Genomic DNA, 53974 nt, shown 5'->3' with positions numbered 1-53974 from the left:
GGCCGGGTCATGTTCGAGCTGTCCTACCCGAACGAGAAGATCGCACGTGAGGCTCTGACTCGCGCGGCTCACAAGCTGCCGATGAAGTGCCGGATCGTCAAGCGCGAGGCAGGTGAAGCGTGATGTCGGCCGGTACCAAGGCGTCCGAGCTGCGCGAGCTGGGCAGCGAGGAGCTTGTCGCCAAGCTCCGCGAGGCCAAGGAAGAGCTGTTCAACCTCCGCTTCCAGGCGGCGACCGGTCAGCTCGAGAACCACGGCCGGCTGAAGGCCGTCCGCAAGGACATCGCGCGGATCTACACCCTGATGCGTGAGCGCGAGCTGGGCATCGAGACGGTGGAGAGCGCCTGATGAGCGAGAGCAACGTGACTGAGAACAAGACCGACCGCGGCTTCCGCAAGACCCGCGAGGGTCTGGTCGTCAGCGACAAGATGGACAAGACCGTCGTCGTCGCCGTCGAGGACCGCGTCAAGCACGCGCTGTACGGCAAGGTCATCCGCCGTACGAACAAGCTCAAGGCGCACGACGAGCAGAACGCCGCGGGTGTCGGCGACCGTGTCCTCCTCATGGAGACCCGGCCGCTGTCCGCGACGAAGCGCTGGCGCGTCGTCGAGATCCTCGAGAAGGCCAAGTAATCACTTGAAGGGGTAACCCTTCAGGTTCGTTCCGCCAGGCTCGGCAGGGGCCGCACCTCGACAGAGGGAAGCCCCTGCCGGGAACCGGCAGACAAACAGGAGATAGACGTGATCCAGCAGGAGTCGCGACTTCGCGTCGCCGACAACACTGGTGCCAAGGAGATCCTTTGCATCCGTGTTCTCGGTGGCTCGGGTCGCCGCTACGCGGGCATCGGTGACGTCATCGTCGCCACCGTCAAGGATGCGATCCCCGGTGGCAACGTGAAGAAGGGTGACGTCGTCAAGGCGGTCATCGTTCGCACCGTCAAGGAGCGCCGCCGCCAGGACGGCTCGTACATCCGCTTCGACGAGAACGCCGCCGTCATTCTGAAGAACGACGGCGACCCTCGCGGCACCCGTATCTTCGGCCCGGTGGGCCGTGAGCTGCGCGAGAAGAAGTTCATGAAGATCATCTCGCTCGCGCCGGAGGTGCTGTAAGCATGAAGATCAAGAAGGGCGACCTGGTACAGGTCATCACCGGTAAGGACAAGGGCAAGCAGGGCAAGGTCATCGCGGCCTTCCCCCGCGAGGACCGCGTCCTGGTCGAGGGTGTCAACCGGGTCAAGAAGCACACGAAGGCCAACCAGCCGGGTCGTGCCTCGCAGGCCGGCGGCATCGTCACCACCGAGGCCCCCATTCACGTGAGCAACGTTCAGCTCGTCGTGGAGAAGGACGGCACGAAGGTCGTGACCCGCGTCGGTTACCGCTTCGACGACGAGGGCAACAAGATCCGCGTTGCCAAGCGGACGGGTGAGGACATCTGATGGCTACCACCACCACTCCGCGTCTCAAGACGAAGTACCGCGAGGAGATCGCGGGCAAGCTGCGTGAGGAGTTCTCCTACGAGAACGTCATGCAGATTCCCGGCCTCGTGAAGATCGTGGTCAACATGGGTGTGGGCGACGCCGCCCGCGACTCCAAGCTGATCGAGGGTGCCATCAAGGACCTCACCACGATCACCGGCCAGAAGCCGGCCGTCACCAAGGCCCGTAAGTCCATCGCGCAGTTCAAGCTGCGTGAGGGCCAGCCGATCGGTGCCCACGTCACGCTTCGTGGCGACCGCATGTGGGAGTTCCTGGACCGCACCCTGTCGCTCGCGCTGCCGCGCATCCGCGACTTCCGCGGCCTGTCCCCCAAGCAGTTCGACGGCCGTGGCAACTACACCTTCGGTCTCACGGAGCAGGTCATGTTCCACGAGATCGACCAGGACAAGATCGACCGCGTCCGGGGTATGGACATCACCGTGGTCACCACGGCGACCAACGACGACGAGGGCCGTGCCCTTCTGCGTCACCTCGGCTTCCCGTTCAAGGAGGCGTAAGCGAGATGGCGAAGAAGGCTCTCATTGCCAAGGCTGCTCGTAAGCCCAAGTTCGGTGTGCGTGCGTACACCCGCTGCCAGCGCTGCGGCCGTCCGCACTCCGTGTACCGCAAGTTCGGCCTGTGCCGCGTGTGCCTTCGTGAGATGGCTCACCGTGGCGAGCTGCCGGGCGTGACCAAGAGCTCCTGGTAATCCCGGGTTTTCCCGGAATTACCGGAGGCTCTCGGTAAGCAACGGGTCGGCGGGGCCCTCCCTCACATGCCGTAGGCTTGTGGGGTTGGGCGCCCGCCGCCCTGATCGACTTACTACGCCGTAGGTCCCCGCGCCGCACCCGTCCCGCCCATGTGTGGGGAGAGGGATGGCGCATACAGGAAACCCCGGCGAGAGAGGCCGAAGGCCAATTCATGACCATGACTGATCCGATCGCGGACATGCTGACTCGTCTGCGTAACGCGAACTCGGCGTACCACGACTCCGTGACGATGCCGCACAGCAAGATCAAGTCTCACATCGCGGAGATCCTCCAGCAGGAGGGCTTCATCACGGGCTGGAAGGTCGAGGACGCCGAGGTCGGCAAGAACCTCGTCCTCGAGCTGAAGTTCGGCCCGAACCGTGAGCGCTCCATCGCGGGCATCAAGCGGATCTCCAAGCCCGGTCTCCGGGTTTACGCGAAGTCCACCAACCTGCCGAAGGTGCTGGGCGGCCTGGGCGTGGCGATCATCTCCACGTCGCACGGTCTCCTCACGGACAAGCAGGCCAGCAAGAAGGGTGTGGGCGGGGAAGTCCTCGCCTACGTCTGGTAGTCGGGAACGGAGGAGAAGAAACATGTCGCGTATCGGCAAGCTCCCCATCTCGGTTCCCGCCGGCGTGGATGTCACCATCGATGGCCGTACGGTCCAGGTGAAGGGTCCCAAGGGATCCCTGAGCCACACCGTTGCCGCGCCGATCGAGATCGTGAAGGGTGAGGACGGCGTTCTGAACGTCACCCGCCCGAACGACGAGCGTCAGAACAAGGCCCTGCACGGCCTGTCCCGCACGCTGGTGGCCAACATGATCACCGGTGTGACCCAGGGGTACGTCAAGGCGCTCGAGATCAGCGGTGTCGGTTACCGCGTTGCCGCGAAGGGCTCCAACCTGGAGTTCCAGCTCGGCTACAGCCACTCGATCCTGGTGGAGGCCCCCGAGGGCATCTCCTTCAAGGTCGAGTCGCCGACCAAGTTCTCGGTCGAGGGCATCGACAAGCAGAAGGTCGGCGAGGTCGCCGCGAACATCCGCAAGCTGCGCAAGCCCGACCCGTACAAGGCCAAGGGCGTGAAGTACGCGGGCGAGGTCATCCGCCGCAAGGTCGGAAAGGCTGGTAAGTAAGCCATGGCATACGGCGTGAAGATTGCCAAGGGCAAGGCCTACAAGGGCGCTTCCCTGAAGCGTCGCCACATCCGCATCCGCAAGAAGATCTCGGGTACCCCGGCGCGTCCGCGTCTCGTGGTCACCCGGTCGAACCGCGGGATCACGGCTCAGGTCATCGACGACCTCGCGGGGCACACCCTCGCGTCGGCGTCCACCCTGGACTCGTCCATCCGCGGCGGCGAAGGCGACAAGTCGTCGCAGGCGAAGCAGGTCGGCCAGCTTGTGGCCGAGCGTGCCAAGGCTGCCGGCATCGAGGCTGTCGTGTTCGACCGTGGCGGCAACCAGTACGCCGGGCGCATCGCCGCCCTGGCGGACGCCGCCCGCGAAGCCGGCCTGAAGTTCTGAGCCGGTTCCGTAGCTCAGCGGAAAACGAAGAGAGGTAATTCCAATGGCTGGACCCCAGCGCCGCGGAAGCGGTGCCGGTGGCGGCGAGCGGCGGGACCGGAAGGGCCGTGACGGCGGCGCAGCTGCCGCCGAGAAGACCGCTTACGTTGAGCGCGTTGTCGCGATCAACCGTGTCGCCAAGGTTGTGAAGGGTGGTCGTCGCTTCAGCTTCACCGCGCTGGTCGTGGTGGGCGACGGTGACGGCACCGTGGGTGTCGGTTACGGCAAGGCCAAGGAGGTGCCGGCCGCCATCGCCAAGGGTGTTGAGGAGGCCAAGAAGCACTTCTTCAAGGTCCCCCGTATCCAGGGCACCATCCCGCACCCGATCACGGGCGAGAAGGCTGCGGGCGTCGTCCTGCTCAAGCCGGCTTCCCCCGGTACCGGCGTTATCGCCGGTGGCCCGGTGCGTGCCGTGCTCGAGTGCGCCGGCGTTCACGACATCCTGTCGAAGTCGCTCGGCTCGTCCAACGCGATCAACATCGTCCACGCGACCGTGGAGGCCCTGAAGGGTCTGCAGCGTCCCGAGGAGATCGCGGCTCGCCGCGGTCTGCCGCTCGAGGACGTCGCTCCCGCGGCTCTGCTGCGTGCGCGTGCCGGTGCGGGAGCGGGTGCGTAATGGCCCGCCTCAAGATCACGCAGAAGAAGTCGTACATCGGCAGCAAGCAGAACCACCGTGACACGCTGCGTTCGCTCGGCCTCAAGAGGGTCAACGACGTGGTCGTCAAGGAGGACCGCCCTGAGTTCCGCGGAATGGTGCACACCGTCCGCCACCTCGTGACGGTTGAGGAGGTCGACTGATGGCGGAGCAGAACCCGCTGAAGATCCACAACCTCCGTCCCGCCCCGGGCGCCAAGACCGCCAAGACCCGTGTGGGTCGTGGTGAGGCGTCGAAGGGTAAGACGGCCGGTCGTGGTACCAAGGGTACGAAGGCCCGCTACCAGGTTCCGGAGCGCTTCGAGGGTGGGCAGATGCCCCTCCACATGCGTCTTCCGAAGCTGAAGGGCTTCAAGAACCCGTTCCGCACCGAGTACCAGGTCGTGAACCTGGACAAGCTGGCCGCGCTCTACCCGCAGGGTGGCGAGGTCACGGTGGCCGATCTGGTCGCCAAGGGTGCGGTGCGCAAGAACAGCCTCGTCAAGGTCCTGGGCCAGGGCGAGATCTCCGTGGCGCTGCAGGTTTCGGTTGACGCCGTTTCCGCCTCCGCCAAGGAGAAGATCACCGCCGTCGGCGGTACCGTCACTGAGCTCGTCTGACACGAGCCGATGGCCTGAACACCCACCGGGGATGCCTCACAAACGGGGCATCCCCGGTTGGTCGTTCCAAGCGGGGCACACTCGCCGGTAAGGTGGCGTGCGTCGTTGCTGTATTTACCGGGGGGTGACCCCCGGGCTCACCCCCCCTCACCGGGGGGACCCCAGGCCGTGAAGGGCTGCCCCCACCGGGCTCCGAGCGGCTCTTGACTTATTCGTATTCGTCGAACCTCAAGACCGTCACCTCTGACGCTTTGCGCGGGGGTCGCAGGAGGCACCGTGCTCACCGCGTTCGCCCGGGCGTTCAAGACGCCCGACCTGCGCAAGAAGCTGCTCTTCACGCTCGGCATCATCGTGCTGTACCGGATCGGCGCACACATCCCGGTACCCGGCGTCAGCTATGAGAACGTCCAGATCTGTGTGGACCAGGCATCGAAGGGCAACAACAGCCTCTTCGGTCTCGTCAACATGTTCAGTGGCGGTGCGCTGCTGCAGATCACGATCTTCGCGCTCGGCATCATGCCGTACATCACGGCGAGCATCATCCTGCAGCTGCTGACAGTGGTCATCCCGCGCCTGGAAGCCCTCAAGAAGGAGGGCCAGGCCGGTACGTCCAAGATCACGCAGTACACGCGTTACCTCACGGTCGCCCTGGCCGTGCTGCAGGGCACCGGTCTGGTGGCCACCGCCCGCAGCGGCGCGCTCTTCCAGAACTGCAGCGTCGGCAGTCAGATCGTCCCCGACCAGTCGATCTTCGTGACCGCCACCATGGTGGTCACCATGACCGCCGGTACGGCCGTCGTCATGTGGCTCGGTGAGCTGATCACCGACCGCGGCATCGGCAACGGCATGTCCATCCTGATGTTCATCTCCATCGCGGCCGGCTTCCCCGGCGCGCTGTGGGCCATCAAGGAGAGCGGCAAGCTCGCCAAGGGCTGGATCGAGTTCGGCACGGTCATCCTGATCGGCTTCGTGATGGTCGCGCTCGTCGTCTTCGTCGAGCAGGCCCAGCGGCGGATCCCCGTGCAGTACGCGAAGCGCATGATCGGCCGCAGGTCCTACGGCGGTACGTCCACATACATCCCGCTGAAGGTGAACCAGGCGGGTGTGATTCCCGTCATCTTCGCGTCGTCGCTGCTCTACATCCCGGCGCTGATCGCCCAGTTCTCCAACTCGAACGCGGGCTGGAAAACCTGGATCGAGACGCACTTCGTCAAGGGTGACCACCCGATTTACATCGCCACCTACTTCCTTCTGATCGTTTTCTTCGCGTTCTTCTACGTGGCCATCTCGTTCAACCCCGAGGAAGTCGCGGACAACATGAAGAAGTATGGTGGCTTCATCCCGGGTATCCGGGCTGGTCGACCTACCGCCGAGTATCTGAGCTACGTGCTCAACCGGATCACCTGGCCGGGCTCGCTGTATCTGGGTCTGATCGCTCTCGTGCCGACAGTGGCGTTGGCAGGCTTCGGCGGGGCCAACGCGAACTTCCCGTTCGGTGGCACCAGCATCCTCATCATCGTGGGTGTCGGTCTCGAGACCGTGAAGCAGATCGAGAGCCAGCTCCAGCAGCGCAACTATGAAGGGTTCCTCCGCTGATGCGAATCGTCCTCGTTGGACCGCCCGGTGCCGGCAAGGGAACGCAGGCCGCGTTTCTCGCCAAGAACCTGTCGATCCCGCACATCTCCACGGGCGACCTCTTCCGCGCCAACATCAGCCAGGGCACGGAGCTGGGCAAGCGGGCCAAGGCGTTCATGGACGCGGGCAACCTGGTGCCGGACGAGGTCACCATCGGGATGGCCCGGGACCGCATGGCTCAGCCGGACGCCCAGAACGGCTTCCTGCTGGACGGCTTCCCTCGCAACGTCTCGCAGGCGGAGTCGCTCGACGCCGCGCTGGAGGCCGACGGCGTGAAGCTGGACGCGGTGCTGGATCTCGAGGTCCCCGAGGACGAGGTCGTACGCCGGATCGCGGGCCGCCGCATCTGCCGCAACGACAGCTCGCACGTCTTCCACGTCACGTACAGCCCGGCGCAGCAGGAAGGTGTCTGCGACATCTGCGGCGGCGAGCTGTACCAGCGTGACGACGACACCGAGGAGACGGTGCGCACGCGGCTCGAGGTCTACCACACGCAGACCGAGCCCATCATCGACCACTACAAGGCCCAGGGCCTCGTGGTCACCATCTCCGCGCTCGGCAAGGTCGCGGACGTGACCGAGCGGGCGATGGAGGCTCTCCGTAGCGGCGACCGCGCCGCGAAGGCCTGAGCCGGTCATTCACTGAGCTGTACGCGATACGGCCGCGGTGTCCACGGGACACCGCGGCCGTATCGTTGATTTGATTACCCACGACCACTCTCCGACCCGGAAGGCGCCGTCCCTCATGGTGCAGATCAAGACTCCCGAGCAGATCGCGAAGATGCGCGAGGCGGGACTGGTCGTCGCCGCCATCCATGCGGCGACCCGTGAGGCAGCGGTTCCCGGCGCGACCACCAGGGATCTGGACGAGGTCGCCCGCAAGGTGATCGCGGACCACGGTGCCAAGTCGAACTTCCTGGGGTACGGCGGATTCCCCGCCACCATCTGCACCTCGGTGAACGAGGTCGTCGTCCACGGCATCCCGGACGAGAAGACCGTCCTCAAGAACGGCGACGTCATCTCCATCGACGCCGGCGCGATCGTCGACGGCTGGCACGGCGACGCGGCGTACACGGCGTTCGTGGGCGACGGTCACGCGCCGGAGCTGATCGAGCTCTCCCGGGTGACCGAGGAGTCCATGTGGGCCGGGATCGCGGCGATGAAGAACGGCAACCGGCTGGTCGACATCTCCCGCGCCGTCGAGACGTACATCCGCCGCCAGCCGAAGCCGGGCGGCGGCCGGTACGGAATCATCGAGGAGTACGGCGGCCACGGCATCGGCACCGAGATGCACATGGACCCCCACCTGCTGAACTACGTCTCGCGCAAGCGTGGCAAGGGCCCGAAGCTGGTCCCCGGCTTCTGTCTGGCCATCGAGCCGATGGTCTCGCTGGGCACCCCGCACACCGAGGTCCTGTCGGACGACTGGACCGTGATCACCACGGACGGCACGTGGTCGTCCCACTGGGAGCACTCGGTGGCGCTGACGGAGGAGGGTCCGCTCGTCCTCACCGCCGTCGACGGCGGCCGGGCGAAGCTCGCGGAGCTGGGTGTCACGGCGGCCCCGGACCCCCTGGCCTGAGGCCCGGACCGATCCGGACCTTTCGCTTAACGATCTCCTGCGATGGGCAAACTCCCTGGATTCGTCTTTTCCAGGGGCCTGACGTAGACTGATGCGTCGGCTCTCGTGTACCCGTATGTCCGCATGCGGCGACGAGAGTCGATCAAGGTAGCCGATTCGAAGGGCGAAGCGTGGCCAAGAAGCAAGGTGCCATCGAAATCGAGGGCACCGTGATCGAGTCCCTCCCGAACGCCATGTTCAAGGTGGAACTCCAGAACGGTCACAAGGTCCTCGCGCACATCTCCGGCAAGATGCGGATGCACTACATCCGTATCCTTCCGGACGACCGGGTCGTCGTGGAGCTTTCCCCGTACGACCTGACGCGTGGCCGGATCGTCTACCGGTACAAGTAGATCTTGCCCTCACCCCCTCCCGTGGGGTGCTGGCACTGACCCGGAGAACCTCACATCCCATGAAGGTCAAGCCGAGCGTCAAGAAGATCTGCGACAAGTGCAAGGTGATCCGCCGTCACGGCCGGGTCATGGTCATCTGCGACAACCTGCGCCACAAGCAGCGCCAGGGCTGACGTACGACCTCCTGCACCTCGCAGTTACTTCGCGCGACGCAAGCAGTACATGTAGATACGCAGAGCCCGTCCAGCCCGACCAGGGTCGGCGGCACCTCCGGCGGGGGCCGGGGACCCGGACGTACCACCTCTCCTTCAGGAGGGTCGGCGGCCGGGAGTGGTTCTGCGGAAGACCCCCGAACACCACAGGAGCCATTGAATGGCACGCGTTTCCGGTGTTGACATCCCGCGCGACAAGCGTGTGGAGGTCGCACTCACCTACGTCTTCGGTATCGGCCGCACCCAGTCGAAGGCGACTCTCGCCGCGACCGGTGTGAACCCGAACACCCGCGTTCGTGACCTGGCCGAAGAGGACCTGGTCAAGATCCGCGAGTACGTGGACGCCAACCTCAAGACCGAGGGTGACCTCCGTCGCGAGATCCAGGCCGACATCCGCCGCAAGGTCGAGATCGGTTGCTACCAGGGTCTGCGTCACCGCCGCGGTCTGCCGGTCCACGGCCAGCGCACCAGCACGAACGCTCGTACCCGCAAGGGCCCGCGTCGCGCCATCGCCGGTAAGAAGAAGCCGGGCAAGAAGTAGTCCTCAGCAGGACGCTCATCAGCGGTCTTCGCTGTAGGACCGACCACCTCCACGGGAGAAATACATGCCCCCCAAGGGACGCCAGGGCGCTGCCAAGAAGGTGCGCCGCAAGGAAAAGAAGAACGTTGCGCACGGCCACGCGCACATCAAGAGCACGTTCAACAACACGATCGTGTCCATCACGGACCCGACCGGCAACGTGATCTCCTGGGCCTCCGCCGGCCACGTCGGCTTCAAGGGCTCGCGCAAGTCCACCCCCTTCGCCGCGCAGATGGCCGCCGAGTCGGCCGCCCGCCGCGCGCAGGAGCACGGCATGCGCAAGGTCGACGTCTTCGTCAAGGGTCCGGGCTCCGGCCGTGAGACCGCGATCCGCTCCCTCCAGGCCACCGGCCTCGAGGTCGGCTCGATCCAGGACGTCACCCCCACGCCGCACAACGGCTGCCGTCCCCCCAAGCGTCGTCGCGTCTGACGTCCGCTTGACCTGAGTGTCCGGGCGGTACGGCTCCTCTGGGTCGTGCCGCCCGTACCCTTGCAGTACGCAGTACTTTGGAATATCGGGCTACTACTGCCCGGTGAGTCGGGCGTCAAATAGCGGGCGCCCACGACTGAAGGATCACAGACATGCTGATCGCTCAGCGCCCTTCGCTGACCGAAGAGGTTGTCGACGAGTACCGCTCCCGGTTCGTCATCGAGCCGCTGGAGCCGGGCTTCGGCTACACCCTCGGCAACTCGCTCCGTCGTACGCTCCTGTCCTCGATTCCGGGTGCGGCGGTCACGTCCATCCGTATCGACGGTGTCCTGCACGAGTTCACCACCGTGCCGGGCGTCAAGGAGGACGTCACCGACCTCATCCTGAACATCAAGCAGCTGGTCGTCTCCTCGGAGCACGACGAGCCGGTCGTGATGTACCTGCGCAAGCAGGGTCCGGGTCTGGTCACCGCCGCCGACATCGCCCCGCCGGCCGGTGTCGAGGTGCACAACCCCGACCTCGTCCTCGCCACGCTGAACGGCAAGGGCAAGCTGGAGATGGAGCTGACCGTCGAGCGCGGTCGCGGCTACGTCTCCGCCGTGCAGAACAAGCAGGTGGGCCAGGAGATCGGCCGTATCCCGGTCGACTCCATCTACTCGCCGGTGCTCAAGGTCACGTACAAGGTCGAGGCGACCCGTGTCGAGCAGCGCACCGACTTCGACAAGCTGATCGTCGACGTCGAGACCAAGCAGGCCATGCGTCCGCGCGACGCCATGGCGTCGGCCGGTAAGACCCTGGTCGAGCTGTTCGGCCTGGCGCGCGAGCTCAACATCGACGCCGAGGGCATCGACATGGGCCCGTCCCCGACGGACGCCGCCCTGGCCGCCGATCTCGCGCTGCCGATCGAGGAGCTCGAGCTCACGGTCCGCTCGTACAACTGCCTCAAGCGTGAGGGCATCCACTCCGTGGGTGAGCTCGTCGCCCGCTCCGAGGCCGACCTGCTCGACATCCGCAACTTCGGTGCGAAGTCGATCGACGAGGTCAAGGCGAAGCTGGCCGGTATGGGCCTGGCTCTCAAGGACAGCCCGCCCGGATTCGACCCGACCGCCGCCGCGGACGCCTTCGGCGCCGACGACGACGCGGACGCCGGTTTCGTCGAGACCGAGCAGTACTAGTCGCCTCCGGCGGGGTCACGGGGATGGTGGTGCCCTGCACCACCGGCCCCGGCTCCGCCGGACCGACAACCCCTCCGGCCTTCGGGCCGGGGGACCCCTCGGGGCTTCCCCCTGGCCCGGTTCCGGCCGGATGCACATGGGGCCTCGCCCCGGCCTCCGGGCCGTAGGGCTTCCGGGGGCGGTTGTTCCGGGAAGCACAGGGGCTCCGCCCCGGCGGTACCGGCTGGTGCGGGTGACCTGGGGACGCGTTCCCCTGACCCGGCTCGCACCGGGCAGCAGGACATGGGGCTCTGCCCCGAGGACCTCGCGACCGGCCCGGGCCTCGGCCCACGGCCGTGATGCGGGACCACCGGGGTTTCGCCCCGGTTCTCGGCTTCGGCCGGGGATGCAGGACCAGCGGGGCTTCGGCCTCCGACCCGGTTCCGGTCGGGACGTACGGGTCCGGAGCCGGTGCTTCGGTTCCCCGGGCTCCTGCCCGGATCCCCGGCCCACGGCCGGGACGCATGGCCCCGGCTCCGCCCGGGTACCGGGCCCAGCCCGGAAGACAGGACTTCCCCCGGGCCCCCGGGGGGTGCGCGAGGGGCGTATGCCGCTCGCACAGGCTGACACCGGTACCTGATACGGCCGGTGCAGATCATGAGGAGAAACACCATGCCGAAGCCCGCCAAGGGTGCCCGTCTGGGCGGCAGCGCCGCGCACGAGAAGCTGCTTCTCGCGAACCTCGCGAAGTCGCTGTTCGAGCACGGCCGCATCACCACGACCGAGGCCAAGGCCCGCCGCCTGCGTCCGGTCGCCGAGCGTCTGATCACGAAGGCGAAGAAGGGCGACATCCACAACCGTCGCCTGGTGCTGCAGACGATCACGGACAAGGGCATCGTCCACACGCTCTTCACCGAGATCGCTCCGCGCTACGCCGAGCGTCCGGGTGGCTACACCCGGATCACCAAGATCGGCAACCGTCGTGGTGACAACGCCCCGATGGCCGTGATCGAGCTCGTCGAGGGCGAGATCGCGAAGAAGGCGACCGTCGCCGAGGCCGAGGCCGCCGCCAAGCGTGCGGTCAAGGAGTCCGATGAGGCCAAGGCCGCTGAGGCCGAGGTCGTCGAGGACGCCAAGCCGGCTGACGAGGCCAAGGACGCCTGAGCGTTCTGACGGCTGACGGACGGGCCCGTTCCCCTCGTGGGGGCGGGCCCGTTCCGATGAAAGCCTGAAAGGGATGTGAGACGTGAGCGATGACGTGAAGCCCGGCTTCGTACGGGTGCGGCTCGACCTGTCCTACGACGGCAAGGACTTCTCCGGCTGGGCCAGGCAGACCCGTGGGCAGCGCACCGTACAGGGCGAGATCGAGGACGCGATCCGTACGGTGACCCGGTCGGCGGAGACGTACGAACTGACGGTCGCCGGGCGGACGGACGCCGGGGTGCACGCGCGCGGACAGGTCGCCCATGTCGATCTGCCGCAGGACGTCTGGGACGAGCACCGCGAGAAGCTGCTCCGGCGCCTTGCGGGGCGGCTGGCCCATGACGTCCGTGTGTGGAAGGCCGAGGAGGCGCCTGCGGGGTTCAACGCCCGCTTCTCCGCGATCTGGCGGCGGTACGCCTATCGCGTCACCGACCACCCCGCCGGTGTCGACCCGCTGCTGCGCGGCCATGTGCTGTGGCACGACTGGCCGTTGGACGTCGGCCTCATGAACGCCGCTGCCGAGCGGCTGCTCGGGGAGCACGACTTCGCCGCGTACTGCAAGAAGCGCGAGGGCGCCACGACCATCCGGACGCTGCAGGAGCTGCGTTGGGAGCGCGGTGCGGACGGGATCCTCACCGCGACCGTGAAGGCCGACGCCTTCTGCCACAACATGGTGCGCTCGCTGGTCGGCGCGATGCTGTTCGTCGGGGACGGGCACCGGCCGGCGGACTGGCCGGGCAAGGTGCTGGCAGCGGGCGTACGCGACTCGGCCGTGCACGTCGTACGGCCGCACGGGCTCACGCTGGAGGAAGTCGGCTATCCGGCCGACGCGTTGCTGGCCGCCAGAAACCTGGAGGCCCGCAACAGGAGGTCGTTGCCGGGTGCGGTGTCCGGGACCGCGGCCGGCTCACTGTCCGTCGGGAGCGGCGGCTGCTGCTGACGCCTGGCGCTCACCGCGCGTCACGATCTGGCGGAAGGTGAACTCCGCCAGGTCGTCGCCGGGCCGGAAGGCCTTGGTGTCGCCCTTGGTGACGGACTTTCCGTTGAGATAGCCGGTCGCGGTGAAGTAGGCGTACCGGCCGTAGGAGTTGCCCACGAAGCGGCAGACCGGGCCGCCCTTGCAGAAGCCCTTCACGCCCGAACCCGCGAGCGGGGCGATGTTCCTGGCCGAGCGCTTGACCGCCTCCTTGGCCTGGGCCTCCGTCGGGAAGACCGCGACACCTATGGTGACGGCCACGCCGTCCTTGGTGTACGTGGCGCGGATGACCTGGTCGCAGCCGTTCGCCGTGAGGGCCGCGCCGAGCGAACCCTGGGTGGCGGTGGCGCAATTGGTGGTGCGTGCCGTCGGGCCCTTGGCGTAGACGCGGTCGCCCATCGTGAGCTTCTTGCCAGGGAAGAGGGTGTCCGCGCCGAGGGGCGCCTTGTCCTTCTCCGCGCTGGAGATGAACTCCTTGGGGTTCGGCGGAGGCGCCGGCGCGACCGATGAGAACGAGGGCTGCGGCCGGCCCGTCTCGTTCGGCAGGTCGGGGGCCGTGGGCAGCTCACTGGCGTCGCCTGTGGCCACGGAGTCACCCTTGTCCGTCGAGACGACGGCCGTGGCCACGATCGCGGCTATCGCCGCCGTCGCGAGCGCACCGCCACCGAGCAGCAGCCACTTCCGGCGCCGGGTGCGGGTGGCCGAGGCATCGGCGAGCGCGGCCCAGTCGGGCGTCTGCGACTGCCGACTCTCCTGTCGGTACGGCGACTCGTACTCGTACTCGTCGTACTGCCGTTGCGGCTCCTGCGGCCACCGGGGTCCCCCAAAGCTCATGCCGCGCATCCTAAACCTGTTGGGCATGAGCGTGTCGGGCGGTGAGAATGCTCGCCATGGGACATCTCGAGGCCGCGCATCTGGAGTACTACCTGCCGGACGGGCGGCCGCTGCTGGGCGACGTCTCCTTCCGGGTGGGGGAGGGGGCGGTGGTCGCCCTCGTGGGAGCCAACGGTGCGGGCAAGACCACGCTGCTCCGGCTGCTCTCCGGAGAGCTCAAGCCGCACGGCGGGACCGTGTCGGCGAGCGGCGGGCTCGGGGTGATGCAGCAGTTCGTGGGCTCGGTACGGGACGAACGCACGGTCCGGGATCTGCTGGTCTCGGTCGCCCAGCCGCGGATCCGCGAGGCGGCACGGGCGGTCGACGAGGCCGAGCACCTGATCATGACGGTGGACGACGAGGCCGCCCAGATGCGGTACGCGCAGGCGCTGAGCGACTGGGCAGAGGTGCAGGGCTACGAGGCCGAGACCACCTGGGACATGTGCACCATGGCCGCGCTGGGGGTGTCGTACGACAAGGCGCAGTGGCGGCTCGTACGCACGCTGTCGGGCGGCGAGCAGAAGCGGCTGGTCCTGGAGGCACTGCTGCGCGGGCCCGACGAGGTGCTGCTGCTGGACGAGCCGGACAACTATTTGGACGTGCCAGGGAAGCGCTGGCTGGAGGAACGGCTGGGGGAGACCCGCAAGACGGTGCTCTTCGTGTCCCACGACCGGGAGCTGCTGGCCCGGGCCGCGCAGAAGATCGTGGCCGTCGAGCAGGGTCCGGCGGGCAGCGACGTCTGGGTGCACGGCGAGGGCTTCGGCACGTTCCACGAGGCGCGGCGTGAGCGGTTCGCGCGGTTCGAGGAGCTGAAGCGGCGCTGGGAGGAGAAGCACGCGCAGCTGAAGAAGCTGGTGATCAATCTGAGGCAGGCGGCTTCTGTCAGCCATGAGATGGCGTCGCGGTACGCGGCGGCGCAGACGCGCCTCAGGAAGTTCGAGGAGGCGGGCCCGCCGCCGGAACCGCCGCGCGAGCAGGACATCCGGATGCGGTTGCGGGGCGGGCGCACCGGGGTACGGGCCGTGACCTGCGCGGGGCTGGAGCTGTCCGGGCTGATGAAGCCGTTCGACCTGGAGATCTTCTACGGGGAGCGGGTGGCCGTGCTCGGGTCGAACGGCTCCGGCAAGTCCCACTTCCTGCGGCTGCTCGCCGGGGAGGACGTGGCGCACGAGGGTGAGTGGAAACTGGGTGCGCGGGTCGTGCCCGGCCATTTCGCCCAGACCCACGCCCATCCGGAGCTGCTGGGGCGCAGCCTCGTCGACATCCTGTGGACGGAGCACGCCAAGGACCGGGGCGCGGCGATGAGCGCCCTGCGGAGGTACGAGCTGGAGCGCCAGGGCGACCAGACCTTCGACCGGCTCTCCGGCGGCCAGCAGGCGCGCTTCCAGATCCTGCTGCTGGAGCTGCGCGGGACCACGGCGCTGCTGCTGGACGAGCCGACGGACAACCTGGACCTGGAGTCGGCGGAGGCGCTGCAGGAGGGGCTGGAGGCGTACGAGGGGACGGTCCTGGCGGTGACGCACGACCGCTGGTTCGCGAGGTCCTTCGACCGCTATCTGGTCTTCGGTACGGACGGCCGCGTCCGCGAGACGACGGAGCCGGTGTGGGACGAGCGCCGCGTGGAGCGGGCGCGGTAGCCGCACGGCGCGTCCCGGGCCCACGGGCCGGGTCGCGGGACGCTCGTCCCCGGACGGGGCAGCACTCCTCGCCCCGGTACCGAGGCCTGAGCCGGATCGCGGCCGCGCCCGCCGTCACTCCCCGCCCCGGCTCGAGGCCGGTGCCCGGGCCCGCCGGGCCGGACACGACAGTGTCGCCTGGGCCGGACCGGGGGATGCCGGGACGGTCCGCGGCTGCCGGTACTCCTGGCCCTGGGGCAGCGGCCTTGAGCGGCGCGCGGACCGGATCGCGGTCCTCACCTCCTGCAGCGCAGAGCTGTCTGCGTGGGCACGCGTTCCCGACCTTGGCCCGAGGCCTGGGCCGGATCGCGGCGGGACGGCGGTGCGGTCCGCCCGCCGTCACTCCCCGCCCCGGCCCGAGGCCGCCGCCCGGGCACGCCGGGCCGGACACGACCGTGTCCGAGCGGCGCGCCCGGGCCGGGTCGCGGGACGCTCGTCCCCGGACGGGGCAGCACTCCTGCCTTGGTGCTGAGGCCTGAGCCCGGAGCGAGGCCGCGCCTGCCTGCCCTCCCCGTCCGGGGCCGAGGCCTGAGCGGTGCGAGGAGGATGGCGGTCCTCATGCGCGGCGCCGGGACCGAGAGCCAGGGGCGCCTGCGTGGTCGGGTCGCAGCTGAGCCGCTCCGGTGGGCGTTCTGGGCGTTCCGGGCGTCCGGGGGTGCTTGGGTGGACCGTACGAGGGACACCGCGGGACCTCGTCCCGCGCGCCGCGGGGGCCGGGTCCACGGTCGGCCGCGCCCCGGGCGTTTTGACCCGTGCGGGGGAGCGCGGGTATTCTGCTGGTTCGTTATGCGTATTGGCTTGCTCTATCTCACGTGAGGGGCCCTTACGCCGGTCCACCGGGCCGATGACCAGCGGCATGCACTCGGGTTGCGTCCCCGATGTGCTGCCAGGGCTGTCGTGATCGTCCGGGTGGCCTTGTCAGGACCCCGTCCTCTGTGCCCTCACGGGCCGGAGGATCCCCATCACTGAAGAAGCGAAGGCTACGACCGTGCGTACGTACAGCCCCAAGCCCGGCGATGTGACGCGCCAGTGGCACGTCATTGACGCCCAGGACGTCGTCCTGGGTCGTCTGGCCACCACCGCTGCCACCCTCCTCCGGGGCAAGCACAAGCCGATCTACGCGCCGCACGTTGACACTGGTGACTTCGTCATCATCATCAACGCCGACAAGGTGCACCTGTCCGGCAACAAGCGGACCCAGAAGATGGCGTACCGCCACTCCGGCTACCCGGGTGGTCTGCGTTCCGTCCGCTACGACGAGCTCCTTGAGAAGAACCCCGAGAAGGCCGTCGAGAAGGCCGTCAAGGGCATGCTCCCGAAGAACTCCCTCGGCCGTCAGATGCTCTCGAAGCTGAAGGTCTACGCGGGCGAGAACCACCCGCACGCTGCCCAGCAGCCGGTTCCGTTCGAGATCACCCAGGTCGCGCAGTAAGTCCGGCCACCCCCTAAGACGAAAAGAATCTGAGGAGCATCGTGGCCGAGACCACCGCTGAGACCCCCGTCGAGGGCGAAGAGACCTACGCCGAGGTCACCACCTTCGAGTCGGACGCGCCCGTTGAGGGCGAGTACACGTCCGAGTCCCTCGCGTCCCGTTTCGGCGACCCGCAGCCGGCTGCCGGCCTGGGTCGTCGCAAGAACGCCATCGCCCGCGTCCGGATCGTTCCGGGCACCGGCAAGTGGAAGATCAACGGTCGCACCCTTGAGGAGTACTTCCCCAACAAGGTGCACCAGCAGGAAGTCAACGAGCCCTTCAAGGTGCTCGAGCTCGACAACCGCTACGACGTCATCGCCCGCATCTCGGGTGGCGGCGTCTCCGGCCAGGCCGGCGCCCTGCGCCTCGGTGTGGCCCGCGCGCTGAACGAGGCGGACGTGGAGAACAACCGCGGTCCGCTGAAGAAGGCAGGCTTCCTCAGCCGCGACGACCGTGCGGTCGAGCGCAAGAAGGCCGGTCTGAAGAAGGCCCGTAAGGCCCCGCAGTACAGCAAGCGCTAAATCGCCTGCTGGCCTGTACGGCATACGTTCGCCCCGGCGGCACTCAGTGCCGCCGGGGCGTTCCGTTTATCGGACTCGGGGTGACCCCCCGGGGTGACACAACTCGATGCCTCGGGCGTATAACGACAAGAACAGCGCAGAGGCTCGCACTCTCGGAGCATTTTCGGAGGACACCAGTGGGACGACTCTTCGGCACGGACGGCGTGCGCGGTGTCGCCAACGCGGATCTGACGGCGGAGCTCGCGCTCGGCCTGTCGGTCGCGGCGGCGCACGTTCTCGCCGAGGCGGGCACGTTTGAGGGCCATCGGCCGACGGCGGTGGTCGGGCGTGATCCCCGCGCGTCCGGGGAGTTCCTGGAGGCCGCCGTCGTGGCGGGTCTCGCGAGCGCAGGCGTGGACGTCCTGCGCGTCGGTGTGCTGCCCACCCCCGCGGTGGCGTACCTCACCGGCGCGCTGGGTGCCGACCTCGGCGTGATGCTGTCCGCGAGCCACAACGCCATGCCCGACAACGGCATCAAGTTCTTCGCGCGCGGCGGCCACAAGCTCGCCGACGAGCTCGAGGACCGTATCGAGGGCGTGTACGAGGAGCACCGCACAGGTGCCCCCTGGGACCGGCCGACGGGCGCCGGAGTCGGCCGCGTGCGTGACTACGACGAGGGCTTCGACAAGTACGTCGCCCACCTCATCGCCGTCCTGCCGAACCGGCTCGACGGGCTGAAGGTCGTCCTGGACGAGGCGCACGGCGCGGCGGCCCGCGTCTCGCCGGAGGCGTTCGCCCGGGCGGGCGCGGATGTCGTGACGATCGGCGCCGAGCCGGACGGGCTCAACATCAACGACAAGTGCGGGTCCACGCACCTGGGCCTGCTGAAGGCCGCGGTCGTGGAGCACGGCGCGGACTTCGGTATCGCCCACGACGGTGACGCCGACCGCTGCCTCGCCGTGGACGGGCAGGGCAACGAGGTCGACGGCGACCAGATCCTGGCCGTGCTGACCCTGGCGATGCGCGAGGCGGGCACACTGCGCGGGGACACCGTCGTGGCGACCGTCATGTCGAACCTCGGCTTCAAGCTGGCGATGGAGCGCGAGGGCGTGAAGCTCGTGCAGACCGCGGTCGGCGACCGGTACGTCCTGGAGTCGATGAAGGCCGAGGGATACGCGCTGGGCGGCGAGCAGTCCGGCCACGTCATCGTGCTCGACCACGCGACGACCGGCGACGGAACCCTGACCGGTCTGATGCTGGCGGCGCGGGTCGCGGCGACGGGCCGCTCGCTGGCAGAGCTGGCCGGTGTGATGGAGCGCCTGCCCCAGATCCTGATCAACGTCCCGGACGTGGACAAGTCGCGTGTCGCCTCCTCCGCGGACCTGTCGGCGGCGGTGGCCGACGCGGAGCGCGAGCTCGGCTCCACCGGCCGGGTCCTGCTGCGCCCCTCCGGCACCGAGCCCCTGGTGCGGGTGATGGTCGAGGCCGCTGACATCGAGCAGGCCCGCTCGGTCGCGGAGCGGCTCGCCGACGCGGTGAAGTCGGCTTTGGGCTGACGGGGATCCCGCGCAGCGCCGTTCGGGGGAACGGCGGGTGTCGCGGAAGGGGGCCCGGACGCGCGGCTCGTACGTTCGGCCGGTATGACGTACGTATACGCAGACCGCGCATCCGGCCCCACCCGGCGTGGAGCCCTCGCCGGGCTCGTCGGTGGGGCCGGCGCCCTGATGGCCGCCGGCTGCACCCCGTCGGGTGCGTCACCCGCGCAGGCCCCCACCACGGCGTCGGCCCCGGCGGGCGGCCCCACACCCGGGGTGATGACGCTGTTCAAGGACCCGGGGTACAACTTCAGCGCTCTCCTCGCGCTGGGTGGGGCCGGCCAGCGCTCCGCCGAGGTCGGCGAGGTGCTCACCGCCGTGAACACGATCAACAGAGCCGGTCTTTCCGCGCAGACGTATGTCGAGACCTTCAGGAAACTCGGCGATCAGCTGACCAAGGCGCCCGAGGGCAGCAAGCCCGATCAGGAGACCAGGCGTTTCCGTGCCCTGCGGGCCGCTCAGTACTACGGTCAGGCGCTGTTCTTCGTCCTCGGCTCCGACGACCCCGGCAGCGAGGAGCAGCTGTACAAGGCGGGTCGAGGCGCCTGGGACACGTTCTGCGAGCTGTGCGACCCGGCACCGGTGAAGGCGAACGTCCCGTACGGCAAGACCCCTCTTCCGGTCTGGTTCTTCCGGCCGGACGAGTCCGAGCAGCGCCGTCCCACCGTGATCCTCACCAACGGCAGCGACGGTCAGAACGTCGACATGTGGACGTACGGCGTCCAGGCCGCTCTCGACCGCGGCTGGAACGCCCTTGTGTACGACGGGCCCGGCCAGGGGCAGCTTCTCTTCGTGGACCAGGTGGTCTTCACGCCGACCTGGGAGAAGGTCGTCACCCCGCTCGTCGACTGGCTGGTCGCCCGCTCGGACGTGGACCCCGGGAAGATCGGCCTGACCGGACTGAGCATGGCCGGCAACCTGGCGCCCCGCGCCGCGGCCTTCGAGCAGCGGATCGCCGCCCTGGTGGCGATGCCCGGCTGCGTGGACCCCTGGCTGGGCTTTCCCGCGGAGATCCGGGAGATCCTCACCCCGGACAAGGAGGAGACGAACAACATCTGGAACAAGGAGGTCGTCCCCGAACTGCCTCCGGACGCTGCCGCCACCTTGAAGAAGCGCTTCGAGCCCTTCTCCGTCCCGGCGATGCTCGCTGCCCGCGAGGGCAGGATGTTCACCGACTTCTACACGCCCGCCAAGCGCATCGAGGCGCTGGCGATCAAGGATGTCGTGGGGCGTATCAAGATGCCCACGCTGGTCCTCGACTACGACTACGAGCAGTTCTATCCCGGCCAGCCGCGCCAGATGTTCGACAAGCTGACCGCTCCCAAGGACTACGTGAAGCTCACCACCGCAGAAGGCGCGCAGCTGCACTGTTCCCCGATGGCTCCGCAACTGCACTGCGAGGTCGTCTTCGACTGGCTGGACGGGACGCTGTCAGGCGGCTGACCTCCTCGCCGTCCGCCTCCGGTGGCTCGTCCACAGCCACTTCTGGACGAGCAGCGTGAGTGTCCCGGCGAGGATGATGCCCAGCAGGTTGAGCAGCAGTTGCTCGCTGGAGCCCAGGGCCTGGCTGTACTCGCCGTAGCTGAAGGCCACTGCCGCGTTGGCGGCGGCGGGGACCGTCGTCACCGAGATGGCCACGCCGACGAGTGCGCCCGATTTGGCCGAGGTCAGTGACAGCGTTCCTGCCGCGCCGGCGAGGACGGCGACCACGAACGAGAACGCGTCCGGGTGGTAGATGAAAGCCGTGTTGGGCCGCTCTGCCGCCAGCATCTGGCGTTCGAAAAGACCGATGCCGGTCATGAAGTAGCTGAAGAGCACGGTGATCAGCATGGCCATCGCGAAACCGGCGACCAGCGCCACGAGCGAGCGCCAGGCAAGTCTCGGCAGGCGCTGCACCACCGCGGTGCTGAACCCGGCGAGCGGGCCGAACTCGGGGCCGACCGCCATCGCGCCCACGATGAGGATCGCGTTGTCGAGCACCACACCGCAGGCGGCGATCATCGTCGCCAGGGTCAGGAACGCGATGTAGGTGACGGAGAGCGTCGACTCCTCGTGGGTCGCGTCGGTCAGCTGCTCCCACAGCACCGCGTCCGCGCCCTCGCCCGGGGCTTCGTCCTCCGCCTTGTCCGCACGCCTGGACAGGGACAGATCGATGCTCTCGACGGCGATGGAGCCTTTTGCGTCGAGGCCCAGGGCCCGCAGGCGCCCGATCAGTTCGTCCCCGGCCTCGCGCGCCGCGTCGCACAGGACCAGATCACCCGGGGGGTTGCGGGCGGCCCCGGAAAGGACGGCGAGGTGGGTCGTGCCAACGGTCTTCTCGATCGTGTCGACGACCTGCTCGGTGAGGTCGGACGGCACGATCAGACGCAGGTGCAGCAACGCGGCCCTCCTCAGAGTTTGCGCAGTGACAGGCGCTGGACCTTGTGGTCGGGGCCCTTGCGCACGACGAGGGTTGCACGACCGCGGGTCGGTGCCACGTTCTCCAGCAGATTGACCCTGTTGATGGTGCGCCACATGGTGCGGGCGTAATCCAGTGCCTCCTCCTCGGAGACCTGGGTGTACCTGCGGAAGTACGAGGACTGCTTCTGGAACGCCGTCTCACGGAGCTTGCGGAACCGGTTGAGGTACCAGCGCTCGATGTCCTCGGGCCGGGCGTCGACGTACACGGAGAAGTCGAAGTAGTCGGCGAGTCCGACGCGGGTGCGGCCGTCCTTGCCCGGCAGGGCCGGCTGGAGGACGTTGAGCCCTTCGACGATCAGGATGTCGGGGCGGCGGACCGTGAGGCGTTCACCCGGCACGATGTCGTAGATGAGGTGGGAGTAGACCGGGGCGGTGACCTCGTCCTTGCCCGCCTTGATGTCGGCGACGAACCGGGTCAGGGCCCTGCGGTCGTACGACTCGGGGAAGCCTTTCCGCGACGTCAGGCCACGCGCCTGGAGTTCCTTCATCGGGTACAGGAAGCCGTCGGTCGTGACGAGCTCGACACGAGGGTGCTCCGGCCAGCGGGCGAGCAGGGCCTGGAGCAGACGGGCGACCGTCGACTTGCCGACGGCGACGGAGCCCGCGACGCCTATGACGAAGGGTGTGCCGCGCTGGGTGCCGTGGCCGTTGCCGGCCTCGCCGAGGAAGGTGTTGAGCGCGCCACGGAGGTTGGCGGTGGCGCCGACGTACAGGTTGAGCAGCCGGGAGAGCGGCAGGTAGATGTCCCGTACCTCGTCGAGGTCGATGACGTCACCGAGCCCGCGCAGCTGCTCGACCTCGGCGGCGGAGAGGGGAAGGGGCGTCCTCTCGCGGAGGGCGCTCCACTCCTCCCGGGTGAGGTCCACGTACGGGGACGTCTCCGCCCGGTCGGGCTTGCGGCTTCGTGGCGGCGAAGTGATCACATGCTCATTGTCGGTGCAGGGCGGGCGGAGCGCGGCGTGGCGTCGCTCACGCCAGGGGTGCCCACCGGGACAACGTGGGGCAGGAAAGTCAGTGGCGTATGTCACAGTGGCCGGAAGGTGTTCGTCGGCCGGTGAAGGTCCCAGCAGGGTCCGGGCCGGGGCGCGGCGCACGCCGTAGGCTGCCGACATGTGCGGAATCGTGGGTTACGTGGGAGCGCAGTCCGCGCTCGATGTCGTCATCGCCGGACTCAAGCGGCTCGAATACCGGGGCTACGACTCGGCGGGTGTGGCCGTCCTCGCCGACGGCGGGCTGGCCGCGGCCAAGAAGGCGGGCAAGCTCCTCAACCTGGAGAAGGAGCTGGTCGACCGGCCGCTCCCGAGCGGGTCGACGGGCATCGGCCACACCCGGTGGGCCACCCACGGCGGCCCCACGGACGCGAATGCCCACCCGCACATCGACAACGCGGGCCGGGTCGCCGTCGTCCACAACGGCATCATCGAGAACTTCGCGGCGCTGAGGGCGGAACTGACGGAGCGTGGGCACGACCTCGCGTCCGAGACCGACACGGAGGTCGTCGCGCATCTGCTCGCAGAGGAGTTCTCGTCGTGCGGTGAACTGGCGGAGGCCATGCGGCTGGTGTGCGGGCGGCTGGAGGGCGCGTTCACGCTGGTCGCGGTGCACGCGGACGAGCCGGACGTGGTGGTGGGTGCCCGCCGCAACTCGCCGCTGGTGGTCGGCGTCGGGGACGGGGAGGCGTTCCTGGCGTCCGACGTGGCCGCGTTCATCGCGTACACGCGGTCGGCGATCGAGCTGGGGCAGGACCAGGTCGTCGAACTGCGGCGCGACGGAGTGACGGTCACGGACTTCGACGGCGCGCCGGCCGAGGTGCGGTCGTACCACGTGGACTGGGACGCCTCCGCCGCAGAGAAGGGCGGCTACGACTACTTCATGCTCAAGGAGATCGCCGAGCAGCCGAAGGCGGTCGCCGACACCCTGCTGGGACGGATCGACGCGGACGGGTCGCTGACGCTGGACGAGGTGCGGATCCCCGGGGCGGTGCTCCGGGAGGCGCACAAGGTCGTGATCGTGGCGTGCGGTACGGCCTTCCACGCAGGGCTCATCGCCAAGTACGCCATCGAGCACTGGACGCGCATTCCCTGCGAGGTGGAGCTGGCGAGCGAGTTCCGTTACCGGGACCCGATCCTGGACCAGCGGACGCTCGTCATCGCGATCTCGCAGTCCGGCGAGACCATGGACACGCTGATGGCGCTGCGGCACGCGCGGGAGCAGGGGGCGAAGGTTCTCGCCATCTGCAACACCAACGGGTCGACGATTCCCCGTGAGTCGGACGCGGTGCTGTACACGCACGCCGGGCCGGAGGTGGCCGTCGCCTCGACCAAGGCGTTTCTGACGCAACTGGTCGCGTGCTACCTGGTGGCGCTGTACCTAAGACAGGTGCGGGGCACGAAGTGGGGCGACGAGATCCGTGCCGTCATCCGCGATCTGTCGCAGATCTCCCGCGAGGTCGAACAGGTCCTGGAGACCATGGAGCCGGTGCGGGAGCTGGCCCGGTCCCTGGCCGGCAAGAACACCGTGCTGTTCCTGGGCCGCCATGTCGGGTATCCGGTCGCGCTGGAGGGTGCCCTCAAGCTCAAGGAGCTCGCGTACATGCACGCGGAGGGCTTCGCCGCGGGTGAGCTCAAGCACGGGCCGATCGCGCTGATCGAGGAGGACCTTCCGGTGGTGGTGGTCGTGCCGTCGCCGCGGAGCAGGTCCGTGCTGCACGACAAGATCGTGTCGAACATCCAGGAGATCCGGGCGCGGGGAGCGCGGACGATCGTGATCGCGGAGGAGGGGGACGAGGCGGTGGTCCCGTACGCGGACCACCTGATCCGCATCCCGCCGACGCCGGCGCTGCTCCAGCCGCTGGTCGCGACCGTTCCGCTGCAGGTCTTCGCCTGCGAGCTGGCGACGGCACGCGGCAACGAGGTGGACCAGCCCCGGAACCTGGCGAAGTCGGTCACCGTCGAATGATCATCGGGGTGGGGATCGACGTCGCGGCGATCGACCGCTTCAGGGACGCGTTGGAGCGGACGCCGGCGATGGCGGACCGGCTCTTCCTCGACAGCGAGCTCTTCCTGCACAGCGGCGAGCGACGCGGCGTCGCCTCCCTCGCGGCGCGGTTCGCCGCGAAAGAGGCGGTCGCGAAGGCGCTGGGCGCGCCGGGCGGCCTGCTGTGGACGGACTGCGAGGTGTACGTCGAGGACTCCGGGCAACCGCGTCTGCGGGTCAGCGGCACGGTCGCCGCGGCCGCGGCGGCGCGGGGGGTGCGGTCGTGGCACGTCTCGCTGAGCCATGACGCGGGTGTGGCGTCGGCGGTGGTGATCGCGGAGGGGTGAGGGCGTGCGGTCGTGCGAGTGCGGGTGCGGGTGGTGTAGCCAGGTACCGCCTGGTGGGCCGGGGTGTCCGCCCCCTAACGCCGGACGGTGGCCGGGTCCGGTACCGCTCCGGGGCTCGACCCGCTGGCTTGGTTCCACGCCCCGCCACCCACCGGCGGGCATCTCAGCCCCGTCCGGCGTTCGAGGACGGACACGGGAGCTGCGCCCGCGGTACCGGCGCGTATGTCGGCCCCGTCCGGCGATTTGAGGACGGACGCACCGTCCTGACCAGCGGTACCGGGCACACCGTCACGAAAGGCGCCCCCGCCGGGAACCGCGGCGTGGCCCGAGGCGGCCAGGCACGGCAGACTTCTGAGCATGCGTCATGCCTACAGCGTGGAGACCGTACGGGCCGCAGAGGCCGAACTGATGGCCCGGCTGCCGGAAGGCGCGCTCATGCAGCGCGCGGCCGCCGGGCTCGCCGCGGCGGCGGCAGGGCTGCTCGGGCGGGTGTACGGGGCCAGGGTCGTTCTGCTCGTCGGAAGCGGGGACAACGGGGGCGACACGCTCTACGCGGGGGCCCGGCTCGTGCGGCGCGGCGCCCGGGTGGACGCGGTGCTGCTCGCGCCCGGACGTGCGCACAGGGCCGGGCTGGCGGCGCTGGAGAAGGCCGGCGGGCGGGTCGCCGACGACCCGTACGAGGCGCTCGCCGTGGCGGACCTGGTGCTCGACGGCATCACCGGCATCGGCGGCCACGGCGGGCTGCGGCCCGACGCCGTGCCGGTCGCCCGTGCCGCGCGGGGGTCCGGTGCGGCCGTCGTCGCCGTCGACCTGCCGAGCGGCATCGAGGCGGACACCGGTCAGGTCGTGGGGGAGGCGCTGCGCGCCGATGCGACGGTCACGTTCGGCACGTACAAGCCGGGCCTGCTGATCGACCCCGGCAGGGGGTACGCGGGTGCCGTACGACTCGTGGACATCGGCCTGGAGCCCCATCTGCCGTCCGTGCCGGACGTGGAGGCCCTGCAACATGCCGACGTGGCTCAGCTGTTGCCCGTGCCCGCCGCGGAGAGCGACAAGTACCGGCGCGGCGTCGTGGGCATCGTCGCGGGCTCCGCGCGCTATCCCGGCGCCGCGGTGCTGGCGGTCGCGGGCGCGCTGCGCGGCGGGGCGGGGGCCGTGCGGTACGTGGGTCCGGGCGCGGACGCGGTCATCGCCCGCTTCCCGGAGACCCTGGTCCACGGCTGGCCCCCCTCGAAGGCGGGCCGGGTCCAGGCCTGGGTCGTCGGTCCGGGGCTCGGCGACGGCCCCGGCGTGGACGAGGTGCTCGAGTCCGATGTGCCGGTGCTGGTCGACGCGGACGGGCTGCGCGGCCTCGACCCTGCCGCTGTGCGGGCCAGGACCGCGCCGACCCTGCTCACCCCTCACGCGGGTGAGGCGGCCGCGCTGCTGGGTGTGGCGCGCGAGGAGGTCGAAGGGGCGCGGCTCGCCTCCGTACGGGCGCTGGTCGCGAAGTACGGGGCGACGGTGCTGCTGAAGGGCTCGACCACCCTCGTCGCCGGTCCCGACCCGCGCTGCGCGGTCCGGGTGAACCCGACCGGCACGCCCTGGCTGGCAACCGCCGGCAGCGGCGACGTGCTGTCCGGGCTCACGGGCTCGCTCCTGGCCGCGGGGCTCGAGCCGTTCGACGCCGCTTCCGTGGCCGCGTATCTCCATGGCCTCGCGGGCCGCCTCGTCTCCCGCGACGCCCCGGTCTCGGCCCACGACGTGGCCACGGCGATCCCCAGGGCGTGGCGCGACACGACAACCCCCTGACACTCGTGGCCTTTGCCACGGGCAATCACGCCCGCGCCGACGCGTCACGCGGGTGACCAGCACCACTCGTGCTCGTTGCCGTACGAACTATGCCGGGGGCCTCTGAGAGACTGGCCGCGATGACTCAGAACGCTGCCCTTCGAGCCCGCGCGGAGATCGACCTCGCCGCGCTGCGCGCCAACGTCCGCGCACTGCGCGCGCGGGCGCCCCGCGCCGCCGTCATGGCCGTGGTGAAGGCCGACGCGTACGGGCACGGATTGGTGCCCTGCGCGAAGGCCGCGCTCGCCGCGGGCGCGACCTGGCTCGGCACCGCCACGCCCGACGAGGCGCTCGCGCTGCGGGCCGCCGGGATCCGGGGCCGGGTGATGTGCTGGCTGTGGACGCCCGGCGGGCCCTGGCGCGAGGGCGTCGAGGCGGACCTGGACATGGGCGTGAGCGACCTGTGGGCGCTGCGCGAAGTGACGCGCGCGGCCCGGGAGGCGGGCCGCCCGGCCCGTATCCAGCTCAAGGCCGACACCGGCCTCGGGCGGGGCGGCTGCCAGCCCGCCGACTGGGCCGAGCTGGTCGCCGCCGCCCGCGGGGCGGAGGAGGCGGGGACCGTCAAGGTCACCGGTCTGTGGTCGCACTTCGCCTGCGCCGACGAACCGGGTCACCCGTCCATCGCCGCCCAACTGGCCGTCTTCAAGGACCTGGTGGCGTACGCCGAGAAGGAGGGCATCGAGCCCGAGGTCAGGCACATCGCCAACTCCCCGGCCACCCTGACCCTTCCGGAGACGCACTTCGACCTGGTGCGCACGGGCATCGCGATGTACGGAATCTCGCCCAGCCCCGAGCTGGGCACACCCGCGGACTTCGGTCTGCGGCCCGTGATGACGCTCAAGGCGTCCGTCGCGCTCGTCAAACACGTACCTGCGGGGCACGGGGTCAGCTACGGACATCACTACGTCACGGAGGACGAGACCACGCTGGGCCTGATCCCGGTCGGTTACGCGGACGGCATTCCCCGCCATGCGTCGGGCCGAGGCCCGGTGCTGGTCGGCGGCGCGTGGCGGCGGGTGGCCGGACGGATCGCCATGGACCAGTTCGTGGTCGACCTCGGTCCGGAGGGGGGCGGCACGGTCCGGGAGGGGGACGAGGCGGTGCTGTTCGGACCGGGGGACGGGGGCGAACCGACCGCCGAGGACTGGGCCGAGGCGGCGGGCACGATCGCGTACGAGATCGTGACCCGGATCGGGACGCGCGTCCCACGCGTCCATATCGACGAGCGGTAACGAGACCGGGCGCGGACGAGACCAGCAGACGGCGCCGACGAGACCAGTAGGAGCGGGCACGGTGAGCGAGAACAGCGCGGGGGACGTGGCGGCGGCGGTGACCGACGCCGCCACGGGCAACTGGCGCCGGGCGGGCTTCGCCGGCGCCGCCATAGGGGTGATCGCCGCCGGTGCGGCGGCGGGCGTCGCGATAGAGCGGATGACCGTGGGCCGCGGTATGCGGCGCAAGGCCCGGCTCGCCCTGGACGCGTCGGGGCCCTACGGTTCGCTGCGCGGCACCCCGGGCCGCGCCACGTCGGACGACGGCACGGCGCTCTACTACGAGATCGACGAGGTCGACCCGGAGGCGGGCGGCGCAGCGCCGCGCAGGCGCCGGCTGTTCGGCCGCCGGACGCCCGCGCCGGTCACCGTCGTGTTCAGCCACGGCTACTGCCTCAGCCAGGACTCCTGGCACTTCCAGCGAGCCGCCCTGCGCGGCCTGATCCGTACGGTTCACTGGGACCAGCGCAGCCACGGCCGCTCCGGCCGCGGGGCCTCCCAGTCGGGTCCGGACGGTGTGCCGGTCTCCATCGACCAGCTCGGCCGCGATCTGAAGGCGGTCATCGACGCCGCCGCGCCCGAAGGCCCGCTGGTGCTGGTCGGGCACTCCATGGGCGGTATGACGCTGATGGCCCTGGCGGACACGTACCCCGAGCTGATCCGGGAACGGGTCGTCGGCGTCGCCTTCGTCGGTACGTCGGCGGGCAACCTCGGCGAGGTGAACTACGGCCTGCCGGTAGCGGGTGTGAACGTGGTCCGGCGTGTGCTGCCGGGCGTCCTGAAGGCCCTGGGCTCACAGGCGGAGCTGGTCGAGCGGGGCCGCAGGGCCACGGCCGATCTGTTCGCGGGCCTGATCAAGCGGTACTCGTTCAGCTCGAAGGACGTGGACCCCGCGGTGGCCCGTTTCGCGGAGCGGATGATCGAGGGCACTCCGATCGATGTGGTGGCCGAGTTCTACCCGGCGTTCACCGAGCACGACAAGGCGGCGGCGCTGGAGATCTTCCAGGAGGTCCCGGTGCTGGTGCTGGCCGGTGACAAGGACCTGGTCACGCCCAGCACGCACAGCGAGGCGATCGCGGATCTGCTCCCCGACTCGGAACTGGTGATCGTGCCGGACGCCGGGCATCTGGTGATGCTGGAGCATCCGGAGGTGGTCACCGACCGGCTGGCGGACCTGCTGGCCCGGGTCGGCGCGGTCCCGGCAGCGGCTAACGTTGGCACGTATGGAAGCACCGCACAGCCCGGCGGCTGAGGCCGCCGCCCGTCTCACCCTCACTTCCCCGGACCGGATGCAGGAGCTGGGCCGCCGGCTCGCGAAGCTGCTGCGGCCCGGCGATCTGGTCATGCTCAGCGGTGAGCTCGGCGCGGGCAAGACGACGCTGACGCGCGGCCTCGGCGAGGGCCTCGGAGTGCGGGGCGCCGTCACGTCGCCGACGTTCGTCATCGCCCGCGTGCACCCTTCGCTGGTCGGCGGGCCCGCCCTGGTCCATGTGGACGCGTACCGGCTGGGCGGCGGGCTGGACGAGATGGAGGACCTCGACCTCGATGTCTCGCTGCCCGATTCCGTGGTCGTCGTGGAGTGGGGTGACGGCAAGGTCGAGGACCTGTCCGACGACCGGCTGCACGTGGTGATCCACCGGGTCGTCGGCAACACCGACGACGAGCGGCGCCAGGTCACGCTGACCGGCGTGGGCGCCCGTTGGGCCGATGTGGGTCTGGCCGCCCTCACCGCATGACCGGCCTCACTTGGCCGGACCCACCGCCGCTGCCCGGACCCCCGCCTCACGGACGGCGCGCAGGCGACTCACGCTCGCGCGCCGTACGCCCGCTTGACCGGCTGTTTGTGTACATTCCGACAAGACGTCGGCAAAATGTTGCGTCCCTTGCTCCGAGCGTGGTCCCATGGATGCCGACACCAGGTTAGGTCTACCTAACCCGACTGCCCCCCGGAGCACCAGGAGGCATCCATGCCGGCGTCCGAGCACGAGGCGACGCAGCCACGGCCGCGTTCGCGACCGCAGTCACCCTCCGCCCTCTCGATGCGGGACCTGCTGGCGTCGTGCGCTGCGGCGAGCGCGGTCTCGACTCCGCCGAGCGAGCGCGACGAGGCGGCGCCGGAGCCCTCCGTCGCCGTGAAGCGGGAAGAACGGCGCGACGCCGCGTAGTCCGTACGAGTGAACTGCGGCGGGCGGGGCGCGGCTGAGGGTGCCACCCACGCGGCGCGGCCGGGGTGTGCCGACGCGTCGTCGGAGGGCGGCACGCGCACGTCCTCGCTAAGGGAGGACGACGACCTTGGTGCCGATCGTCGCGAACGTCCACAACGCGTCGCCGTCGGTGCGGGTCATCCGCACGCCGCCCGTTTTCCTGCCCCGAGCCGGGGCGGTCACCGACCCGTCGACCGCGGCACTGAATCCGATGTTCACGTCGTCCACCGTCGCGAACCGTACGACGTGCTCGATCGGCACCCCGTCCGAGCCGCGGATGCTGCCGCTCCGCGAGGTCACCGCGTACGAGCCGGCCGGGGGACTCACCGTGCTCGGCATGACCTCGAACGTCCGCGAGGCGCGGCCGGCCCCGTCCACCAGCCAGACGCGCCGCTCGCTCAGGGAGTAGACGACACGCATGCCCCTGCCGGAGCGTGCGGGCACGGCGAGCGGGTCCTTGCGCGTCTCTGCGTCGGTGTCGCCGGAGGGGCGGGGGGCCGGGGTTTCCGCGGCCGCTGCCGGCCCCTTGAGGTGCTCCGGTACGTTCGCCGAGGCCTGGTAGGCGAGGAAGGCGACCACGACGAGTGCTGTTGTGGTGAGCCCGGCCACGATTCCCGAGCTGCTCCTTGCCACCCTTGCTCCCCTTTCGGACGCCCGTACCCGGGGTGACGGTAGCAGCAGGGACCGGACGGTACGGGACGCCGTGCCCCACCGCGGTGGCCGTAGGCTGTTTGCGTGCTCTTGCTCGCCGTTGATACCGCCACCCCTGCCGTCACCGTCGCCCTCCACGACGGCGATTCCGTCGTCGCCGAGGCCACCTCGACCGACGCGCGTCGGCACGGGGAGCTGCTGCTGCCCGCCGTCGACCGTGTCCTCGGGGACGCGGGGCTGAAACTCGGCGCCGTCACGGACCTCGTGGTCGGCGTCGGCCCCGGCCCGTACACCGGACTCCGCGTGGGCCTGGTGACGGCCGCGACCTTCGGTTCTGTGCTGGGCGTACCGGTCCACGGCCTGTGCACCCTCGACGGACTCGCGTACGCGTCCGGGCTCGAAGAGCCGTTCGTGGTGGCGACGGACGCGCGCCGCAAGGAGGTCTACTGGGCCCGGTACGACGGCATGCGGACGCGTGTCGGCGAACCGGCCGTCGACCGGCCCGCCGAGGTCCCCGCCGAGATCGCGGCACTGCCGACCGTCGGGGCGGGAGCGCTGCTCTACCCCGAGGTGTTCCCCGACGCCCGCGGCCCGGAGCACCAGTCGGCCGCCGCGCTCGCGTCGCTCGCAGCCGAGAAGCTGGCCGCCGGTGAGGAGCTGCTGCCGCCGCAGCCGCTCTACATGCGCCGCCCCGACGCCCAGGTTCCCAAGAACTACAAGGTGGTCACGCCGTCGTGAGCGACGGGCACGCGGCCGCCGGGCCGCACGGGAGGAAGACACGGTGACCGCGGTGACGGAAGCCGTTCTGCGTGAGATGCGCTGGTGGGACATCGAGCCGGTGCTGAAGCTTGAGCACGAGCTCTTCCCGGAGGACGCATGGTCCCCCGGGATGTTCTGGTCCGAGCTCGCTCACGCGCGCGGCCCGAAGGCCACCCGCCGCTATCTCGTCGCCGAGGACCCGGTGGACGGCCGGATCGTCGGTTACGCGGGCCTCGCGGCGGCGGGCGGGCTCGGCGACGTCCAGACCATCGCCGTCGTACGCGAACACTGGGGGACGGGTCTCGGCGCCCGGCTCCTGACCGATCTGCTCCAGCACGCCACCGCATTCGAGTGCGACGAGGTGCTCCTGGAGGTGCGTGTCGACAACACCCGTGCCCAGAAGCTGTACGAACGCTTCGGCTTCGAACCCATCGGGTTCCGCCGTGGCTACTACCAGCCGGGCAATGTCGACGCCCTCGTCATGCGCCTGCACGTACACGAAGCAGAAGTACAAGGAACCGAGAACCATGGCTGACGAACCCCTCGTGCTCGGCATCGAGACGTCCTGCGACGAGACGGGCGTCGGCATCGTCCGGGGCACCACCCTGCTCGCCGATGCCATCGCCTCCAGCGTCGACGAGCACGCGCGCTTCGGCGGTGTCGTGCCGGAGGTCGCCTCCCGCGCGCACCTGGAGGCGATGGTCCCGACCATCGAGCGCGCCCTCAAGGACGCCGGAGTGTCGGCGAAGGACCTGGACGGGATCGCCGTGACGGCGGGCCCCGGACTCGCGGGTGCGCTGCTGGTGGGCGTATCGGCCGCGAAGGCGTACGCGTACGCCCTGGGCAAGCCGCTGTACGGGGTGAATCACCTGGCCTCGCACATCTGCGTGGACCAGCTGGAGCACGGCCCGCTCCCCGAGCCGACGATGGCGCTGCTGGTCTCCGGCGGCCACTCGTCGCTGCTGCTCGCGCCCGACATCACGAGCGACGTACGTCCGATGGGCGCGACGATCGACGATGCCGCGGGCGAGGCCTTCGACAAGATCGCGCGGGTGCTGAACCTCGGTTTCCCCGGCGGCCCGGTCATCGACCGGCTGGCGAAGGAGGGCGACCCGTCGGCGATCGCGTTCCCACGCGGGCTGAGCGGTCCGCGCGACCCCGCCTACGACTTCTCCTTCTCGGGGCTGAAGACGGCCGTGGCCCGCTGGATCGAGGCGAAGCGGAACGCGGGCGAGGATGTGCCCGTACGGGACGTGGCGGCGTCCTTCCAGGAGGCCGTGGTGGACGTGCTCACCAGGAAGGCCGTCCGGGCCTGCAAGGACGAAGGCGTCGACCATCTGATGATCGGCGGCGGCGTCGCGGCGAACTCCCGGCTGCGGGCGCTCGCGCAGGAGCGGTGCGAAGCGGCCGGTATCCGGCTGCGGGTGCCCCGGCCGAAGCTGTGCACGGACAACGGGGCGATGGTCGCCGCGCTCGGCGCCGAGATGGTGGCACGCAACCGGCCTGCGTCGGACTGGGACCTGTCCGCCGACTCCTCGCTGCCGGTGACGGATCCGCATGTCCCGGGACAGCACCATGCCCACGACCACGACCATGTGCACGAGATCAGCAAGGACAACCTCTACTCATGACGGTCGTCACGCTGATGTGGGAGGCGCGGGCGGCCGACGGCCGGGGCGCCGAGCTGCTGGAGTGGGCGAGGACACGGATCCTGGACGCGGTCCCGCTGCGGCGCGAGACGTTCCGCGCGCCCGGCGAGCGGGTGCTGGTGCTGACCTGGTGGGAGGCGACGGACACAGCCGCCGGGCTGCCCGAACTCCCTGAGCCGGACGCGGAACTGATCACGCGTCCGGTGCACCGCTGGCGCTTCGAGTCCCTCGGGGCGGAAGGCCGGTGACGGCCGCGGTGGGCTGACGGCCGCGCCGGGGCTGACGCGGCGAGCTGCGGAGGGACTGCGCGGTGACGTCGCGGCACCTCCGTCCTCGTCCCCCCACCCCCTCCTCCACCCCTCCTCCCCCTCGCGAGTGACGGTCCCGCTGCCCGTTTCGAACAGGAAATGGAACCGCGGACGCCTGTTCGGCATCAAGCAGAGCGGACCGGCTGAGGCGTCCGACGACACGGGGGGCACGGGTGGGCAGGCGAATACGGGGTGGGGCGCTGGCCTGCGCCCTTCTCATGGCGGGACTGATATCGGGCTGCACCGCGCAGGACCCGGCGCCCTCCCGCCCCGGCGAGCCCTCCGTCTCCGTACCACCGGCCTCCCTGCCGCGCCCGCAGCTCCCCCGGGCCGGTTCGGACGCGAAGGCCGCCACCGAGGCCGCGTACCGCAAATGGGGCATCGAGCCGCTCGCCGCGCCGCCCGCCCCGCCGAAGACCAAGCCGGTGACGCTGCGTCCGGGCGGCGACGTGCCCGTGATCAGCGAGATACCCGTCAAGGACAAGGTCGTCTTCATCACCGTCGACGACGGGGCCGAGAAGGACCCGGAGTTCGTGACGATGATGCGGGAGCTGAAGATCCCCGTCACGATGTTCCTGACCGATTCCGCCATCAGCACGGACTACGGCTACTTCCAGCAGCTCCAGCGGCTGGGCAACGGCGTCCAGAACCACACACTGACGCACCCGAACCTCCGCACGCTGGGCGCGGCGGCCCAGAAGCGGGAGATCTGCGGCCAGCAGAACATGCTGAAGCAGCGGTACGGCACCGCGCCTCGGCTGCTGCGTCCGCCGTACGGCAACTGGAACGAGGACACCCGGGCCGCCGCGGGGTCCTGCGGTCTCGAGGCGATCGTGCTCTGGCGCGAGTCCATGCAGATCAAGAACATGCAGTACCAGCGCGCGGACAGGAAGCTGCATCCCGGCGACATCATCCTGGCCCACTTCCGCGGCCCGTCCGACCTCAAGGGCACGACGATGACGGAGATGACGGCGAACATGCTGCGCCACATCCAGGAGCAGGGCTTCACCGTCGCCCGCCTCGAGGACTACCTGTGAGAAACCTCGGCGGTCGTGTCGATCGGCGGCGATCCCGTTCGTAGAGGGTGAGAGGCGGGGAGCAGCCCGGCCATGGCCGGGCGAACGCGGTGGGCGCCGCCCACGGCCCGTACGCCCTCCAGGCCGCGATCGCCGCGTGCCACGCACAGTCGGTGACCTACGAGGACACCGACTGGCCGACCGTCGCCGCCCTCTACGCCCGCCTCGCCGCCGTCTCCCCCTCACCCGTCGTCGAGCTGAACCGTGCGGTCGCCGTCTCCATGGCCGAGAGCCCGGAGGCCGCCCTGGCGATCGTGGACGTTCTCGCCGCCGAACCCGCGCTGAAGGGCTACCACTTGCTTCCGAGCGTGCGGGGGGACCTGCTGTCCCGTCTCGGCCGTACTGCCGAGGCACGGGCGGAGTTCGAGCGGGCCGCGTCCCTGACCCGCAATGCCCGCGAGCGGGATCTGCCTTCGAGAGGGCATCGCGCTCCGCGTGAGGGGCGCGTCACCCCCGCCCGCCGTCACAGGGGGCATCGGCCGGTGATGCGGGCGCATGCGCCCGCACCCGAGGTCGGCGAGCGGGGCCAGGTCCTCGGGGGAAGCCCCGGGCGCGTACGACGTCAGCGCGGCGCTGAAGCCCCCGGACCGGGCGCAGTGTGCCGGCGGCCCCCATGGCCTGGCCGATGCGCGGGACGAGCTCCCGGTCGCGGTGAGGGTGCTCCGCGTCGACGAGTCCCCGGACGCTCGCCTCGTACGAGTCGTACTCGTCGTCAAGGGCCCATCCGTCCATGCCGGGCCGCAAGGGGAGGCGTGCCCACGCCGGCAGGCGCGTCGGCGTGCCCACGCCGGCAGGCGCGTCGGCCGCTCAGTCCGCCGTGCCGGCCGGCCCGCCGATCAGCATCGTCGGCGCCCCCGCGACCCGGGTCAGGAACACCGTCGCCGCGTTCGGGCCGCTCGGCTTCACCTTGCGGCGCAGTTCCTCCGGTTCGACGGCCGAGCCGCGCTTCTTGACCGTCAGGATGCCGACCTCGCGCTCGCGCAGCAGCGCCTTCAGCTTCTTGAGGTTGAAGGGGAGTTCGTCGGTGATCTCGTACGCCGTGGCGTACGGCGTCGGGCGCAGCTCGTCCGCCGTGATGTAGGCGATCGTCGCGTCGATCAGACCGCCGTCCAGGTCCGCGGCGACCTCGGCGACCAGATGCGCGCGGATGACGGCGCCGTCGGGCTCGTACAGGAAGCGGCCGACCTTGCGGACCTGGGGGTCCGGAAGGCCACGGCCCGTCAGCGTGGCCCCGGAGGGAAGGAGGGTGGCACGCCGGGCGCCGGGGACGACGGGGCTCGGGGAGGTCGGACCCTGGTCGTCGCGCCAGAGCACCGCCTCCTTCACATCGCCGCCGTCCGAGATCCACTCGGCCTCGAAGTCCTCGGGGATCAGCTCGTGCGGGATTCCGGGTGCGATCTTGATGGCACCCGTGCCGACCTCGCGGACCTTCTCGATCGCCCATGACAGCGGCGGTGAGTACGCCTCCGGGTCGAAGATGCGGCCCCGGCCTGCGCGCCTCGCCGGGTCGATGAAGAGGGACTCGCTGCCGGACAGGTCGTACTCCATGACGTCCGCGCAGGTGACGGTCATCAGGGGGGTGCCCTCCACCACCGTGTGCACATTGACGAGGGCGGTCTCGGCGGTCAGCGGGTCCCGGTCGACCGCCTGTACGAAGAAGCCCTCGCGGGCCAGCGCGATCGCGTCGCCGCCGATGCCGCAGCACAGGTCGGTGACCTCGACCGGGCCGATGTCCCGGAAGCGCCCTGCGCGGTACGCGGCGACCGAGGCGCGGGTCGCCTGCTCGATCCCGTTCGGAGTGAAGTACATCCGGTAGGCGTCCTCCTCGCCGAACTTGGCCACCGCCCGCTGTCGCAGCCGCGCCTGGCCGAGCGCCGCCGAGACCAGCTCGGCCGGGTGCTCGCGGCGCAGCCGGGTCGCGACGGCGAGCTCCTTGGCCGGGTCGTAGTCGCGCAGCGCGGCGAGCAGCGCCTGTCCCTCGTCGCCGAGCAGCGGGCCGAGGTGGGGGAAGGAGACGTCGTTCACCCGGCCATTGTCGGCCAGGCGGGGGACCGTGCGCCCCGGGCCGCGGTGTCGGGGCCCCGAGCGGGAGCGGCGCTGACAGGATGCGGCGCCATGCAGACTGTACGACAAACGGGAAAAATGCGAAGAAGAAGGCGGAGTTGGCCTCTGGCGCTGGCCGCCCTGCTCGTCGCTGCGACCGGCTCGGGCTGTGCGCCCGCGTCGCCCGGCCCCGAGGGCTCGCGGCCTCCCAGGCCCGCACACGGGCAGCAGAGGGCAGTCGGCCCCGCCGGTGCGCTCGACGCCTATGTGGAACGCACCAAGAGGGCGCATGCCGCCCGGGTCGCGGCCGCCGAGCGCTGGGGGCTCAGGAGGACTCCGCTGACCGCGCCCGCGCCGCCCGCCAGGAAGACGAGGGTGGCCACCCGCAAGGGCTTCGAGGTTCATGACGGCGACGGGCTGCCACCCGTCTTCACCACCGTGCCGACGAAGGAGAAAGTCGTCTTTCTGACGATCGACGACGGGGCCGAGAAGGACCCGGAGCTGCTGAAGATGATGAGTGAGCTGCGTATTCCGTACAGCGCCTTCCTCAGCGACTACCTCGTGCGCGACGACTACGACTACTTCGAGGAGATGCAGGACCGGGGCGTCTCCCTGCAGAACCACACCCTCAACCACCCCTACATGCCCGCACTTTCGTATGCGAAGCAGAAGAAGGAGATCTGTGGGCAGCAGGACAGGATCGAGGAGCGGTTCGGGAAGCGCCCTCCGCTCTTCAGGCCTCCCTACGGCAACTACAACAGGGACACGCTCCGGGCCGCGAAGGCATGCGGGATCAAGGCCGTGCCGCTCTGGGCCGCAGAGGCGTTCCCCGACCACATGGAGTGGCGGGAGTGGGACCGGGATCTGCACCCCGGAGACATCATTCTCACGCACTTCCGGGGCAAGGGGCAGTGGAAGGGCAGCATGACCGACATGGTCCGGCACGTCATGAAGGTCGTCACCAGGAAGGGGTACGCGGTGGCGCGGCTGGAGGACTACGTGTGAGAGGACTACGTGTGAGAGGCGCGCGCCGGTTCGTGTCCGTCGCTGCGCCGATCGAGCCGGTGCACCCCTTGGCCGGTGCCGGCGATCGTTTTTTTTGCGGGGTCGTTCGACCGTACGGCTGCGCGGAACACGGCCCCGCGTTCGACCGTTGTCCTGATCGAGATCTGACCGCCACGCCGAGCGGATTGGCACTCCGCTTGACCGAGTGCTAATCGCGGTCATAGTCTCGGCTCTGGCACTCCCCACAGGAGAGTGCCAACACAGCGACGGGCAGGTCCGGCACCCGCGACGACGGATCCACCTGGTCGCCACCTCAGACAGTAAACCCCGTGAGATCTCCGAAGGGGGAGGTCGGATCGTGACGACCACCAGCTCCAAGGTTGCCATCAAGCCGCTCGAGGACCGCATTGTGGTCCAGCCGCTCGACGCAGAGCAGACCACGGCCTCAGGCCTGGTCATTCCGGACACTGCCAAGGAGAAGCCCCAGGAGGGCGTCGTCCTGGCCGTGGGCCCGGGCCGCTTCGAGAACGGCGAGCGCCTGCCGCTCGACGTCAAGACCGGCGATGTCGTGCTCTACAGCAAGTACGGCGGCACCGAGGTGAAGTACAACGGCGAGGAGTACCTCGTCCTCTCGGCCCGCGACGTGCTCGCGATCGTCGAGAAGTAGGTCGGGGGCGACCGGGGTTCACGCCCCGGAAGACCCCGCACCAGGCAGATCTGATTGAGCCGCGCCCCTGGCCCCCGCGTCGTAAGAAGCCGGGTGGCCCGGGGCGCGGTTTCGTTTTGAGAGGACTTGAGAAGCTCCATGGCGAAGATCCTGAAGTTCGACGAGGACGCCCGTCGCGCCCTTGAGCGCGGCGTCAACAAGCTCGCCGACACGGTCAAGGTGACGATCGGCCCCCGCGGCCGCAACGTCGTGATCGACAAGAAGTTCGGCGCTCCCACCATCACCAACGACGGTGTCACGATCGCCCGCGAGGTCGAGATCGAGGACCCGTACGAGAACCTCGGCGCCCAGCTGGTGAAGGAGGTGGCGACCAAGACCAACGACATCGCTGGTGACGGCACCACCACCGCCACCGTGCTCGCCCAGGCCCTGGTCCGCGAGGGCCTGAAGAACGTCGCCGCCGGCGCCTCCCCGGCCTCCCTGAAGAAGGGCATCGACGCCGCGGTCAAGGCCGTCTCCGACGAGCTGATCGCCACCGCGCGCCCGATCGAGGAGAAGTCCGACATCGCCGCGGTCGCCGCGCTGTCCGCCCAGGACCAGCAGGTCGGCGAGCTCATCGCCGAGGCGATGGACAAGGTCGGCAAGGACGGTGTCATCACCGTCGAGGAGTCCAACACCTTCGGTCTGGAGCTCGACTTCACCGAGGGCATGGCCTTCGACAAGGGCTACCTGTCCCCGTACATGGTGACGGACCCGGAGCGTATGGAGGCCGTCCTCGAGGACCCGTACATCCTGATCCACCAGGGCAAGATCTCCTCCATCCAGGACCTGCTGCCGCTGCTGGAGAAGATCATCCAGGCCGGTGGCTCCCGGCCGCTGCTGATCATCGCCGAGGATGTCGAGGGCGAGGCGCTCTCCACCCTCGTCGTCAACAAGATCCGCGGCACCTTCAACGCGGTCGCGGTCAAGGCCCCCGGCTTCGGTGACCGCCGCAAGGCGATGCTGCAGGACATGGCCGTCCTCGCCGGTGCCACCGTCATCGCAGAGGAGGTCGGCCTCAAGCTCGACCAGGCCGGTCTGGACGTGCTGGGCTCCGCCCGCCGTGTCACCGTCACCAAGGACGAGACCACGATCGTCGACGGCGGCGGCAACAGCGGGGACGTGGCCGGCCGCGTCGCGCAGATCAAGGCCGAGATCGAGAGCACGGACTCCGACTGGGACCGCGAGAAGCTCCAGGAGCGCCTCGCGAAGCTGGCCGGCGGCGTGTGCGTGATCAAGGTCGGCGCCGCCACCGAGGTGGAGCTGAAGGAGAAGAAGCACCGTCTGGAGGACGCCATCTCCGCGACCCGCGCCGCGGTCGAGGAGGGCATCGTCTCCGGTGGTGGCTCCGCGCTGGTCCACGCCGCCAAGGTGCTGGAGGGCAACCTCGGCAAGACCGGCGACGAGGCCACCGGTGTCGCGGTCGTCCGCCGCGCCGCCGTCGAGCCGCTGCGCTGGATCGCCGAGAACGCCGGCCTCGAGGGCTACGTCATCACCTCGAAGGTGGCGGAGCTCGAGAAGGGCCAGGGCTTCAACGCCGCGACCGGCGAGTACGGCGACCTGGTGAAGGCCGGCGTCATCGACCCGGTCAAGGTCACGCGCTCCGCGCTGGAGAACGCCGCGTCGATCGCCTCCCTGCTGCTCACCACAGAGACCCTCGTGGTGGAGAAGAAGGAAGAGGAGTCGGCGGAGGCGGGCCACGGCCACGGTCACTCCCACTGACCCACCCGCGCGCGCCCACCGGGCGAGGCGTGGTCGGAAGGCCCCCCGTTCCCTGTCCGGGAACGGGGGGCCTTCCCCGTGCCGGGTGTGCGCCGTGCCGGCCGCGTGCTGTGTCAGGGGGGTGCTCTGCCAGGCGTGTGCGGGGCCTCTTACATGTCGAGCACGCCGAGCTGCCCCATCAGGCCGAGGCGGTCGTACTGCCACCAGCTCTCGCAGATCATGCCGTCGCGGAACCGCTGCGTGGTCGTGCCGGTCATGATGCACTGCTTGCCGGTCGGCTCGACGCCCATGAACTCGCCCTTGTGCAGGCCGTTCCAGGTCCAGCGGGTGGCGACCCGGTCGCCCTCGGCGATCTGGTCGTCGATGGTGAAGCCGAAGTCGAACCCGGTGCGCCACCCCGCGACCTCGTTCATGAACGCTTCGACGCCGATGAGGTCCTCCGGGTTGGCCGGGTCGTGGTCGCGGTAGTCGTCCGTGAGCAGTTCGCGCAGGAGCTCCGGGTTGCCGCCGATGCAGTCCAGGAAGAACCCGCGGCCGGAGTCCTTGTTCAGCTGCTCGTCGCGGACGACGTCCAGGTCGGTGAACGTCGGCATGTCGTCGCAGAGGGCCACCATCTCCTGGAAGATCCGCTCGGTCTCTGGCAGGTTCGAATTCCTCATCGCCTCTTCGTACGACGGGAATTCGACGATCTCCACCACGTGGGTCGAGTCCGAGCGGTCCATGCCGACCATGCTGTGGGTCGCGGTGCGCCTGCCCCTGGTCTGCTCGACCCACATGTCCATGAGCCGGTTGAGCTCGTCCACGCGATCCGTCCTGCAGTCGATCATTTGTACGAATGTCATGGCGTCTCCCCGGAGGTCGCTGGGATAGGGCCATTTTAGTGAGTGATGCGCTGTTCGGGTGGATTACGCGGAGAGGTGCCGGCTTTCCGGCAGTACGGGATCGGCGAACGGCAGCCCGCGCGCGAAGCGCTCCAGTTCGTCCAGCGCCCGGTCGGCCATCCGGTGCAGCTCGCCGCCGAGGGAGCCCGCGATGTGCGGGGTGAGCAGCACGTTGGGCAGCTCGTACAACGGCGAGTCCGGCGGCGGGACTTCGGGCTCGGTCACATCCAGCACGGCGTCGAGCCGACCGGACACCAATTCCGGGAGGAGCGCGTCCGTGTCCACGAGTGAACCGCGCGCGGTGTTGATCAGTGTCGCCCCGTCGGGCATCAGCGCGAGCTGACGGGCGCCGATCATCCGGCGAGTGGCCGGGACCTCGGGTGCGTGAACGCTGACGATGTCGCTGCGTGCGCAGAGGGTGTCCAGTGGAACCGCCTCGGCACCGAAGAGTGCCGCCTCCGGAGCATCCACGTACGGGTCGTGGAGCAGCACCCGCAGGTCGAAGGGCCGCAGCAGCTCGATCACACGGCGGCCGATGCGGGAGGCGCCGATCACCCCGACCGTACGACGGTGGTTGCCCGCGCCTTCGAGTTCGCCGTGCCAGTCGTGCGGGGCCCGGATCTCGCTGTAGCGGCGACGCGCGTGCAGGACGCGCTTGTTGGCGAACAGGATCGCGGCGAGCGTGTACTCGGCGACGGGCAGGGCGTTGGCCGCGGCGGCGGAGGCGACGGTCAGCCCGCGGTCCCAGCAGGCCTGCGTGATGTGGTGCTTGACCGAGCCCGCGGCGTGGACCACTGCGCGCAGCCGTGGGGCTCCGCCGAGGACGTGCGCGTCGAGCGGAGTCGCTCCCCAGCAGGTCAGCAGCACGTCTGCCTCGGCGAGGGCTGCCGCCACGGCGGGCGGCGGCGCGGTCAGATCGTGCGCGACGAGACACGGATCGGTGCGGGCGAGCGAGGCGAGGCGGACGCGGTGGGCGTCCCCGAGCAGGCGTTCGGCGATGCCCGGGCCCATCGCGAGCAGCAGGGACGGCCGGTCGTCGCCGCGGACGGCGGTGCTTTCTGTGGGGCGGCGCATGACGGAAGTCGGGCTCCTCGTACGGCACATGGGGCACCAGGATTCAACCGGCGCCGGCCGTGCCGTAACCCCTGGAACAGCACTACGGCCGTAACCCGTGGGACGGGGCTACGGCGGTCCGGGCGGGACCAGGCCCGGCCCCTGCCGGCCAAGTCCGGCCGGTGCGGGGCCGACTCGGGCCCGTGCCGGCCACCTGTCCGTGCGGGACCGATGCGGACTACTTCGGTCCGTACTTGCGGCCCGCCCTGGAACTGACCCCGCCCAGCAAACTCCGTGGTGCCAGCTTCACCACACCCATCAGCGCCTTGTACCGGGGATCCGGGATGGAGAGCGACTTCCCGCGCGACAGGTCCGCCAGCGCCGCCGACACGAGTTTGTCGGAGTCGAGCCACATCCAGCCCGGGATGTTGTCCGTCCCCATCCCGGCCCGCTGATGGAACTCGGTCCGTACGAAGCCGGGGCACAGCGCCATCAGCCGCACTCCCGTCCCCGCCATGTCGCGGGCCGCGCCCTGCGTGAACTGCACCACCCACGCCTTGGACGCGCCGTACGTCCCGCGCGGCACGAACGCCGCCACGGAGGCGACGTTCACCACCCCGCCCCTGCCCCGCTCCCGCATCGACTCCGCCGCCGCGGACGTCAGCCGCAGCACCGCCTCGCAGTGCACCTTCAGCATCCGCAGCTCATCGGCCATGGACACTTCCAGATAGCGCCCCTTGTTGCCGAACCCGGCGTTGTTCACCAGCAGATCCACCGGGCGCCTGCGGTCGGCGAGCCGTGCCTCGACCGAAGCGATCCCCGTGTCCTCGGCCAGATCAGCGGTCAGCACCTCCGCCTCGATGCCGTGGCGGTCATGGAGCTCCGTGGCCTGTTCCTGCAGCCGCTCCTTGTCGCGGGCCACCAGGACCAGATCATGGCCGTCCGCCGCGAGCCGCCGGGCGAAGGCGGCGCCGATGCCCGCGGTGGCGCCCGTAATCAGTGCTGTCGTCATGGTCGGCACGTTAGTGCCCCGCGCGTATGCACGGTGTACGGGGCTTGCCGTACCGCCGGGCCCTAGGGTGCGCTGTACTTGGCGACGTACGCCCGCGCCGTCGCGAGCAGTTCGGACTCCATCCACTCGGCCGCCACCAGGGTGCGAGGCAGCAGATCCCGCTCCAGCGTCACGGCCCGGAAGAGCAGTGCGACGGTGATGTCGTGGTCCGGCCGGTGCACGATCCCGACCGGGTCGCCCGCCTGGAGCGTGCCGGGTTCGACCACGCGCAGCAGCGCTCCTGGTGCCGCCGACCGGGTGAATCGTCTGACCCAGCCCTTCTCTCCGACGTGTCCCTGGAACGTCCTGCACGGGATGCGGCCGCCGGTGACCTCGAGCACCACACCGGAGCCGACGTGCCAGCGCTCGCCGATCAGGGCCCCGTTCACATCGAGGCCGGTGGTGGTGAGGTTCTCGCCGAACGCGCCCGCGGACAGCGGCCTTCCCAGCTCCCGCTCCCAGCTGTCGAGATCCTCGCGTGCGAACACGCTCACGGCCCGGTCATCGCCTCCGTGGAAGCGCGAATCACCGATCGTGTCCCCCTCCACACCGCTGCCCCCGGCTCCCCGGCGGCCGGGAGCGAAGACCCGAACGGGACCGTCGACGGGGCGCTTGTCCACGCCGGAGAGGCCGCTGACGGCATCGGTGTACTCGACAGGCTTGAGCCGGCCCACGTTCACAGACAGGAGCTCCATAAGGAGGACGCTAGCCCAGCATCCTCAAAGCATCCATCGAATAGTGTGCCCGGACTCCAAGCGGGCCTTATGCTCAGAAGGTGATCGAGGCCCGTCATCTCCGCGTCCTGCGCGCCGTCGCCGCCACCGGCTCCTTCTCCGCGGCGGCACGTGAGCTGGGCTGCACCCAGCCTGCGGTCAGCCAGCAGATGAAGGCTCTCGAAACCTCCGCCGGCACGCCGCTGTTGATCCGGACCGGCCGCGAGATGCGCCTCACCCAGGCGGGCGAGGCGCTCGTACGCCATGCCGCCGGCATCCTCGCCGGGCTGACCGCCGCGGAGGAGGAGGTCGCCGCGATCGCCGGGCTGCGCGCGGGCCGGGTCCGCCTGGTGTCGTTCTCCAGCGGCAGCTCCACGCTGGTGCCCACCGCGCTCGCCGCCCTGCGGACGGCGCACCCCGGCACCCGTGTCTCGCTCGTCGAGGCCGAGCCGCCGCGGTCGGTGGAGATGCTGCGCGAGGGCGACTGCGATGTGGCGCTGGCCTTCCGCTACGGCCCGGCGGGCGAGGAGTGGGAGGACCTGACCGTCCGCCCGCTGCTGAGCGACCGGCTGGTCGGTCTGGTGCCCGACGGGCACCGGCTCGCGGGTTCGGAAGCGGTATCCATCGCCGATCTGGCGGACGAGCCGTGGATCGCGGGCTGCCCTCGCTGCCGCCGGCAGCTCGTGGCGGTCTGCGAGGAGTCGGGGTTCACCCCCAGGATCGACTTCGCCACGGACGACTACCCGGCGGTGGTCGGACTCGTCGGCGCGGGTCTCGGCGTCGCGGTTCTGCCGGAGCTGGCGCTCGAGTCCGTGCAGCAGAAAGACGCCCGCACGGTGACGGTGGAGCCCCCCGTCCACCGCGAGATCGTCGCTCTGACCCTCCCGGATCTTGCGCAGGTGCCTGCGGTCGCGGCCACCCTGGACCGGTTGGCGCTCGCCGCGGCGCGCTGAAGCACCCTCAGGACAAGGGACCGCCCCGAACCAGGCCTGTTCGACGGCGTGCCATTGGGCCTACGCCGTGGCCGAAGGGGCTCAGGCGGGCGCAGGAACGTTTCTTCGGAAAGTTGTGGCGGTGGGGTCAGCCGTGGCCGGTGACACCGCTGGTGCTCGTTGCCGGGATCAGCCTGTTCCGGGCCCGCCCCATGAGCTCCTCACGCTCGTCCTCCGTCAGTCCGCCCCATACCCCGTAGGGCTCCCGCACTGCCAGCGCGTGTGCCGCGCACTCCGCGCGTACCGGGCACCTCATGCAGACCTCTTTCGCTGAGTTCTCGCGCGCACTCCTTGCCGCGCCGCGCTCCCCTTCGGGGTGAAAGAAGAGCGAGCTGTCTACCCCACGGCACGCCGCGAGCAGCTGCCAGTCCCACAGATCGGCGTTAGGTCCGGGAAGGCGGGAGAAATCTGCCATAGCGCATGTCCCCTTTAGCCGTGCTGAGTGGATGCCTGAAGCTCCGACCGTACATCTACCGTCTTAGTAGATGTAAATATGACTCATTGCGAATCTAGCCACAGACACCAGCAAAAGGGAAGAAAAGCCGCTAAATGGGGCATTAGCGTCCGTGTGACGCGTCGTTGGGACGTGTTGCTCTCTTCCGTGTACGGGCCCTCACGTAGAGTGCCGAAGGTGCCCGTCGCACCCGTAACTCTTTCGAGTGACCGTCGTTGAGAGTGCGAGGCGGTTGAGAGAACAAGCGCTCGGGCAGGAGTCCTGGGCGTCAACCGCACAGGTGACGATACGTAACCAGCCTGGAGGCTCAAGGTGACGCGCATCAGCTGCGGAGGGCGGCCATGACATCCGTCCTCGTCTGCGACGACTCCCCGCTCGCCCGAGAGGCGCTCCGTCGCGCGGTCGCAACCGTGCCCGGCGTAGAGCGCGTGACGACCGCGGCCAACGGCGAGGAAGTCCTCCGCCGCTGGGGCGCGGACCGCTCGGACCTGATTCTGATGGACGTACGGATGCCCGGACTGGGCGGCGTCGAGACGGTCCGCCGGCTCCTCTCCGCCGACCCCGGTGCCCGGATCATCATGCTCACCGTCGCCGAGGACCTGGACGGCGTCGCGCTCGCCGTCGCAGCCGGCGCGCGTGGCTATCTGCACAAGGACGCCTCGCGTGCCGAGCTGCGGGCCACGGTCACGCAGGCGCTGGCCGACCCGACGTGGCGGCTCGCTCCGCGGCGGCTGCGTTCGGCCGAGATGGGTGCGGCGCCCACGCTCACCGCGCGCGAGATCCAGGTGCTCGAGGGCATGAGCCACGGAAGGTCGAACGCCGAGATCGGACGTGAGTTGTTCCTCTCGGAGGACACGGTGAAGACGCACGCCAGGCGGCTGTTCAAGAAGCTGGGCGCCTCGGACCGGGCGCACGCGGTCGCGCTCGGATTCCGCTGGGGCCTGGTCCGCTGAACCGTGCCTGGCCAGGCCGGGACCGCATCTGGTGAACGCCCTCGAGGCGAGCCGCAGAGGCACGAGCGCCCCCGTGGTGGGGGCGCGGTCACCGGGGCGCCGAGCGCAAGGCCGTCCCCGCCCGCCGACCGGTGGGCGGGGCCACCGCAACCCGCGGGCACACGTTTCCCGCGGGATGCCGCATCCTTGAGTTGTGGAGTTCCTCGGGGACATGTCGGTCGAGCGCAAGGGGAGGGCGCAGGAGATGACTTCCGCCGCACCTGCTCATAACGCTTCGGTGCACAACTATGGACGCGGTGCCACGGATCAGCGGCAGTCAAGGCACCATGGACCGATGCGCAGCGACGAGGCGGTGAATGCCCGCGGGGTGATCGGTGCCCTCGTTCTGCGCGCCGTCGACGGCGACGAGCAGGCCACGCACGATCTGCTGGCCCACGTGCATCCGCTCGCCCTGCGCTACTGCCGCACGCGGCTGAACCGGCTCCCCGGTGATGCCCGGCACTTCGTCGAGGACCTCGCGCAGGAGGTCTGCGTCGCCGTCCTCATGGCGCTGCCGCGCTACAAGGACACCGGGCGTCCCTTCGAGGCGTTCGTCTTCGCGATCGCCGCGCACAAGGTCGCCGATCTGCAGCGGGCCGCCATGCGGCACCCCGGCTCGACGGCCGTCCCGTCCGACGAGATGCCGGAGCGGCCCGACGATTCGCTCGGCCCCGAGGAGCGTGCGCTGCTCAGCGACGACGCGGAGTGGGCCAAGAAGCTCCTCGCCAATCTGCCCGAGAACCAGCGGGAACTGCTGGTGCTGCGGGTCGCCGTCGGGCTGACCGCCGAGGAGACCGGCCAGATGCTGGGGATGTCCCCGGGGGCGGTGCGGGTGGCACAGCACCGTGCACTGATCAGGCTGCGCGCGCTGGCCGAGCAGTGACGGCCTGCGGGCGATGAACGGGACGACGCGCGTCCACGTATGAAACTACAAAGCTGCTCAGCGATCTTGATCGTGGAATGAGACACCCGCGGTTCCCGTTAGCATGGACATCCGCACCGATCAAGGCCATTTGGGGAAGGTGTCATGACTGCCAACGTCGACGGAGTGCCCGAGAAATTCGCGACACTCGGGCTGACCTACGACGACGTGCTGCTGCTGCCGGGCGCGTCGGAGATGGAGCCCGACCAGATCGACACCTCCTCGTTCATCTCGAGGAACGTCCGGGTGAACATCCCGCTGCTGTCCGCCGCCATGGACAAGGTCACCGAGTCCCGGATGGCCATCGCGATGGCCCGCCAGGGCGGCGTCGGCGTACTGCACCGCAATCTCTCCATCGCCGACCAGGCCAACCAGGTCGACCTGGTGAAGCGCTCCGAGTCCGGCATGGTCACCGACCCGATCACGGTGCACCCGGACGCGACGCTCGGCGAGGCCGACGCCATCTGCGCCAAGTTCCGGATCAGCGGCGTTCCGGTCACCGACCAGGCGGGCAAGCTGCTCGGCATCGTCACCAACCGTGACATGGCCTTCGAGTCCGACCACAGCCGCCAGGTGCGCGAGGTCATGACCCCCATGCCGCTGGTGACCGGCAAGGTCGGCATTTCCGGCGTGGACGCCATGCAGCTGCTGCGCCGCCACAAGATCGAGAAGCTTCCGCTCGTCGACGACCAGGGCATTCTCAAGGGCCTCATCACGGTCAAGGACTTCGTCAAGGCGGACAAGTACCCGAACGCGGCGAAGGACAAGGACGGCCGGCTGCTCGTCGGCGCGGCCGTGGGTGTCGCCGGTGACGCCTTCGAGCGTGCCCAGGCCCTCATCGAGGCCGGCGTCGACTTCATCGTCGTCGACACGGCCCACGGCCACTCCAAGCTGGTGGGCGACATGGTCGCCAAGATCAAGTCCAACTCGTCCATCGACGTCATCGGCGGCAACGTCGCCACCCGCGACGGCGCTCAGGCGCTCATCGACGCCGGTGTCGACGGCATCAAGGTCGGTGTCGGCCCGGGCTCGATCTGTACGACGCGCGTCGTCGCCGGCATCGGCGTTCCGCAGGTCACCGCGATCTACGAGGCCTCCCTCGCGGCGAAGGCCGCGGGCGTCCCGGTCATCGGTGACGGTGGTCTGCAGTACAGCGGTGACATCGCCAAGGCCCTGGTCGCCGGCGCCGACACGGTGATGCTCGGCTCGCTCCTGGCGGGCTGCGAGGAGTCGCCCGGTGAGCTGCTGTTCATCAACGGCAAGCAGTTCAAGTCGTACCGGGGCATGGGCTCGCTCGGCGCGATGCAGTCCCGCGGCGAGCAGCGTTCCTTCTCCAAGGACCGCTACTTCCAGGAGGGCGTCGCCTCCGACGAGAAGCTCGTGCCCGAAGGCATCGAGGGTCAGGTTCCCTACCGCGGTCCGCTCTCGGCGGTCGTCCACCAGCTGGTCGGCGGTCTGCGTCAGTCGATGTTCTACGTCGGCGGCCGGACGGTGCCGGAGCTGCAGGACCGCGGACGGTTCGTGCGGATCACTTCGGCGGGCCTCAAGGAGAGCCACCCGCACGACATCCAGATGACGGTCGAGGCGCCGAACTACAGCAGGAAGTAGTCGCACACGTTTCGTGAGGGGCGGTTCCGGGGATTCCCGGCACCGCCCCTGACATGTGCGTCGGGGATACTGGTAGGCGCAGACGTAGAGGGAAAGGCCACACATCGTGACTGAGATCGAGATCGGGCGCGGCAAGCGCGGCCGCAGGGCGTACGCGTTCGACGACATCGCCGTCGTTCCGAGCCGGCGCACCCGGGACCCGAAGGAGGTCTCGATCGCGTGGCAGATCGACGCCTACCGCTTCGAGCTGCCCTTCCTGGCCGCTCCCATGGACTCCGTGGTCTCCCCGCAGACCGCGATCCGGATCGGTGAGCTCGGCGGGCTGGGCGTGCTGAACCTCGAGGGCCTGTGGACCCGGCACGAGGACCCGCAGTCGCTTCTCGACGAGATCGCGGAGCTGCAGACCGAGAGCGCCACGCGCCGCCTGCAGGAGATCTACGCGGCCCCGATCAAGGAGGAGCTGATCGGGCAGCGCCTGAAGGAGGTGCGCGACGCCGGTGTCGTCACCGCCGCAGCGCTGTCGCCGCAGCGCACCGCCCAGTTCTCCAAGACGGTCGTCGACGCCGGTGTGGACATCTTCGTCATCCGTGGCACGACCGTCTCGGCCGAGCATGTCTCGGGCGCCGCGGAGCCGCTGAACCTGAAGCAGTTCATCTACGAGCTCGACGTGCCGGTCATCGTCGGCGGCTGCGCCACGTACACCGCGGCCCTGCACCTGATGCGTACGGGCGCGGCGGGCGTCCTGGTCGGCTTCGGCGGTGGCGCCGCGCACACCACCCGCAACGTGCTGGGCATCCAGGTCCCGATGGCGACGGCGGTCGCGGATGTCGCCGCGGCCCGCCGCGACTACATGGACGAGTCCGGCGGCCGCTACGTCCACGTCATCGCCGACGGCGGCGTGGGCTGGTCCGGTGACCTCCCCAAGGCCATCGCCTGCGGCGCGGACGCCGTGATGATGGGCTCCCCGCTCGCCCGTGCGACGGACGCGCCCGGCCGCGGCCACCACTGGGGCATGGAGGCCGTCCATGAGGACGTCCCGCGGGGCAAGCTCGTCGACCTCGGCATCGTCGGCACGACGGAGGAGATCCTCACCGGCCCGTCGCACAGCCCGGACGGCTCGATGAACTTCTTCGGCGCCCTGAAGCGCGCCATGGCGACGACGGGCTACAGCGAGCTCAAGGAGTTCCAGCGCGTCGAGGTGACGGTCGCGGACGCGCAGCACAAGCGCTGACGCCTCGTCCGGACACGACCGAGGGGCCCGGTACCGATCGGTGCCGGGCCCCTCGTGCCTGATCGGTCGGCCGTGGGACAGCCCCCGGTCGGCCGCAGCAGGGCGCGGCCGAGGCGGCGCAGGCCCTGCTCAGCCTGATCACCGCGCCGAACCAACGCGCCGACCCCATCGGAACACGGCACCGACGGTCTGCCCGGTCGATGGGCCGGTCTCCCCACGAACGGCGCGCCACGAGCCACGAGGCGCCTGATTGCGCTGCGAGCAGGCAAGCTGCGAATCGGCGGCGGTCGAAACGCGGGCAGGGCCGAGAAGTTACTCCGCGCCCTTCTTGGCCCCGCCGAACGCCGCTACGGCGGCCAGCGCGAAGAAGACGAACGTCATGAAGTCCTTGCCGGCGTTCCACGCCTCCGTCAGGAGGCCGAAGTGGTCGGTGAACATCTCGGTCGCGGAGACGTTCAGCTCCTTCGACGCGAAGATCGCGATGGCGACGAGCTGGCCGAGGTAGACCGCGCCGAGGGAGAACACCGCGCTCACGACGGGCAGGACCGGGTTTCGCCCGCCGAGCTTGGCTGCCGCGAAGCCCACGAGGAAGCCGACACCGATGGCGGCCCAGCCGATCTCTCGCTCGATCCCGCCGGCGACACCGCCGTAGACGCCGCCTGCGACGAGCGCGGCGACGAGCGCGGCCACCAGGCCGAGCACGAGATTGTTACGGGCCGGGGCCGGGGCTGGGACCGGCGCGGCGGCGTCGGCGGTGGCGCCGTCGGCGAACGGGTTGCCGGGCGGTGGAACGGACTGGGACATGCTGGAGATCCCCCCATGGGATACGGAAGCGCACGAATGTGCGACAAGTGGCGCTGGACCCTAGCACCCAACTCCGACAGCTCACACCGGGATTGCTCCGACGTTGCCCATGGCTGTCATGGGCGAGTGGGGTCAGAGGCGATGCGCCGCACCCGCCGGGGACGCGCCCCTCGTGTCCAGCAGCAGCTGCGCCTTCACCGCGAGGCCCTGGAGGTCGTAGGTGCGGTGGTGCTGGAGCAGGACCGTCAGGTCGGCGTTGGCCGCGGCGTCGTAGAGCGAGTCCACACGCGGAACGGGCAGGTCCCGGACGCGCCAGTCCGGAACGTAGGGGTCGTGGTAGCTGACCGATGCGCCGAGCTCCATCAGCCGCTGGGCGATCTCGGGCGCGGGGGAGGCCTCGAGGTCGGCGAGATCCGGCTTGTACGTGATGCCGAGGAGGAGCACGCGGGCCCCTCGCGCGGACTTGCCGTGCTCGTTGAGGAGCGTGGCACAGCGCTGGATGACGTACTGCGGCATGCGCTCGTTGATCTGGCCCGCCAGCTCGACCAGCCGCAGCGGCCGGTGTGCGCCGACCGTGTCGACGGGAACGCCGTGGCCGCCGACGCCGGGGCCCGGCCGGAAGGCCTGGAAGCCGAACGGCTTGGTCTCGGCGCAGCGGATGACGTCCCAGAGGTCGACGCCGAGGTCGTGGCAGAGTGCTGCCATCTCATTGACGAGAGCGATGTTGACGTGCCGGAAGTTGGTTTCGAGCAGCTTGACCGTCTCGGCCTCGCGCGGCCCGCGTGCCCGGACCACCTTGTCGGTGACGCGTCCGTAGAACGCGGCGGCGGCTTCGGCGCAGGCCGGGGTGAGACCGCCGATCACCTTGGGCGTGTTCCCGCAGCCATGGGTGCGGTTGCCGGGGTCGAGCCGGCTGGGGGAGTAGGCAAGCGGGAAGTCGTGGCCCGCGCGAAGCCCCGATCCCTCTTCGAGGATCGGCAGCAGGTAACTCTCCGTGGTGCCCGGCGCGACCGCGGATTCCAGTACGACGGTGGTGCGCGGGCGCAGCCGTGTGGCCAGTGCGCGAGCCGCGTCGCCGACGGCGGTCAGGTCGAGTGCGCGGTCCGCACCGAGAGGGGTGGGCGCGCAGATGACGGCGGTACGGACGCGGCCGAGCTCGGACGGGTCCGTCGTGGGCCGGAAACCGGCAGAGAGCATCCGGCGGAGTTCGGGGGCGCTGAGCGAGCCGTCGACAGGCGGGCGCCCCGCCGCCAGTTCGGCGACGGGGCGGGGGTCGGTGTCGTAGCCGATGGTCTCGATGCCGGCGGTTACGGCGGCCTGAGCGAGCGGCAGTCCGAGGTGGCCGAGTCCGATGACGGCGAGATCTGCGGGCATGGCGGTGAGCAGTCCTTCCCGGTAGCCGGAGCTGCCTGTAGCCGAAGGGGACGCGGCCCGCAAGTTCTGGGGGACAGGACGAGCGGGTGCAATGTCAGACTAGGCGTAAATATGACCGAAATACGGCATTGCAAGGCTCTGGCCGCCCGAGTGTTGTCCACAGGCGGTGGCTGAAGTGGGGGAGTGCGGACAGAATCAAGGTGTGAGTCCGACCAACGGGGGCGACGGGAGGCAGCCGTGAGGACAGCGACACTAGGACCCGCCCAGCGTGCCGAGGCACTCGCAGCAATGGCGGAGCGTGAGCTGGATGTGCTGGTCGTCGGCGGCGGGGTGGTCGGCGCGGGCACCGCGCTCGACGCGGCGACACGCGGACTGTCGACCGGTCTGGTCGAGGCCCGGGACTGGGCCTCGGGCACCTCGAGCAGATCCAGCAAGCTCATCCACGGGGGACTGCGCTACCTGGAGATGCTGGACTTCGCGCTGGTCCGGGAGGCCCTCAAGGAGCGTGGACTGCTGCTGGAGCGGCTCGCCCCGCATCTGGTCAAGCCCGTGCCCTTCCTGTACCCGCTGCAGCACAGGGGCTGGGAGCGGCTGTACGCCGGCTCGGGCGTGGCGCTGTACGACGCGATGTCGATCTCCTCGGGCCACGGCCGCGGTCTGCCCACCCACCGCCATCTCACCCGGCGGCACGCGCTGCAGGTCGCGCCCTGCCTGAAGAAGGACGCCCTGGTGGGCGCCCTGCAGTACTACGACGCCCAGATGGACGACGCCCGCTATGTCGCCACCCTGGTGCGCACCGCCGCCAGCTACGGCGCACACGCCGCCAGCCGGGCACGGGTGGTCGACTTCCTGCGGGAGGGGGAGCGGGTCGTCGGCGCCCGGGTGCAGGACGTGGAGGCCGGCGAGGAGTACGAAGTCCGGGCGAAGCAGATAGTGAACGCGACGGGGGTGTGGACGGACGACACCCAGGCCCTGATCGGCGAGCGCGGCCAGTTCCATGTCAGGGCGTCCAAGGGCATTCATCTGGTGGTGCCCAAGGACCGGATCCATTCGACCACCGGGCTCATCCTGCGCACCGAGAAGTCCGTGCTCTTCGTCATCCCCTGGGGCCGCCACTGGATCGTCGGGACGACGGACACCGACTGGGACCTGGACAAGGCCCATCCGGCGGCCTCCAGCGCCGACATCGACTATCTGCTGCAGCACGTCAACTCGGTGCTGGCCGTGCCGCTCACCCGCGACGACGTGGAGGGTGTGTACGCGGGACTGCGTCCCCTGCTCGAGGGCGAGTCGGAGGCGACGAGCAAACTCAGCCGTGAGCACACCGTGGCCCATCCGGTGCCCGGCCTGGTGGTCGTCGCCGGCGGCAAGTACACGACCTACCGTGTGATGGCGAAGGACGCCGTGGACGCGGCGGTGCACGGGCTGGACCAGCGTGTCGCCGAGTGTGTCACGGAGGATGTGCCCCTGCTGGGGGCCGAGGGATACGCGGCACTGTGGAACGCGCGGGCGAAGACCGCCGCGAGCACGGGCATCCATGTCGCCCGGGTGGAGCACCTGCTCAACCGCTACGGCTCGCT

Annotated in this window: 61 protein-coding genes and 1 pseudogene (2 of these 62 only partly in view); 50 read left to right on the top strand and 12 right to left on the bottom strand. The window is 69.8% G+C overall.

The features are described 5' to 3' along the window. The 23 genes from rplP to truA all read left to right on the top strand — a co-directional run. Positions 1 to 123: the final stretch of a 50S ribosomal protein L16 gene (rplP, locus tag ACFU5O_RS10325; protein ID WP_005313579.1), read on the top strand. It extends 297 nt beyond the left edge of the window; the window shows 123 of its 420 coding nt (coding positions 298-420); its start codon lies off the left edge, out of view; the stop codon is at positions 121 to 123. Beyond that, positions 123 to 347 carry a 50S ribosomal protein L29 gene (rpmC, locus tag ACFU5O_RS10320; RefSeq protein WP_266381587.1) on the top strand — a complete coding sequence of 75 codons (225 nt, stop codon included), beginning with the start codon at positions 123 to 125 and terminating at the stop codon, positions 345 to 347. The genes rplP and rpmC overlap by 1 nt, the downstream gene beginning before the upstream one ends. Then, the gene (gene rpsQ, locus ACFU5O_RS10315) at positions 347 to 631 is read left to right on the top strand and encodes a 30S ribosomal protein S17 (protein ID WP_150209241.1); all 285 of its coding nucleotides are present in this window, start codon (positions 347 to 349) and stop codon (positions 629 to 631) included. Before rpmC ends, rpsQ begins: the two co-directional genes overlap by 1 nt. A gap of 108 nt (positions 632 to 739) precedes the next feature. Continuing rightward, the gene (rplN, locus tag ACFU5O_RS10310; RefSeq protein WP_003956455.1) at positions 740 to 1108 is read left to right on the top strand and encodes a 50S ribosomal protein L14; all 369 of its coding nucleotides are present in this window, start codon (positions 740 to 742) and stop codon (positions 1106 to 1108) included. 2 nt (positions 1109 to 1110) lie between these two features. Further along, a complete protein-coding gene (gene rplX / locus ACFU5O_RS10305; protein ID WP_384238632.1) occupies positions 1111 to 1434 on the top strand; it encodes a 50S ribosomal protein L24 in 324 nt (107 codons plus the stop codon). Then, positions 1434 to 1991 carry a 50S ribosomal protein L5 gene (gene rplE / locus ACFU5O_RS10300; RefSeq protein WP_384238630.1) on the top strand — a complete coding sequence of 186 codons (558 nt, stop codon included), beginning with the start codon at positions 1434 to 1436 and terminating at the stop codon, positions 1989 to 1991. The genes rplX and rplE overlap by 1 nt, the downstream gene beginning before the upstream one ends. Before the next feature lie 5 nt (positions 1992 to 1996). Continuing rightward, positions 1997 to 2182 carry a type Z 30S ribosomal protein S14 gene (locus tag ACFU5O_RS10295; protein WP_003956452.1) on the top strand — a complete coding sequence of 62 codons (186 nt, stop codon included), beginning with the start codon at positions 1997 to 1999 and terminating at the stop codon, positions 2180 to 2182. A gap of 212 nt (positions 2183 to 2394) precedes the next feature. Further along, a complete protein-coding gene (rpsH, locus tag ACFU5O_RS10290; protein WP_017949652.1) occupies positions 2395 to 2793 on the top strand; it encodes a 30S ribosomal protein S8 in 399 nt (132 codons plus the stop codon). Positions 2794 to 2815: 22 nt separating this feature from the next. Then, positions 2816 to 3355 carry a 50S ribosomal protein L6 gene (gene rplF, locus ACFU5O_RS10285; RefSeq protein WP_384238628.1) on the top strand — a complete coding sequence of 180 codons (540 nt, stop codon included), beginning with the start codon at positions 2816 to 2818 and terminating at the stop codon, positions 3353 to 3355. A gap of 3 nt (positions 3356 to 3358) precedes the next feature. Continuing rightward, complete coding sequence (gene rplR / locus ACFU5O_RS10280; protein ID WP_384238626.1) at positions 3359 to 3742, top strand: 50S ribosomal protein L18; 384 nt, start codon at positions 3359 to 3361, stop codon at positions 3740 to 3742. 43 nt (positions 3743 to 3785) lie between these two features. After that, positions 3786 to 4397: a 30S ribosomal protein S5 gene (gene rpsE, locus ACFU5O_RS10275; RefSeq protein ID WP_093656378.1), complete on the top strand. Its 612-nt coding sequence runs from the start codon at positions 3786 to 3788 to the stop codon at positions 4395 to 4397. Beyond that, a complete protein-coding gene (gene rpmD, locus ACFU5O_RS10270) occupies positions 4397 to 4579 on the top strand; it encodes a 50S ribosomal protein L30 (RefSeq protein WP_215183645.1) in 183 nt (60 codons plus the stop codon). Before rpsE ends, rpmD begins: the two co-directional genes overlap by 1 nt. After that, positions 4579 to 5034, top strand: coding sequence for a 50S ribosomal protein L15 (rplO, locus tag ACFU5O_RS10265; RefSeq protein WP_384238623.1), 456 nt, complete (start codon positions 4579 to 4581; stop codon positions 5032 to 5034). The genes rpmD and rplO overlap by 1 nt, the downstream gene beginning before the upstream one ends. A gap of 276 nt (positions 5035 to 5310) precedes the next feature. Continuing rightward, positions 5311 to 6630, top strand: coding sequence for a preprotein translocase subunit SecY (gene secY, locus ACFU5O_RS10260; protein ID WP_384238621.1), 1320 nt, complete (start codon positions 5311 to 5313; stop codon positions 6628 to 6630). Further along, the gene (locus ACFU5O_RS10255) at positions 6630 to 7298 is read left to right on the top strand and encodes an adenylate kinase (RefSeq protein ID WP_384238620.1); all 669 of its coding nucleotides are present in this window, start codon (positions 6630 to 6632) and stop codon (positions 7296 to 7298) included. The genes secY and ACFU5O_RS10255 overlap by 1 nt, the downstream gene beginning before the upstream one ends. A 115-nt stretch (positions 7299 to 7413) precedes the next feature. After that, the gene (gene map / locus ACFU5O_RS10250; protein WP_384238618.1) at positions 7414 to 8250 is read left to right on the top strand and encodes a type I methionyl aminopeptidase; all 837 of its coding nucleotides are present in this window, start codon (positions 7414 to 7416) and stop codon (positions 8248 to 8250) included. 170 nt (positions 8251 to 8420) lie between these two features. Further along, complete coding sequence (gene infA, locus ACFU5O_RS10245; protein WP_003956442.1) at positions 8421 to 8642, top strand: translation initiation factor IF-1; 222 nt, start codon at positions 8421 to 8423, stop codon at positions 8640 to 8642. Between the two features lie 59 nt (positions 8643 to 8701). Beyond that, positions 8702 to 8815: a 50S ribosomal protein L36 gene (gene rpmJ / locus ACFU5O_RS10240; RefSeq protein WP_003956441.1), complete on the top strand. Its 114-nt coding sequence runs from the start codon at positions 8702 to 8704 to the stop codon at positions 8813 to 8815. A gap of 199 nt (positions 8816 to 9014) precedes the next feature. Next, positions 9015 to 9395: a 30S ribosomal protein S13 gene (gene rpsM, locus ACFU5O_RS10235; RefSeq protein ID WP_004946638.1), complete on the top strand. Its 381-nt coding sequence runs from the start codon at positions 9015 to 9017 to the stop codon at positions 9393 to 9395. A gap of 64 nt (positions 9396 to 9459) precedes the next feature. Beyond that, positions 9460 to 9864, top strand: coding sequence for a 30S ribosomal protein S11 (gene rpsK, locus ACFU5O_RS10230; RefSeq protein ID WP_003948617.1), 405 nt, complete (start codon positions 9460 to 9462; stop codon positions 9862 to 9864). A 152-nt stretch (positions 9865 to 10016) separates the two neighbouring features. Next, the gene (locus ACFU5O_RS10225) at positions 10017 to 11039 is read left to right on the top strand and encodes a DNA-directed RNA polymerase subunit alpha (RefSeq protein ID WP_003956430.1); all 1023 of its coding nucleotides are present in this window, start codon (positions 10017 to 10019) and stop codon (positions 11037 to 11039) included. A gap of 651 nt (positions 11040 to 11690) precedes the next feature. Then, on the top strand, positions 11691 to 12182 hold the full coding sequence (rplQ, locus tag ACFU5O_RS10220; protein ID WP_384238616.1) for a 50S ribosomal protein L17: 492 nt from the start codon (positions 11691 to 11693) through the stop codon (positions 12180 to 12182). 82 nt (positions 12183 to 12264) lie between these two features. Next, positions 12265 to 13161: a tRNA pseudouridine(38-40) synthase TruA gene (gene truA, locus ACFU5O_RS10215; RefSeq protein ID WP_384238614.1), complete on the top strand. Its 897-nt coding sequence runs from the start codon at positions 12265 to 12267 to the stop codon at positions 13159 to 13161. On the opposite strand, the gene ACFU5O_RS10210 is transcribed toward truA, so the two are convergent. Then, a complete protein-coding gene (locus tag ACFU5O_RS10210; protein WP_384238612.1) occupies positions 13129 to 14031 on the bottom strand; it encodes a hypothetical protein in 903 nt (300 codons plus the stop codon). The two genes, truA and ACFU5O_RS10210, sit on opposite strands and share 33 nt — an antisense overlap. A 56-nt stretch (positions 14032 to 14087) precedes the next feature. Here ACFU5O_RS10210 and ACFU5O_RS10205 point away from each other — a divergent pair, with 56 nt between their 5' ends. The 5 genes from ACFU5O_RS10205 to ACFU5O_RS10185 all read left to right on the top strand — a co-directional run bounded on the left by ACFU5O_RS10205 (position 14088) and on the right by ACFU5O_RS10185 (position 20755). Continuing rightward, positions 14088 to 15707, top strand: coding sequence for an ABC-F family ATP-binding cassette domain-containing protein (locus tag ACFU5O_RS10205; RefSeq protein WP_384238611.1), 1620 nt, complete (start codon positions 14088 to 14090; stop codon positions 15705 to 15707). Positions 15708 to 16734: 1027 nt separating this feature from the next. Then, positions 16735 to 17178: a 50S ribosomal protein L13 gene (gene rplM, locus ACFU5O_RS10200; protein ID WP_384238609.1), complete on the top strand. Its 444-nt coding sequence runs from the start codon at positions 16735 to 16737 to the stop codon at positions 17176 to 17178. A 41-nt stretch (positions 17179 to 17219) separates the two neighbouring features. Beyond that, positions 17220 to 17738 carry a 30S ribosomal protein S9 gene (gene rpsI, locus ACFU5O_RS10195; RefSeq protein WP_384238607.1) on the top strand — a complete coding sequence of 173 codons (519 nt, stop codon included), beginning with the start codon at positions 17220 to 17222 and terminating at the stop codon, positions 17736 to 17738. A 176-nt stretch (positions 17739 to 17914) separates the two neighbouring features. Then, entirely contained in the window at positions 17915 to 19273 is a 1359-nt protein-coding gene (gene glmM / locus ACFU5O_RS10190) for a phosphoglucosamine mutase (protein ID WP_384238605.1), read from the top strand. Between the two features lie 84 nt (positions 19274 to 19357). Beyond that, complete coding sequence (locus ACFU5O_RS10185; protein ID WP_384238603.1) at positions 19358 to 20755, top strand: alpha/beta hydrolase family protein; 1398 nt, start codon at positions 19358 to 19360, stop codon at positions 20753 to 20755. On the opposite strand, the gene ACFU5O_RS10180 is transcribed toward ACFU5O_RS10185, so the two are convergent. Together ACFU5O_RS10180 and coaA are read right to left on the bottom strand one after the other, a co-directional pair. Continuing rightward, the gene (locus ACFU5O_RS10180) at positions 20744 to 21691 is read right to left on the bottom strand and encodes a DUF389 domain-containing protein (RefSeq protein ID WP_384238601.1); all 948 of its coding nucleotides are present in this window, start codon (positions 21689 to 21691) and stop codon (positions 20744 to 20746) included. The genes ACFU5O_RS10185 and ACFU5O_RS10180 overlap by 12 nt on opposite strands. Positions 21692 to 21702: 11 nt before the next feature. After that, complete coding sequence (gene coaA / locus ACFU5O_RS10175) at positions 21703 to 22695, bottom strand: type I pantothenate kinase (RefSeq protein WP_384238600.1); 993 nt, start codon at positions 22693 to 22695, stop codon at positions 21703 to 21705. 187 nt (positions 22696 to 22882) lie between these two features. Here coaA and glmS point away from each other — a divergent pair, with 187 nt between their 5' ends. The 7 genes from glmS to ACFU5O_RS10140 all read left to right on the top strand — a co-directional run bounded on the left by glmS (position 22883) and on the right by ACFU5O_RS10140 (position 30361). Then, positions 22883 to 24730 carry a glutamine--fructose-6-phosphate transaminase (isomerizing) gene (gene glmS, locus ACFU5O_RS10170; RefSeq protein ID WP_384238598.1) on the top strand — a complete coding sequence of 616 codons (1848 nt, stop codon included), beginning with the start codon at positions 22883 to 22885 and terminating at the stop codon, positions 24728 to 24730. Further along, on the top strand, positions 24727 to 25095 hold the full coding sequence (locus ACFU5O_RS10165; RefSeq protein ID WP_384238596.1) for a holo-ACP synthase: 369 nt from the start codon (positions 24727 to 24729) through the stop codon (positions 25093 to 25095). The genes glmS and ACFU5O_RS10165 overlap by 4 nt, the downstream gene beginning before the upstream one ends. Positions 25096 to 25452: 357 nt before the next feature. Then, on the top strand, positions 25453 to 26886 hold the full coding sequence (locus tag ACFU5O_RS10160; protein ID WP_384238594.1) for an NAD(P)H-hydrate dehydratase: 1434 nt from the start codon (positions 25453 to 25455) through the stop codon (positions 26884 to 26886). A 119-nt stretch (positions 26887 to 27005) separates the two neighbouring features. Then, entirely contained in the window at positions 27006 to 28157 is a 1152-nt protein-coding gene (gene alr, locus ACFU5O_RS10155; RefSeq protein WP_384238593.1) for an alanine racemase, read from the top strand. Positions 28158 to 28218: 61 nt separating this feature from the next. After that, complete coding sequence (locus ACFU5O_RS10150; RefSeq protein WP_384238591.1) at positions 28219 to 29448, top strand: alpha/beta fold hydrolase; 1230 nt, start codon at positions 28219 to 28221, stop codon at positions 29446 to 29448. Then, positions 29420 to 29932, top strand: coding sequence for a tRNA (adenosine(37)-N6)-threonylcarbamoyltransferase complex ATPase subunit type 1 TsaE (gene tsaE / locus ACFU5O_RS10145; RefSeq protein WP_384238589.1), 513 nt, complete (start codon positions 29420 to 29422; stop codon positions 29930 to 29932). The genes ACFU5O_RS10150 and tsaE overlap by 29 nt, the downstream gene beginning before the upstream one ends. Before the next feature lie 231 nt (positions 29933 to 30163). Then, entirely contained in the window at positions 30164 to 30361 is a 198-nt protein-coding gene (locus ACFU5O_RS10140) for a hypothetical protein (RefSeq protein WP_384238587.1), read from the top strand. A 108-nt stretch (positions 30362 to 30469) separates the two neighbouring features. Here the strand turns inward: ACFU5O_RS10140 and ACFU5O_RS10135 are convergent, their stop codons facing one another. Next, on the bottom strand, positions 30470 to 31033 hold the full coding sequence (locus tag ACFU5O_RS10135) for a L,D-transpeptidase (RefSeq protein ID WP_384238585.1): 564 nt from the start codon (positions 31031 to 31033) through the stop codon (positions 30470 to 30472). 102 nt (positions 31034 to 31135) lie between these two features. Between ACFU5O_RS10135 and tsaB the strand changes: the two genes are divergently transcribed. The 6 genes and pseudogenes from tsaB to ACFU5O_RS10105 all read left to right on the top strand — a co-directional run. After that, complete coding sequence (gene tsaB, locus ACFU5O_RS10130) at positions 31136 to 31789, top strand: tRNA (adenosine(37)-N6)-threonylcarbamoyltransferase complex dimerization subunit type 1 TsaB (RefSeq protein WP_384238583.1); 654 nt, start codon at positions 31136 to 31138, stop codon at positions 31787 to 31789. A 76-nt stretch (positions 31790 to 31865) separates the two neighbouring features. Then, the gene (rimI, locus tag ACFU5O_RS10125; RefSeq protein ID WP_384238960.1) at positions 31866 to 32345 is read left to right on the top strand and encodes a ribosomal protein S18-alanine N-acetyltransferase; all 480 of its coding nucleotides are present in this window, start codon (positions 31866 to 31868) and stop codon (positions 32343 to 32345) included. After that, on the top strand, positions 32338 to 33441 hold the full coding sequence (gene tsaD, locus ACFU5O_RS10120) for a tRNA (adenosine(37)-N6)-threonylcarbamoyltransferase complex transferase subunit TsaD (RefSeq protein WP_384238581.1): 1104 nt from the start codon (positions 32338 to 32340) through the stop codon (positions 33439 to 33441). The genes rimI and tsaD overlap by 8 nt, the downstream gene beginning before the upstream one ends. Next, on the top strand, positions 33438 to 33707 hold the full coding sequence (locus ACFU5O_RS10115; RefSeq protein WP_384238579.1) for a hypothetical protein: 270 nt from the start codon (positions 33438 to 33440) through the stop codon (positions 33705 to 33707). The genes tsaD and ACFU5O_RS10115 overlap by 4 nt, the downstream gene beginning before the upstream one ends. Before the next feature lie 278 nt (positions 33708 to 33985). Then, complete coding sequence (locus ACFU5O_RS10110) at positions 33986 to 34804, top strand: polysaccharide deacetylase family protein (RefSeq protein ID WP_384238577.1); 819 nt, start codon at positions 33986 to 33988, stop codon at positions 34802 to 34804. A 74-nt stretch (positions 34805 to 34878) separates the two neighbouring features. Then, positions 34879 to 35253 (top strand): annotated as a pseudogene (locus ACFU5O_RS10105) (RNA polymerase subunit sigma-24); the annotation flags it as partial. 397 nt (positions 35254 to 35650) lie between these two features. Here ACFU5O_RS10105 and ACFU5O_RS10100 read toward each other — a convergent pair. Further along, the gene (locus ACFU5O_RS10100) at positions 35651 to 36976 is read right to left on the bottom strand and encodes an SAM-dependent methyltransferase (RefSeq protein ID WP_384238574.1); all 1326 of its coding nucleotides are present in this window, start codon (positions 36974 to 36976) and stop codon (positions 35651 to 35653) included. 9 nt (positions 36977 to 36985) lie between these two features. Here ACFU5O_RS10100 and ACFU5O_RS10095 point away from each other — a divergent pair, with 9 nt between their 5' ends. The 3 genes from ACFU5O_RS10095 to groL all read left to right on the top strand — a co-directional run bounded on the left by ACFU5O_RS10095 (position 36986) and on the right by groL (position 40319). Then, positions 36986 to 37891, top strand: coding sequence for a polysaccharide deacetylase family protein (locus ACFU5O_RS10095; protein WP_384238572.1), 906 nt, complete (start codon positions 36986 to 36988; stop codon positions 37889 to 37891). A 358-nt stretch (positions 37892 to 38249) separates the two neighbouring features. After that, positions 38250 to 38558 (top strand): co-chaperone GroES, encoded by a 309-nt coding sequence (gene groES, locus ACFU5O_RS10090; protein WP_015035628.1) that lies wholly within the window; start codon positions 38250 to 38252, stop codon positions 38556 to 38558. A gap of 138 nt (positions 38559 to 38696) precedes the next feature. Next, the gene (gene groL, locus ACFU5O_RS10085) at positions 38697 to 40319 is read left to right on the top strand and encodes a chaperonin GroEL (protein WP_384238569.1); all 1623 of its coding nucleotides are present in this window, start codon (positions 38697 to 38699) and stop codon (positions 40317 to 40319) included. A 149-nt stretch (positions 40320 to 40468) separates the two neighbouring features. Here groL and ACFU5O_RS10080 read toward each other — a convergent pair whose 3' ends face one another. The 4 genes from ACFU5O_RS10080 to ACFU5O_RS10065 form a co-directional block, all read right to left on the bottom strand. Continuing rightward, entirely contained in the window at positions 40469 to 41161 is a 693-nt protein-coding gene (locus tag ACFU5O_RS10080; protein WP_384238567.1) for an ester cyclase, read from the bottom strand. 63 nt (positions 41162 to 41224) lie between these two features. Next, positions 41225 to 42274: a hydroxyacid dehydrogenase gene (locus ACFU5O_RS10075; protein WP_384238565.1), complete on the bottom strand. Its 1050-nt coding sequence runs from the start codon at positions 42272 to 42274 to the stop codon at positions 41225 to 41227. Between the two features lie 217 nt (positions 42275 to 42491). Then, positions 42492 to 43265: an SDR family NAD(P)-dependent oxidoreductase gene (locus ACFU5O_RS10070; RefSeq protein ID WP_384238563.1), complete on the bottom strand. Its 774-nt coding sequence runs from the start codon at positions 43263 to 43265 to the stop codon at positions 42492 to 42494. A 62-nt stretch (positions 43266 to 43327) separates the two neighbouring features. After that, complete coding sequence (locus tag ACFU5O_RS10065) at positions 43328 to 43999, bottom strand: MOSC domain-containing protein (RefSeq protein ID WP_384238561.1); 672 nt, start codon at positions 43997 to 43999, stop codon at positions 43328 to 43330. An 80-nt stretch (positions 44000 to 44079) separates the two neighbouring features. Between ACFU5O_RS10065 and ACFU5O_RS10060 the strand changes: the two genes are divergently transcribed. Further along, complete coding sequence (locus tag ACFU5O_RS10060; RefSeq protein ID WP_384238559.1) at positions 44080 to 44970, top strand: LysR family transcriptional regulator; 891 nt, start codon at positions 44080 to 44082, stop codon at positions 44968 to 44970. 127 nt (positions 44971 to 45097) lie between these two features. On the opposite strand, the gene ACFU5O_RS10055 is transcribed toward ACFU5O_RS10060, so the two are convergent. Further along, positions 45098 to 45424 (bottom strand): WhiB family transcriptional regulator, encoded by a 327-nt coding sequence (locus tag ACFU5O_RS10055; RefSeq protein WP_384238557.1) that lies wholly within the window; start codon positions 45422 to 45424, stop codon positions 45098 to 45100. Positions 45425 to 45804: 380 nt separating this feature from the next. On the opposite strand from ACFU5O_RS10055, the gene ACFU5O_RS10050 reads away from it, so the two are divergent. The 4 genes from ACFU5O_RS10050 (at position 45805) to ACFU5O_RS10035 (ending at position 50216) form a co-directional block, all read left to right on the top strand. Then, a complete protein-coding gene (locus ACFU5O_RS10050) occupies positions 45805 to 46416 on the top strand; it encodes a response regulator transcription factor (protein ID WP_003948568.1) in 612 nt (203 codons plus the stop codon). 334 nt (positions 46417 to 46750) lie between these two features. Then, positions 46751 to 47338, top strand: coding sequence for a sigma-70 family RNA polymerase sigma factor (locus tag ACFU5O_RS10045; protein WP_384238555.1), 588 nt, complete (start codon positions 46751 to 46753; stop codon positions 47336 to 47338). Positions 47339 to 47482: 144 nt separating this feature from the next. Further along, entirely contained in the window at positions 47483 to 48985 is a 1503-nt protein-coding gene (guaB, locus tag ACFU5O_RS10040) for an IMP dehydrogenase (protein WP_384238553.1), read from the top strand. Positions 48986 to 49091: 106 nt separating this feature from the next. Further along, on the top strand, positions 49092 to 50216 hold the full coding sequence (locus tag ACFU5O_RS10035; protein WP_384238551.1) for a GuaB3 family IMP dehydrogenase-related protein: 1125 nt from the start codon (positions 49092 to 49094) through the stop codon (positions 50214 to 50216). 312 nt (positions 50217 to 50528) lie between these two features. Here the strand turns inward: ACFU5O_RS10035 and ACFU5O_RS10030 are convergent, their stop codons facing one another. Together ACFU5O_RS10030 and ACFU5O_RS10025 are read right to left on the bottom strand one after the other, a co-directional pair. Next, a complete protein-coding gene (locus tag ACFU5O_RS10030) occupies positions 50529 to 51020 on the bottom strand; it encodes a hypothetical protein (RefSeq protein WP_384238549.1) in 492 nt (163 codons plus the stop codon). 132 nt (positions 51021 to 51152) lie between these two features. Next, positions 51153 to 52394, bottom strand: coding sequence for a nucleotide sugar dehydrogenase (locus ACFU5O_RS10025; RefSeq protein ID WP_384238547.1), 1242 nt, complete (start codon positions 52392 to 52394; stop codon positions 51153 to 51155). Positions 52395 to 52631: 237 nt separating this feature from the next. On the opposite strand from ACFU5O_RS10025, the gene ACFU5O_RS10020 reads away from it, so the two are divergent. Then, positions 52632 to 53974, top strand: the 5' portion of a protein-coding gene (locus ACFU5O_RS10020) for a glycerol-3-phosphate dehydrogenase/oxidase (RefSeq protein WP_384238545.1). 364 nt of this gene lie beyond the right edge of the window; 1343 of the gene's 1707 nt are visible here — the first part of the coding sequence; it begins with the start codon at positions 52632 to 52634; the stop codon falls past the right edge of the window.

The sequence above is a fragment of the Streptomyces sp. NPDC057445 genome (assembly GCF_042802855.1).
Taxonomy (GTDB): Bacteria; Actinomycetota; Actinomycetes; order Streptomycetales; family Streptomycetaceae; genus Streptomyces.
Note: the sequence above shows the minus strand (reverse complement) of the source record. Positions and strands in the feature narration are given on the sequence as shown.

Coding starts and splice junctions, on each gene's coding strand:
- rpmC (WP_266381587.1), top strand. CDS start 123: ATGTCGGCCGGTACCAAGGCGTCCGAGCTGCGCGAGCTGGGCAGCGAG.
- rpsQ (WP_150209241.1), top strand. CDS start 347: ATGAGCGAGAGCAACGTGACTGAGAACAAGACCGACCGCGGCTTCCGC.
- rplX (WP_384238632.1), top strand. CDS start 1,111: ATGAAGATCAAGAAGGGCGACCTGGTACAGGTCATCACCGGTAAGGAC.
- rplE (WP_384238630.1), top strand. CDS start 1,434: ATGGCTACCACCACCACTCCGCGTCTCAAGACGAAGTACCGCGAGGAG.
- ACFU5O_RS10295 (WP_003956452.1), top strand. CDS start 1,997: ATGGCGAAGAAGGCTCTCATTGCCAAGGCTGCTCGTAAGCCCAAGTTC.
- rpsH (WP_017949652.1), top strand. CDS start 2,395: ATGACCATGACTGATCCGATCGCGGACATGCTGACTCGTCTGCGTAAC.
- rplF (WP_384238628.1), top strand. CDS start 2,816: ATGTCGCGTATCGGCAAGCTCCCCATCTCGGTTCCCGCCGGCGTGGAT.
- rplR (WP_384238626.1), top strand. CDS start 3,359: ATGGCATACGGCGTGAAGATTGCCAAGGGCAAGGCCTACAAGGGCGCT.
- rpsE (WP_093656378.1), top strand. CDS start 3,786: ATGGCTGGACCCCAGCGCCGCGGAAGCGGTGCCGGTGGCGGCGAGCGG.
- rpmD (WP_215183645.1), top strand. CDS start 4,397: ATGGCCCGCCTCAAGATCACGCAGAAGAAGTCGTACATCGGCAGCAAG.
- rplO (WP_384238623.1), top strand. CDS start 4,579: ATGGCGGAGCAGAACCCGCTGAAGATCCACAACCTCCGTCCCGCCCCG.
- ACFU5O_RS10255 (WP_384238620.1), top strand. CDS start 6,630: ATGCGAATCGTCCTCGTTGGACCGCCCGGTGCCGGCAAGGGAACGCAG.
- map (WP_384238618.1), top strand. CDS start 7,414: ATGGTGCAGATCAAGACTCCCGAGCAGATCGCGAAGATGCGCGAGGCG.
- rpmJ (WP_003956441.1), top strand. CDS start 8,702: ATGAAGGTCAAGCCGAGCGTCAAGAAGATCTGCGACAAGTGCAAGGTG.
- rpsM (WP_004946638.1), top strand. CDS start 9,015: ATGGCACGCGTTTCCGGTGTTGACATCCCGCGCGACAAGCGTGTGGAG.
- rpsK (WP_003948617.1), top strand. CDS start 9,460: ATGCCCCCCAAGGGACGCCAGGGCGCTGCCAAGAAGGTGCGCCGCAAG.
- ACFU5O_RS10225 (WP_003956430.1), top strand. CDS start 10,017: ATGCTGATCGCTCAGCGCCCTTCGCTGACCGAAGAGGTTGTCGACGAG.
- rplQ (WP_384238616.1), top strand. CDS start 11,691: ATGCCGAAGCCCGCCAAGGGTGCCCGTCTGGGCGGCAGCGCCGCGCAC.
- ACFU5O_RS10210 (WP_384238612.1), bottom strand. CDS start 14,031: ATGAGCTTTGGGGGACCCCGGTGGCCGCAGGAGCCGCAACGGCAGTAC.
- ACFU5O_RS10205 (WP_384238611.1), top strand. CDS start 14,088: ATGGGACATCTCGAGGCCGCGCATCTGGAGTACTACCTGCCGGACGGG.
- ACFU5O_RS10185 (WP_384238603.1), top strand. CDS start 19,358: ATGACGTACGTATACGCAGACCGCGCATCCGGCCCCACCCGGCGTGGA.
- glmS (WP_384238598.1), top strand. CDS start 22,883: ATGTGCGGAATCGTGGGTTACGTGGGAGCGCAGTCCGCGCTCGATGTC.
- ACFU5O_RS10165 (WP_384238596.1), top strand. CDS start 24,727: ATGATCATCGGGGTGGGGATCGACGTCGCGGCGATCGACCGCTTCAGG.
- ACFU5O_RS10160 (WP_384238594.1), top strand. CDS start 25,453: ATGCGTCATGCCTACAGCGTGGAGACCGTACGGGCCGCAGAGGCCGAA.
- alr (WP_384238593.1), top strand. CDS start 27,006: ATGACTCAGAACGCTGCCCTTCGAGCCCGCGCGGAGATCGACCTCGCC.
- tsaE (WP_384238589.1), top strand. CDS start 29,420: ATGGAAGCACCGCACAGCCCGGCGGCTGAGGCCGCCGCCCGTCTCACC.
- ACFU5O_RS10140 (WP_384238587.1), top strand. CDS start 30,164: ATGCCGGCGTCCGAGCACGAGGCGACGCAGCCACGGCCGCGTTCGCGA.
- rimI (WP_384238960.1), top strand. CDS start 31,866: ATGCGCTGGTGGGACATCGAGCCGGTGCTGAAGCTTGAGCACGAGCTC.
- tsaD (WP_384238581.1), top strand. CDS start 32,338: ATGGCTGACGAACCCCTCGTGCTCGGCATCGAGACGTCCTGCGACGAG.
- ACFU5O_RS10115 (WP_384238579.1), top strand. CDS start 33,438: ATGACGGTCGTCACGCTGATGTGGGAGGCGCGGGCGGCCGACGGCCGG.
- ACFU5O_RS10110 (WP_384238577.1), top strand. CDS start 33,986: ATGGCGGGACTGATATCGGGCTGCACCGCGCAGGACCCGGCGCCCTCC.
- ACFU5O_RS10095 (WP_384238572.1), top strand. CDS start 36,986: ATGCGAAGAAGAAGGCGGAGTTGGCCTCTGGCGCTGGCCGCCCTGCTC.
- groL (WP_384238569.1), top strand. CDS start 38,697: ATGGCGAAGATCCTGAAGTTCGACGAGGACGCCCGTCGCGCCCTTGAG.
- ACFU5O_RS10080 (WP_384238567.1), bottom strand. CDS start 41,161: ATGACATTCGTACAAATGATCGACTGCAGGACGGATCGCGTGGACGAG.
- ACFU5O_RS10075 (WP_384238565.1), bottom strand. CDS start 42,274: ATGCGCCGCCCCACAGAAAGCACCGCCGTCCGCGGCGACGACCGGCCG.
- ACFU5O_RS10070 (WP_384238563.1), bottom strand. CDS start 43,265: ATGACGACAGCACTGATTACGGGCGCCACCGCGGGCATCGGCGCCGCC.
- ACFU5O_RS10065 (WP_384238561.1), bottom strand. CDS start 43,999: ATGGAGCTCCTGTCTGTGAACGTGGGCCGGCTCAAGCCTGTCGAGTAC.
- ACFU5O_RS10055 (WP_384238557.1), bottom strand. CDS start 45,424: ATGGCAGATTTCTCCCGCCTTCCCGGACCTAACGCCGATCTGTGGGAC.
- ACFU5O_RS10050 (WP_003948568.1), top strand. CDS start 45,805: ATGACATCCGTCCTCGTCTGCGACGACTCCCCGCTCGCCCGAGAGGCG.
- ACFU5O_RS10045 (WP_384238555.1), top strand. CDS start 46,751: ATGCGCAGCGACGAGGCGGTGAATGCCCGCGGGGTGATCGGTGCCCTC.
- guaB (WP_384238553.1), top strand. CDS start 47,483: ATGACTGCCAACGTCGACGGAGTGCCCGAGAAATTCGCGACACTCGGG.
- ACFU5O_RS10030 (WP_384238549.1), bottom strand. CDS start 51,020: ATGTCCCAGTCCGTTCCACCGCCCGGCAACCCGTTCGCCGACGGCGCC.
- ACFU5O_RS10025 (WP_384238547.1), bottom strand. CDS start 52,394: ATGCCCGCAGATCTCGCCGTCATCGGACTCGGCCACCTCGGACTGCCG.